Genomic DNA, 55,829 nt, shown 5'->3' with positions numbered 1-55,829 from the left:
GTTGTCCACCAGTTTGAACACCAGCTTGGCGTCGAGGATGAACAGCGCGGTGCCACGCAGCGGCTTGATCTTGACCAGGTTGAGGCTGGTCGGCACGTACAGCGAGTGCACGTATTCGCCGAACTTCATCACCTGCACGCCACCGACCGCCACGTCCGCCGAACGGCGCAGCATGTTGAACATGCTGATGCGCGTGTAGCGGGCGAAACGCTCGTTGATCATTTCCAGGGTCGGCATGCGTCCGCGGACGATGCGATCCTGGCTGGTCAGGTCGTAGCTTTTGACGCTGCCGGGTTCGGCAACGGTATCGGTCTGTACCAGACCGTCGTCCACGCCATGCAACAGCGCGTCGATCTCATCCTGGGACAGGAGGTCCTGCACGGCCATGTCGTGTACCTACTGCAATACGAAATTAGTGAAGAGCAACTGTTCGACAACCACTTTGCCGAGTTCTTTCTGCGCCACTTCCTGAACGCTGGCCGTGGCTTTCTGGCGCAGCATTTCCTGACCGACAGGCGAGGCGAGCGTGGCGAAATCCTGTCCGGAGAACAGCATCACCAGGTTATTGCGGATCACCGGCATGTGGACCTTGAGCGCTTCCAGGTCGGCTTGATTGCGCCCGAGCATGGTGATGCTCACCTGCATGTAGCGCTGACGGCCGTTCTGGTTGTAGTTGGCGACGAACGCCGGCGCCATCGACTCGAAAATCGCCGGCTGCTTGCCTGTCGGGGCGACTTCAGCCGCTTCGACAGGCTTGCTCTGAGCGCTGTGCATGAAGAACCAGGTCGCTCCCACGGACAAACCGATCGCCAGCAGCAGTGCCACTACGATCAGGATAATCAGCTTGAGTTTGCCTTTGGTTGCGGGGTCTTTTACTGCTGCGTCGCTCTTCGCCATGCCAATAATCCGTCACTATTCGGGGTTTCACAGTCGCACGGATAGGGAAGAGCAAGTGTTATGCCAGAACGATCGGGAGAGAGAGGGTGGACAGTCGCCTTTTTGAAGAGCGCCGCCAAACAAAATGTGGAAGCGGGCTTGCTCGCGAATGCGTTGTGACAGTCGACATCAATATCGAATGTTAAACCGCATCCGCGAGCAAGCCCGCTCCCACAGGGGTTTTGCGTTTGATCAGGCGTAATAATCGACCGCGCTTGTGCCGATCACGCTGGTCACTGGCGCGGCGACTTCGGCAATGGCCGGGGTGAGTTCGTCATCCATTGAGTCAAGGCGACCACCATTGGCGCTGGCTCGACCGGATTGGCTCTGTTGCGCCTGCTGCTCCTGCCCCTGCTGCGAACCCCGGGACTGGTCGGACACATTGACGTCCACCTGCCCCATGCCCTGCTGGGCGAACATGTCACGCAGGCGATGCATTTGCCCGTCCAGCGCTTCGCGAACGCCAGGATGCGCGCTCATGAAAGTCACTTGGGTCTGCTGGTCCGGGACCATGTTCACCCGAATGTCCAGGCGACCCAGTTCCGCTGGCTGCAATTGAATGTCCGCCGCCTTGAGATTGGCGCTGGACAGGTACATGACGCGATTCACCACCTCTTCGGTCCAGCCGCTCTGGTGCATGGCGATCGGCTGATTCACCGGCACGGCGTTGGCGGTCTTCGGCGTGGCCGCCTGGGTCAGCGCCGCCAGACGATTGGCGAAGTCATCGACTCGGGTATCGCTGCTGGCAGACTTCAGGTCCTTCAGACCGTCGTCGATCAGGCCGCTGAAAGCCTTGTCGCCGCCCTGGCTGGTGCTGTCCTTGCTGGCCTGGGCATCGAGCATGCTGGCCATGCCGGCGGCAAAGTTCTGCGCCGCGGTCTGCTCGCCATCGGCTTGCGCCTGGGCTGGCGTCGCCGCCGACTTGGGTTGTGCCTGACTGGACGCCGACACATGACCGCTCTGCTCCATGGCCATACGGACAGCGGGCAATGCGTCGAGGGGATCGGCTTCGGGGTCGAAATCGGTGTCAGTCTCGGCAACGGCCTGCGCGGGAGCTGCCGGGACAGCCGCCGCTTGAATCGGCGCCGGTTGCGGATCGACCACCGGCGGCGTTGCCGGAACGGGCGTCGTGACAGTGGGCTGAGCTGCCTGCAACAGGGCCGGATCTACAGCCGGGTCTACCGGTGCAGCATCGGCAACCGGTGCCTGGGCAGCATTCGCCGCATCATCGTCGGTTTTGTCATCAGCTTGCGCCGGCTTGTCGGCGGGCAAGGTTTTGCCGCTATCGGCAACCACCGGTTCGTCGGCGGCAGGCTTGTCGTCGACGACATCCTTCTTGCCGGCGTTGTCGGCGACCTTGTCGCGGGCCGGTTTGACCGGGTTATCCGCCGCTGGAGCTGGCTTGTTTTGCGCCTGTTTGGCGTAGACCTGAGCGAAGCTTGCAGCCTTGTCCCCGGGCTCGGCGGCCTGCGCCACGGAATTGGCGTTGGTGGCCTGAGCCTTGGCCTGCGCGGCGGCCTGAAGAAGCATATTGGGGGTAACGGGCATTAAACGGTCTCCGCTGCACTGGGATCGTAGGTACAGTTGGGAGATTAGACTGCAAGGGTCGCGCCAGTTTTGCCTTGATCGGGATCAATACGGCCGAACGGTCGCGATGGCAGAGTGCGAACGCTGTCGCTCCTCTTCATAGAGAGGCCGGATAAACGCGAATTCGCGGGAGATTTCCGCGATCAGCGATTCAACGCCGGACAGATTGCGCTCTTTTGCCCTGTGCTCCAGGTCATGGCACAGCTCGGCCAGGCGAATAGCGCCCATGTTGCTGCTGCTGCCCTTGAAGCTATGGGCCGTTTCCAGCAATTGCGTGGCGTCGACAGCCACGGCCAATTGCCGCAACCGCTGTTCGGAGTCGGTGAGGAAGGTGTCGATCAATGTCGAGAACTCATCCTCCATGACGTCCCGCAACGCGCTCAGCACGTCCGGGTCAAGATGTGTATCAGCCACTTGCTCACTCCTTGATCAAGAATGCGCGGAATTATGCCAGACCCTCCCAGAAAAACTCCACGCGGGCACTTCGACCATCGTCGGACCAACCGGCGTTACGCCCCAACTGACGGATCAGACTGACGCCGCGTCCCGACAAACGGACAGGATCGACCGGTCGCTGCATCACACGTTCGACATCAAAACCCTTGCCGCTATCCTCGACGCGTATCACCAGACAGCCACCCTCGCCCTGTGGCGAGACCTGCAGATGCACCCGCACGTAGCCATCCTGCAACGCTTCCAGGCGGGCATTGCGCTCCTGATAATAACGGGCGAAACCGGCGACATCGCGCTTGAGGCTCGAATCGAGCCCCAGCACGCCATGCTCCAGGGCATTGGAATACAACTCGGCCAGAACACTGTAGAGCGCCCCGCTCTGCGCCCGCAGGCCATGCACTTCAAGCAGCAGTTGCAGCAGATACGGCAGCGGATTGAAGCGCTTGAGCGTGGCGGCGCGGAATTCGAAACTCACCGACCAGTCCAGCGGGCAGGACTGGCCGCTGTCGGAATAGATCGGCGCCGGCGGGCTGAGCAGGGTCGGGTCCAGCAGGCTGATCTCGACCATGCTGACGTCGTCCCGGGCTTCGCCGCGAAAATCCCGCAGCGCCCGTTCGATGTCCTCGAACAACGCATCAGGTTCCCGATTGGCGGCAAACACCTGCTGCAAGCGCTCAACGCCAAACAGCTGATCGTTGACGTCGCAGGTGTCGATCACCCCGTCGGACAACAGGAACACCCGATCACCGAGGGCCATTGGAAACACTTCGGTGCGGTCATCGAAGGTCTGCGGGCTCAGCACACCCAGCGGCAGATGCCGGGCCTTCAGCGGCTTGCGTTCTCCGGTGCCCATGCTGTGCAGGTAACCATCGGGCATGCCGCCGTTCCAGACCTCCACCGACTGACGCTGAAAACTCAGACACAGCAGCGTTGCGCAACAGAACATGTCCACCGGCAGGATGCGCTTGAGCTTGGCGTTCATCTCGCGCAGGGTTTCCGCCAGGCCGTAGCCCTTGGCGGTCATGCCGTAGAACACCTCTGCCAGCGGCATCGCGCCGACCGCCGCCGGCAAGCCGTGGCCGGTGAAATCGCCGAGCAGCACATGCATGTCGCCGGCGGGCGTGAACGCGGCCAGCAGCAAATCGCCGTTGAACAGCGCGTAGGGCGATTGCAGGTAGCGGATGTTGGGGGCGTTCAGGCAGCCGGAGTGAGCGACTTTGTCGAACACCGCCTTGGCCACCCGCTGCTCGTTGAGCAGATACTCGTGATGCCGGGCGATCTGGTCGCGCTGCTCCAGCACGGTGGCCTGCAGTCGTCGCAGGCGGTCCATCGCCTTGATCTTGGCGGCGAGGATCACCTGGTTATAGGGTTTCGCCAGAAAATCGTCGCCGCCGACCTCCAGACAGCGAGCCAGAGCTTCGCTTTCCGACAACGAGGTCAGGAAGATGATCGGCACCAGGGTTTCCCCGGCCAGCTCCTTGATCTGCCGCGCCGCTTCGAAGCCGTCCATTACCGGCATCATCGCGTCCATCAGCACCAGTTGCGGACGCTGCTGGCGAAAGGCTTCGACCGCTTCGGCACCGTTGCCCGCCGTCAGCACCTGGTGGCCCTGGCGACGGACGATACTCGACAGCAGCATGCGATCGGCCGCGCTGTCCTCGGCGATCAGGATCGTCAGCGACTCGAGTACAGCCTGCACGGCGCTCAACTGATGTCGAACAGCTTGTCGAAGTTGGAGATCGCGAGAATTTTTCGCACGTCGGAGCTGCTGTTGACGACGCGAATATCCGAATCGTCGCCGCCGGCGTGATCACGCAACAGCAGCAACATGCCCAGTGCGGAGCTGTCCAGGTAGGTGGCTTCCTTCAGGTCGATCACGACGGCGCCGAGATCCTTGTCCTCGTAGGATTCGCGAAATTCCTGATGTTTGGCGAAATCGAATCGCCCCTTGACCGAGATCGTCAGTTTTTGACCATCGGGGGAAACTTCGGTAATGACTGACATTTCATGGCTTCCTTGTCATTGGTGAACCTTCTTGTACAAGGTGTAGCATTTGGTAAAGGTTGGGGCAAGGCTGCGATCTTTTCGAATCAACCATCAAAACTGCTCGTGACGCGGCAACCGCTGGGACAACTCATCGAGCAGCTTCTGCTCGCGCTTGTCCTCGATCGCCCGCGCCTCGTCCATGTAACGTTGAACCAGTTTGCGCAAACCCTCGACCCGGGCGAAGGCCTGTTGCCAAGTATCGCGCGCCTTGTTCAGGTTGTTCTGGTGCCAGGCGAGGCTCTGGCGCTGCTGATCGATAGCGGTGCCGAGTTGCGCCAGAAAGCCCTGGTAACCCAGCAGCCACTGGCCCGACACGCCGCTGCTGCCGCGCACGATCCACTGTTCCTGATAATCGAGACGAAAGGCTTCGAGGTCCGCCAGCTTGCTCTCGGCCAGCCGCACCTGCCCCTGGAAATGCCCCAGTCGCTGGACCGCGGTTTTCTCGGCCTTCTCGGCCATTTCCACCACGGGGGCCAGGCGCCCTGCGCGACTCTGGGCCATGACCGGTTAGCCGCCCGCCGCAGGCGCGAAGATCGAGGCGAGATAGGCTTCGCTTTCGCCCAGGCTGATGCTGTCGTTGAGACCCTGGCGCAGGTATTTGACCAGCTGCGGCTGAAGGGAAATCGCCAGGTCGGTCTCGCGATCGCCGCCGGCCACGTAGGCACCGACGCTGATCAGATCGCGGCTCTGTTGATAGCGCGACCACAGCTGTTTGAAGTACTGCGCTCGCGTCATGTGTTCCGGCGATACCACCGCCGGCATGACCCGGCTGATGGACGCCTCGATATCGATGGCCGGGTAATGCCCTTCCTCGGCCAGGCGCCGGGACAGCACGATATGCCCGTCGAGCACGCCCCGCGCGGAGTCGGCAATCGGGTCCTGCTGGTCGTCGCCTTCGGACAGAACGGTATAGAACGCGGTGATCGAACCGCCGCCCTTCTCGGCGTTACCCGCCCGCTCCACCAGCTTCGGCAGCTTGGCGAACACCGAAGGCGGATAGCCCTTGGTCGCCGGCGGCTCGCCGATGGCCAGGGCGATTTCCCGCTGGGCCTGGGCGAAACGGGTCAGGGAATCCATCAGCAGCAGGACGTTCTTGCCCTTGTCGCGGAAATATTCGGCGATGCGGGTGCAATACATGGCCGCGCGCAGACGCATCAGTGGCGCATCGTCCGCCGGTGACGCCACGACGACGGAGCGCTTGAGCCCTTCTTCACCGAGGATGTGCTCGATGAACTCTTTAACCTCACGACCCCGCTCACCGATCAGCCCGACGACAATGATGTCGGCCTCGGTGAAGCGGGTCATCATGCCCAGCAAGACGGATTTACCCACGCCGGTACCGGCGAACAAGCCGAGCCGCTGACCGCGACCGACCGTCAACATGCCGTTGATGGAGCGGATGCCCACATCCAGCGGCTCGCTGATCGGCTCACGCTTGAGCGGGTTGATGGTCGGGCCGTCCATCGGCACCCAGTCTTCGGCCTTCATGCCGCCCTTGCCGTCCAGCGCGCGACCGGCGCCATCGAGCACGCGTCCGAGCATGCTCATGCCCATCGGCAGGCGCCCGCTTTCCATCAGCGGCACCACGCGGGCCCCAGGGGCGATGCCGGCGACGCTGCCCACTGGCATCAGAAAGACTTTACTGCCGGAGAAGCCCATGACTTCGGCTTCGACCTGCACCGGGTGATAGCTGTCGTCGTTGATCACCATGCAGCGACTGCCCATGGCAGCGCGCAGGCCTTCGGCTTCGAGGGTCAGGCCGACCATGCGCAACAGGCGGCCTTCGAGGATCGGCGCGCCTTCCAGTTGCGTGGCCTCGGCATAGCTGCCCAGGCGCTTGGCGAAACTGGTGCGTTCAAGGCGCATCGGGAATGTCCGCAGCCGCAGGCTGGCTGTCGATCGGCAGGTCCAGGGTCACGTCGGCCGCAGCCGGATGCAGGGCTTGTTCGTGGAGCTGATCGAACAATTTGTCCATCACCCGCGCTACACGGGTCTCGACGGTGGCATCGATACGGCTGTGCTCGGTCTCGACCCGGCAGCCGCCGGGCAGCAGCGACTCGTCCTCGACGATGCGCCAGGTTTCTTCATGGCGCTCGCGCAGGGCTTTGACCTGGGCGAAATCCTGGGGATTGATGTACAGGCGCACGTTGTTCACGCCCAGCGGCAGCAGCTTGAGGGCTTCGCGCATGACGTGTTCGATCTGGGTCGAATCGATGGCCAGTTCGCGCTGGATCACCTGGCGGGTGATGTGCTGAACCAGGTCGACCAGGGATTTTTCGATCAGGGTGTCCTGTTCGGCGATGGGCTCGAACAGGTGCGTCATCAGTTGCTCCAGCCCCGCGAGTTTGGGTGCCAGCGCAGCTTCCGCTTCCTGGCGAACCTTGAGCGAGGTGCTGTGGAAACCTTCACGCTCGCCGACCGCGAAGCCTTCGTTGTAGGCCTCCTGACGAATGCTTTCAAGTTCCTCGAGGGTCAGTGGCTGAACTTCTTCCAGCGGCACTTCCTCGATTTCCGGCGGCTCCGGTTCGGGCTCGGGTTCCGGCTCAGGTTCCGGCGCAGGCGGATCGAAGCTGGGCAGCGCCCAGGTATCGAACCCACTGACTTCCCCGGCCCGGATCAGGTCAGTGGGTAAATCGTCATGCTTGGCCATGGTGTTAGATCATTTCCTCGCCGCCTTTGCCGCCGAGCACGATTTCTCCGGCTTCGGCCATACGACGGGCGATGGTGAGGATTTCCTTCTGCGCGGTTTCCACGTCGCTGACGCGAACCGGGCCCTTGGCTTCCAGGTCGTCGCGCAGCAGTTCGGCCGCACGCTTGGACATGTTCTTGAAGATCTTCTCCTTGACGTTTTCGTCCGAACCCTTGAGGGCCAGCACCAGCACGTCGGAGGACACTTCGCGAAGCAGCGCCTGGATACCGCGGTCGTCGACATCGGCCAGGTTGTTGAACACGAACATGAGGTCTTCGATCTGACCGGACAGGTCTTCGTCGACTTCGCGGATCGAGTCCATGAGCTGGCCTTCGATGGAGCTGTCGAGGAAGTTCATGATGTCCGCCGCGCGCTTGATACCGCCCAGGGTGGTGCGCGAGGCATTGGAGTTGCCGGAGAACTGCTTCTCGAGAATCTGGTTGAGTTCCTTCAGGGCCGCCGGCTGCACGGTGTTCAGCGAGGAAACCCGCAGGATGATGTCCAGACGCACCTTGTGGTCGAAGTTGCCCAGCACTTCACCGGCCTGATCCGGATCGAGGTACGCCACCACGATCGCCTGGATCTGCGGGTGCTCGTAACGGATCACGTCGGCGACGGCGCGCGGCTCCATCCACTTCAGGCTGTCCAGGCCGCTGGTGTTGCCGCCCAGCAGGATGCGATCGATCAGGCCGTTGGCCTTGTCCTCACCCAGGGCCTGGGTGAGCATCTTGCGCACGTAGTCGTCGGAACCGACGCCCAGGCTGGTCTGGTCGCCGACGATGTCGACGAACTCGCTCATCACCTGCTCGACCTGTTCGCGGTGCACATTACCCATCTGGGCCATGGCTACGCCCACACGCTGGACCTCTTTGGGCCCCATGTGGCGCAGCACCTGGGCGGCGTCGGTAGAACCAAGGGACAGCAGCAGAATCGCGGCTTTGTCGACCTTGGTCAGCTTGGCGGCAACGGCTCGGTTATCACTCATCTGCGTTAATCCACTCTTTCACGACCTGGGCCACACGACCCGGGTCTTCTGCTACCAGACTCTTGATTGCGTTCAGTTGGGCATCATAGCCCTCGCTCGGACTCGGCAAGAGGATGCTGGTCGGGCCACCGAGGCTGACGCGATCGTTGGCCAGTTCGCCGTCCAGACCGCCCATGCCACCCAGCTCGACGTCGCTGCCGATACCGGCCAATTCCTTGCCCTTGCCGCCACCGGTGATGTTGTTGAGCACCGGACGCAGCACACCGAACACCAGCACCAGAATGAACAGGACACCCAGCACTTGCTTGACGATGTCCCAGAACCACGGCTGGGAGTAGAACGGAATGTCGGCAATCACTTCACCGCGATCGGCGGAGAACGGCATGTTGATCACGCTGACGCTGTCGCCACGGCTGGCGTCGAAGCCCACCGCGTCCTGAACCAGACGGGTGAAGCGCGCCAATTCGTCGGCGCTCCACGGCGCACGGGTGGTTTCGCCGTTGGCCGGGTTGACCTTGACCTGATCGTCCACCACCACCGACACCGACAGGCGGCTCAGACGACCCTGCTGCTGCTTGGTGTGGCTGATGGAACGGTCGAGTTCGAAGTTCTTGGTCGATTGTTGACGCTTGTCCGCAGGATAAGGCGCCAGCATCGGCTGGCCGGTGGCCGGGTCCATGATCTGCTGACCGTTGGCATCGACCAGTGGCTGACCTGGCTGCACCATGCCCGCTGGCGCAGCAGCGCCGCCGGTGGTTTGCGGTGCGGAAGCGGCCGACGGCGGCTGGTTGCTCAGGGCACCCGGTACACCTTGCGGGCCATTGCTGGCGGTACGTTGTTCGTTGACCGACTGCTCGGAGCGCAGTGCCGGCTGATCCGGGTTGAACTGCTCGGAGGTCGATTCGACGGCGCTGAAATCCACATCGGCCGAGACTTCAGCCTTGTAGCGGTCGTTGCCCAGTACTGGTTCGAGGATGTTGTGCACACGCTGGGTGAGCATGCTTTCCATGCGGCGGCTGTAGTCGAATTGCTTGCCGGCCATGGTCAGTTCGGAATTTTCCGCCTGGTCGGAGAGCAGGTTGCCCTTCTGGTCGACCACGGTGATCTGCGATTTGCTCAGCTCGGGAACGCTGGTCGCCACCAGATTGATGATGGCCACGACCTGACCCGGCTCCAGCGAGCGACCCGGATACAGTTCGACCAGCACCGACGCGCTCGGCTTGCGCTCATCGCGCACGAACACCGAACTCTTCGGAATCGCCAGGTGCACACGGGCACCCTTGACGTTGTTCAGGGAGGAGATGGTGCGCGCCAGTTCACCTTCCAGGCCGCGACGATAACGGGTCGCTTCCATGAACTGACTGGTGCCCAGGCCCTGCTCCTTGTCGAGGATCTCAAAGCCCACGTTGCCGTCGCTGGGAGTGACACCAGCGGCCGCCAGTTTCAGGCGGGCACGGGACAGATCGTCGGCCTTGACCAGCAAGACACCGGAGTTGGGTTCGACGTTGTACGGAATATCGGCGGCGGCCAGGGTGTCCATGACCTGCTTGGTGTCCATGCCGGCAAGACTGCCGTACAGCGGACGGTAGTCCGGCTGCTGGGACCACAACACCACGGCAAAACCAATCGCCACGCTCGCGGCCAGGCCGACCAACAGGCCTACCTGACGCAGCATGGTCATCTCGGAAAGGTTTTCCAGGAAAGACAACCCGAACAGCGGCGGCTTGCCCTCTGTCGGCGCGGTCTTGGCCGGAACGTTATCGGCGACTGCTTCTGCCATGACTCAATCTCGTCCTTAAACCGGCATCTGCATGATGTCTTGGTAGGCCTGAACCAGCTTGTTACGCACCTGGGTCAATGCCTGGAAAGACACGCTGGCCTTCTGCGAGGAAATCATCACGTCAGTCAGATCGACGCCGCTCTTGCCGATCTCGAAAGCACTGGCCAACTGGCTCGACGCCTGCTGGGTATCGTTCACTTTATTGACGGCCTGACCGAGCATGTCGGAAAAGCTGCTGCCGGCCAGTTCAGGGACGGCGGCAGTCGATTTCGGCGCAGACATGGCATCCATTTGCATGGCGCGCATATCCAGCATCAACCGATTAAATTCAATACCTTGGCTCATGATCTACTCTCATTGACGGCCCGCAATTTTTTGACGCTCACTCGGCGGGTACCAGGGTGTTAGCAACAAGGGTGCCAGCTCAGTGGCCTCGGCGAATTATCTGTAGGAGCGAACTTGCTCGCGATGGTCGTCAACGATGACGCTGACAACCTGACGCCCCGCGGTGCCTTCGGGTTCATCGCGAGCAGGCTCGCTCCCACATTTGGATCGGGGTTTCGCGCCAGATTTCAGGTGGCGAACAGATAGGCTTCCACATCCATCCCCGCATCACGCATCTGCGCCAGCTTGTAGCGCAGGGTGCGCGGGCTGATGCCCAGGCGCTCGGCGGCTTCCTTGCGACGGCCGCGCTCGGTACGCAAGGTGTCGATGATCATCTGGAATTCCCGACGGCGCAGGTCATCGCCCAGAGCGCCGGCCGATTCGGCTTCGACCTCCACGGGGCGCAAAGATGTGGCGACTGGTGGCGAAACCGGCAACGGCGCACAGGCGATCGGGCCGGCCAGACAGAAATCCTGAGGCTGGATCAAACCGCCCTGCTGCAGGATCAACGCGCGCTGAATCGCGTTATCCAGCTCGCGCACATTGCCCGGCCACGGATAGCCGACGAGACAAGCCTGCGCCTGCGGCGACAAACGCGCGGCGGCATGCTTCATTTTATTGACGTGTTTGGCCAGCAGACGCTCGGCCAGCGGCAGGATATCGGCGGTGCGCTCGCGCAGCGGTCGCCACGCCAGCGGAAACACCGACAGGCGATAGTAAAGATCTTCGCGGAAGCGCCCCGCCGCCACTTCCGCGGCCAGGTCCCGGTTGGTGGTCGCCACCACGCGAATATCCAGAGTGATCGGTTTGCGCGCCCCTACCCGCTCGACCTCGCGCTCCTGCAGCACGCGCAGCAGCTTGGCTTGCAACCCCAGGGGCATTTCGGAGATTTCGTCGAGCAGGATGGTGCCGCCATCGGCCTGCTCGAACTTGCCGGCCTGCGCCGCGATGGCGCCGGTGAACGAGCCCTTCTCATGACCGAACAGCGTGGCTTCGAGCATGTTGTCCGGGATCGCCGCGCAGTTGATCGCAATGAACGGCTGGCTGGCACGATGGGAGTGCTGATGAATGTAGCGCGCCAGCACTTCCTTGCCGGTCCCGGACTCGCCGGAAATCAACACCGTGGAATCACTGCGAGCCACCCGTGCGGCCAGCTCCAGCAACTGTGCACTGGCAGGCTCGAAAGCCACCGGCCCTTCGCTGTCGGCGATGCCGAGGCTGCCCAGCGCATGGCGTGCGACAAGATCGAGCAAGGCCTTGGGCTCGAACGGCTTGACCAGGTAATCCGCCGCGCCCTGGCGCATCGCATCCACGGCCCGCTCCACCGCACCGTGGGCCGTCATCAGCAACACCGGCAGTTGCCGCTGGCGCGCTCGCAGCAGGCCGAGTAACTGATGACCGTCCATGCCCGGCATGTTGACGTCGCTGACCACCAGGCTGAACGCCTCGGCCTCGACCGCTGCCAGCGCTTCCTCCGCCGAACCGACCGCCTTGTAATCGTGCCCCGCAAGCAACAGCGTATCGGTCAGTGCTTCGCGTAAAGCGCGGTCATCCTCGACCAGTAAAACCTTGATGCCCATGACGTTCACTCCACTCCTTGAGCGTTACGTGATTCATCGCAAAACAGCGGCAGGATCACCTGAGCGCAAGTCCCGCGCCCCGGCCGCGAGCGCAACTGCAACGCACCCTGATGCGCACGGGCAACGGCGTGGACCACGGTCAGGCCGAGCCCGGTCCCGTTGGCCTTGGTGGTGAAAAACGGCTCGCCGAGACGCGCCAGCACAACGCTGTCGATGCCGCTGCCGCTGTCGCTGATGCACACCCGCAACTGGTTGTCGCGGGTATACAGATGCACCTTCAAGCGCACGTCACGACTGCTGGCCTGCACGGCGTTTTCGATGAGATTGAGCAAGGCCCCGACCAGGGTGTCGCGATTGCACAGCAACTCGCCGGTATGGCTGTCGCACTGCCAGCGAATGGACAGGTCCAGCACATGGGGCAGCGCTGCCGCCTGCAGCGACTGCATCAACTGTTTGGGGGTGACGCGGTCAGTCAGCGGCAACTCGCCACGGGCGAACACCAGCATGTCGCGCACCTGATGCTCCAGCTCGTGCAGGCGCTCCTTGAGGCGTCCGGCAAAACGTTGCTGGATGTCGACCGGCAGCTCCTGCTCAGTCAAATGGCTGGCGTAGAGCAAGGCCGCGGACAGCGGCGTACGAATCTGATGAGCCAGCGAGGCAACCATGCGCCCCAGGGACGACAGGCGTTCGTGGCGAGCCAACTGGTCCTGCAGGTGACGGGTTTCAGTCAGGTCGTTGAGCAATACCAGTTGCCCGGGCTCGGCATCCAGCGAGCGCGTGGCAATCGACAGACGCCGACCATCCTTGAGGGAGACTTCATGACCATCGTCGTCACGAGGCGCAAAGCAGCGGGCAATGACATGGCGCCACAACTCGCCTTCCAGCGGCAGGCCCAGCAGCTCACAGGCCGCCGGGTTGGCTTCGCGCACGATGCCTTGGGCGTCGATGACGATGACGCCACCGGGCAAGAGGTCGAGGAGGTTTTGCAGACGGTTGGCCAGGCGTTCTTTTTCCGCCAGTTCCTGCATGCGCTGGGCACTGACCACGGCCAGCTCTCCCTTGAGCTCGGTCACCCGGGCTTCGAGCATGCTGTAAGAGCTGTTCAGTTGGGTGGACATCTGGTTGAACAGGGCGAATGCCTGCTCGAGGCCAAGCCGGCTTGCCTGCTCTACGGACGACGGATGCCCCAGGGCATCCCCAAAGGCATCTGAGACAGGAGAGATCTGGGCGGCTTGCGGCATCGTACTTTCTCGCTTGGCTGACCGTCAGTGAAACGGAACGTTGCGAGAGGCATAGCAATACCCGTGCCTAAAAAAAACCGCTTATAAATGAAACACTTGAAAAACAGGCGTCAATCATCCGCCTGTTCATCACCGTCACGACGGCTCATGCCGTACTTGCGCATCTTCTCCACCAGGGTGGTGCGACGGATGCGCAGGCGTTCGGCCGCGCGCGCCACGATACCGTTGGCATCGTCCAGCGCCTGCTGGATCAGGCCCTGTTCCAGACCACCGAGGTAGTCCTTCAGGTCGAGCCCTTCCGGCGGCAACAGCGCGCTGGCGGTGTAGTCCTGGTTGTGGCCGTTGATGGCGACGCGCTCTTCGAGATCGCTGCGCAGGCTGTCGACCATCTGCTCGTCTTCGTCATCGACGTAGCGGAATTTCTTCGGCAACTCGACCACGCCGATCACCCCGTACGGATGCATGATGGCCATGCGTTCCACCAGGTTGGCCAGCTCACGGACGTTGCCCGGCCAGCCGTGACGGCACAGGGACATGATCGCCGCCGAGTTGAAGCGGATCGAACCGCGCTTCTCGTGCTCCATGCGCGAGATCAGCTCGTTCATCAGCAGCGGAATGTCCTCGACACGCTCGCGCAGCGGCGCCATCTCGATCGGGAACACGTTGAGACGGTAGTAGAGGTCTTCGCGGAAGGTGCCGATCTCGATCATGCTTTCGAGATTCTTGTGGGTCGCCGCAATGATGCGCACGTCGACGCTCTGGGTCTTGTTGCTGCCCACGCGCTCGAAGGTGCGCTCCTGCAGGACGCGCAGCAGCTTGACCTGCATCGGCAATGGCATGTCGCCGATCTCGTCGAGGAACAGCGTGCCGCCGTTGGCCAGTTCGAATCGTCCGGCACGGCTGGTGATCGCACCGGTGAAGGCGCCCTTCTCGTGGCCGAACAGTTCGCTTTCCAGCAGCTCGGCCGGGATCGCCCCGCAGTTCACCGGAACGAACGGCGCTTCGCGGCGCTTGGAGTGATAGTGCAGGTTACGCGCGACCACTTCCTTGCCAGTACCGGACTCGCCCAGGATCAACACACTGGCGTCGGTATCGGCCACCTGCTGCATCATCTGGCGCACGTGTTGAATCGCCCGGCTGGTGCCGACAAGGCTGCGGAAAAGGTTGGGTTCGCGATGGCGACCGCGCTCGCGGGCCTGGTCGTACATCTCGCGATAGACCTGGGCACGGTGCAGGGAATCGAGCAATTTGCTGTAGCTGGGCGGCATTTCCAGGGTCGAAAGCACGCGACGACGCTGGTCTTCCGGCAGGTCGATGGAAGAATTATCGCCCATCAGCAAAACAGGAAGGAACTCATCCCATGTCGAGAGTGTCTTTAACAAGCCCAACAAAGCGCCAGGAGCATTGACCGTCCCGATCAGGACACAGATCACTTCACGACTGGATGACAAAGAGCCGACAGCCTGCTGCCAATCATGGCTTCCGCAGGGCAAATTTTCTTCGCCGAGAAAATTCAAAATCACCGCCAGGTCGCGGCGGCGGACGCTATCGTCATCAATCAGCAGAATTTTGGTTTCACGCCACATGCAATAGCAACTTCCCTAGTCAACTCGATGCCCAAAATGCTGGGGCAAGCTAAACGCTTGCAGGCGAACTATGCCTGAAGACGACTGAAATCTGGAACAGCCACTAGTTAAGTCAAAAAACCGTGCACAGTCAAATTTATGGCGCACTATGTTTGGATTAACTGGCGTCAATTAACCAAACAGATGGTAAACCTTTGACGCCTTTTGTGCTTGGTTGATCTGCGACATCTCATCGACGATGGCCTGGCGCTCGCCCATGGTCGCGGTCAGCAGGTCCTTGTACACCGCCAACAGCTCCTCAAGATTGCTGCGCACCGCCTCTTCGTCGATCGGTGCTTCGCTCAGCACTTCCTCGACACACTCGCGACAGGTCGTATCCAGCTCGCCAATCGCGTCCCAGTTACGCGCCGCCAGGGCATCGATCAGGGCTTCGCGGGTTTCTTCTATGCGTCGAAGTGCGTGACTCATGACGTCATCCTCAGGCTCGAAGCCTATTGATTGGCAATGGCATCCCAGCCGCTTTTGAGGGTTTCCAGCAGGCCGGATACTTCGTCGATGATGGCCACGTCGTTGTCGCGGTTGGCTTCCATCAGACGGGTCATCATGTAGGCGTACAGGTTGTCGAGTTGTTGCAGGGATGCCGGATCGTCGGTCTTTTCCGGGTTCAAGCCATCACGCAGGCCGATGATGATGTCCACCGCCTTGCCCATCATCAACCCCTTGAGCGCGATGTCACCGCGCTCCAGAGCGCCCTTGGCCTGGGCCATGCGATCCAGCCCGCCTTCCATCAGCATCTGCACCAGGCGGTGCGGGCTGGCTTCGGAGATCTGGGCATGGGAATTGACCTTCTGGTATTGGCGAAGGGCTCTCATGGGGTTCATGTTTCTACCTCGTGACAGACAACAGCTGTAATAGGAATGCTCTGATCTTTATGTCGACGCCTCGACACAAAACTTTAACCACCGCAGGCCAGCAATGAAAAAACCCAGGTCTGTCTCGACGGACGGCCTGGGTTCTTTCATGCCTTTGCGCGGATCAATCCGACTTCGGATTGTTCAGTGCGTTGAGCGTGGTCATGATGCTGTCGCTCTGGGCTCGCAGCTTGGCGACCAGGGAGTCCATGGCGGTGTATTTGGCGGTCAGGCTTGTTTGCAGGGCGGCCATGCGGGCGTCGAGGGCATCCTGCTGTTTTTTCAGGTCGTTCAGACTGTCGCTCAGACTCGTCGAACGGGCAGCAAAAACGCCCGTGGTTTTCTGTGCAAAGGTATCAGTCGCGGACTTCATACGCGCGAGCAAGCCGTTATCGCCGGAGAAAATCCCATTGATATCGGCGGCATTGGTCAAGGCTGCGGCGTCGAACAGCTTGTCATCGACCGAAAGCAATCCGGTCTTCTGGTCGGTCTGAACGCCGAACTGGGCGAGAGATTTCAACTGACCAGTCCCTCCCATTGCGTTCAACTCCGTGCGTACCGCCGACATCAGGGAGCGCAGAGAAGCATCGCCAGTGAGCGCGCCGGACGTTACAGTGCCATCGGCGGCTGTGGTGACCTGAGTCTCCGCATTGGCAGCCTTGACCAGTGCATTGTATGTATCGACAAACCCTTTGACCGCCGACTTCAGTGTCGCACCGCTGGCAGCCACCGTAATGGTGGTTGGCGTTGCCGCACCGCCCCCGGAAGGAACCTGAGAAACGCCAGTCAGCTTGACCGTAATGCCGCTGACGGCATCGGCGATGGTATTGGTCTTGGACTCCATCGATACGCCATCAAGCGTGTATTTGGCGTTTTGAGGCGTGGCCAGGACCGAGGTACCTGTTTCCAGCCCTGAATTTCCGGATAGGGTCAAATCGGAACCTACGCCTGTGTTGCTTGAGGTCAACACCATGCGAGAGCCATTGGCATCGGTCAGAATGTTGGCACTCAAACCCTTGTTCGCGTATTGGGAGTTGATCGAGTCACGGACTTCCTGCAGCGTGGCCCCAGCCGGAATGCTCACATCGAACGTATCGGTGCCTTGCTTGATGGTCAACGTGGAAGGCGCTGAACCTGCGTTGACGACGGAGGAGGCACCACCGGCAAAAACCTTTGTCGAGATCTTCGACGCTGTTGCCATTTGAGTGACCAACAATGAAAAGCTACCGGCCGCCGCGCCATTGCCCGTCGTTACGGTTGCGACCTTTTCATCGGAGGACGAGCCACTCAGCCCACTGAAGCTCGATGCGGTCTTCATGTTGTCCAGCGCACTGCGGAAAGCATCCAGTGCCGCCTGGATTTTGCCGATAGACGACAGCGAGGTGGTCGCTTTCAGCGTCTGGTTGTTGATCTGCGTCTGCTTCGGCGCCCTTTCGGAGTCCACCAAAGACTTCACGATCGCCTGGGTATCGATGTTCGAACCGATACCGCTAACCGTTGTACCCGCCATCATCTATCTCCTTGTTCAGTGGCTGCTGCTTTCTTGACGAAACGCGCCTCGAGCGCAGTCAGCAACAAAAATCGTGCCAGCTCAGACTTTGTCGTCAAACAGCAAGCTGCTTGCGTCCGACAGGCTCTGCGCCAGTTTCAGTGCGGCTTCCGACGGAATCTGGCGGATCACGTCACCCGTTTCAGTGGCGATGACCTTGACCACGACCCGGCCGGTGGAATCATCAATGGAGAAATCCAGATTGCGTTGGGCAGCCTGGACGAATTCCTGAATATCGGTCACAGCCTTTTCCAGCTCGTCACGCTTGGGCTCGGCGCCCGATGCAGCAACAGCTTCAGTTTTGGGCTGATCTTTTTTGTCTGCAACGGTTGGCGCTGCACCTTGAGAGGCAACGGCTGGATAAGACAGGTTCAACTTGACGCTCATGTCCATGTTAAATCTCCTCATCACGAAAAAGACGAAAGGGCACGTAAACGTACCCTTGCGTCACACATCAAGCGTGGGATTAACCCAGCAGCTTCAGTACAGCGGATGGCAGCTGGTTAGCCTGGGACAGGATCGCGGTGGAAGCCTGTTGCAGGGTTTGCTGCTTGGTCAGCTGAGCAGTTTCCGATGCGAAGTCAACGTCCTGGATCACGCCACGAGCAGCAGTGGAGTTGTCCGCGATGCTGCGCAGGTTCGACACGGTGCTGTCGAAACGGTTTTGCACCGCACCGAGGTCAGCACGCTGGGAGTCGATGTTGGCGATTGCCTGGGTGATCACGTCAACAGCGTTTTGCGCGTTGGTAGCAGTGGTCACGTCAGTGTTGTTGACGGTGGTTTTAGCCGAGCTGACGGTAGTACCCGCAGCAACGAACAGACCAGTTGCACCAGCACCGCTCAGCGAGTAGCTGTTAGTGGAGTTCAGCGAAACTGCACCAGTAACCTGGATAGCGGTAGCAGCAGCCGCGATAGCACCACCGTAAGCACCGGAACCGTCTTTGGCGGCAACACTGATACCAGCGATTGCACCGGCGTCACCAGAGTTCAGAACGATGTTCTCACCGGTGTCGGATTTGATTTGCAGGTTGTTGGTGGTGGCGTTGTAGTTAACGCTGATGCCCAGTTTGGCAGCGTTGGACTTCAGTTGGTCAGCCAGGCCAGCAGTGTCGGTAACACCAACCATGTTGACTGCAGCGCCGCTGCCCACTTTGATGGAGAAGTTGGCGCTGGCAGGAGTAGCGGCCAGGATCGCAGCAGTGTTTACAGTGAACTGAGCTTCAGTGCTGGCAGTAGCCGACAGGCCACCGATAGCGCCGTTCAGTTGAGCAGCGGTCGCTTTGGCGGACTGGCCAGCAGCAACAGTAACGTTAGCGGTCTGACCACCACCGGTGATAGCCAGTGCACCGCCGGCAACGCCGGTAGCGCTTGGAGCGATGGCCACGGACTTCAGCTGCTGGGAGCCGATGTTGTTAGCCGATACGTCGCCCAGAGTCATGTTGATGGTCTGGTTGGCGTTGGCGCCTACTTGGAAAGCGGTGGTACCGAAGGAGCCGTCCAGCAGGTTACGACCACCGAAAGTAGTGGTGGTAGCAATACGGGTCAGTTCTGCAGTCAGAGCCTGGTATTCAGCGTTGTTCGACTTACGGTCGTCGGCGCTTGGCGAGCCGTTGGCGGAAGCCAGAGCCAGGGTGCGCATTTTTTGCAGGATGTTGGTGGACTCTTGCATCGCGCCTTCAGCAGTTTGCGCGATGGAGATACCGTCACCGGCGTTTTTGATAGCGGTCTGCAGGCCGTTGATCTGGCTGGTCAGACGGTTGGAGATCTGCAGGCCAGCGGCGTCGTCTTTGGCGCTGTTGATACGCAGGCCGGAGGACAGGCGCTGCATCGAAGTCTGCAGAGAACCGGAAGCTTTGTTCAGGTTGTTCTGAACGGTCAAAGAAGCAAGGTTAGTGTTAACGGTTAAAGCCATGACGAAATCCTCGTTGGATGGATACTGCGGCTTCCGGCCCTGGCAACCGCCTGGTGTGGCCTAGAGAACCTACGTAATAGTTATCGTCGTGGTACCGGTTTGCTTGAGGGCTTTTTTCGAAAATTTTAATGGCAGGGTGCCAGCCCTTTATTTTCAAGGGTTTAGAGTCATAAAGTCGGCGCCAGAAAAACGAAAAACGCCCGGGAATTTTCATTCCCGGGCGTTTTTTTTTGCCGCCGCGATCGAATCGATCAGCCGCGGTAGAGAATCGCCGAACCCCATGAGAGGCCCACGCCAAAGCCGCTGATGGCGACGCGGGTCCAGGTGGAATCAAACACATGGTTCTGCAACAGCAGCGGAATGCTCGACGACACCGTGTTACCGGTTTCGAGCATGTCCTTGACGAACTTCTCAGGCTCGCCTTCTTCGAAGCGACGGGCCACGGCATCGACAATCGCCGCACTGCCCTGGTGAATGCAGAAGGCATTGATGTCACTGGCCTGCAGATTCGACTCGTCGAGCAGCTCATGCAAATGTGCCGGGACTTTGAGCAAGGCGAAGTTGAAGACCTGGCGGCCGTTCATGAAGAACACGCCGTCGGTGACTTTCAGGTGCGGTGCGCCGGAACCGTCGGTGCCGAACTTCGATTTGCCCAGCTGCCAGACGGCGTTTTCGCCCATCCAGGTCGCCGTGGCGGCATCGCCGAACAGCATGGTGGTGTTGCGGTCTTCCGGATCGACGATCTTCGAATAAGGATCGGCGGTAATCAGCAGGCCGTTTTTCAGCCCTGCCGCTTCCATGAAGCCCTTGATTGCATACAGGCCGTAGACGTAACCGGAACAGCCCAGGGAAATATCGAAAGCAGCGACATGGGTCGACAGGCCCAGTTTGTCCTGCACGATCGCAGCAGTGTGCGGCAATCCCTCTTCGTCACCGTTCTGGGTGACGACGATCAGGCAGTCGATGGCTTCACGCTTGAGTTCAGGATTGGCGGCGAACAACGCATTGGCTGCTTCGACACACAGATCGGAGGTTTCCTGATCAGCATCCATGCGTGGCAAAAACGCGGAACCGATCTTGCCAAGGATAAAGGTCTCGTCCTTGTCGAACTTTGCACCCTGGGCATAGTTATCAATCCCGGCTGCCGGCACGTAACTCGCTATATTTTTTATGCCAATCATTTATGGCTTCCCAAATAATAAACAGCTGAACATCGCCGCTCGCTGAATCGAGGGCGTCTACAGTCGGGGCCTGGCCCCCAGAAGAGGCAACGTCGAGGCTCAAGGAACACCCTTGAACACCCCTCACACCTTCACCGCCCGCAGACAGGATACAGTGAAGATGCGCGTTTTGACTGACGGGTCACTCAGAGAGGGGTGGTTTATTTGATTTTGTGGTCCGGATCGCGCCCTGCCCCGCGCCGTTTCAGGCGAAAAAAGCGCAAAAAAAAGCCAGCCACCTTTGACAGGGGCTGGCCGCGAGCGGTCAGGACCGACTCAAAGCTTGTTGAACAGGCTCAGCTGGGAAACCTTGGCAAATGCCAGTTGTGCGGCCTGTAGCATGGTCTGTTGCAGGGTCAGGCGGGTCAGCACTTCTGCCGGATCCGTGTTCTTGATCGAATTGCCGGTCGATTCGTTGATCAGATCGGTGCTGGTGTTCTGATCCCTCTGCATGTCCATCACGTTGCCCCGGGCACCGATTGCGCCACGCGTCAGGTCAACCTGGTTCTTGGAGTTGTTCAAGTTGGCAAGGGACGAAGCGATCGTATCTTCCAGGAAACGTTGCTGGGCCGGATTGCCCTGGGTTGGCGTGTCGAGCGCCGAGCGCAGCTGGCTGATGGTGTCGAGTACGTTCTGGGTCTGGTGGGTATTGACCGCAATGTCGAACTGATCACCCGCGGCCGGCGTTGGCGGCGTACCACCCAGGGTAAAGCTGACACCCGCTGCAGTGGCCACACCGGCCGTCACGGTTCCGGTGGTGACTGGTGTACTGCTGCTGGTCAATGGGCGAGCGTAGAGTTCGAAGGTACCAGGACCGGTGAACTTCAGAACAGCCCCACCCTCCGGGAAAAAGTTCTTGTAATCGGCAGCGTTGGTCACCGTCGTCTGGCTGATGATGGCCGTCGACGTATTGCTCGGTGCACGATTCGCCACGAAGCTGTCGGGCTTGGCCGTCAACTGGAAACTGTGTCCTGCAATAACTGCATCGGAGGCGGCGGAGTCTGTAGGGTTGTCGCCAGCCTGATAAGTAATATCCAGCTTGAAAGTCACGCCACGGAAGTTGATGTCGGAGCCGCCCTTGGCATTCGGGTCAAATTTGCCACCTGCAGTTGCCTCGGCAGTGACGTCATTGCCCGCCCCATCGGTGATCAAAAACTGGGTGCTGCTGGTGAACGTCAGGGTGTAGGGCTGGCCACTGCGGAAATTCGCATCGAACGCCGGCCCCGAGTTCACCAACCCCGGGGACAGAGCCACACGCCCATCATCCACCGCCGGAGCAGTCATGGTGGTGGAACTGCGCGCCGCGTTGATCGCCTGCTGGAACACATCCCAACCGGTATCGTTCAAGCCCAGTGACATCGAGTCACCAATCTTCAGCTCCAGCTGGGTCTGGTCACCCTGATAGCTGTAGGTGCCGTCGCTGTTCTTAACAAATGGCTGGGTATTGTTGCTGGCGCCGGAGAAGATGTACTTGCCGTTGGCGTCCTTGCTGTTCATCAGGGTCAGCAATTGCTCTTCAGCCTGCTTTAGCTCCGCCGAAATGGATTTGCGGTCGTCGTCATTCAACGAACCGCCACCGGCGCGCACCGTCAGCTCACTGACTTTTTGCAGCACGTTGTTGATGCTGTCCAGCACGCCCTCTTCCTGGGCTTGAGCAGTGTTCAACGCGTTGATGTTGGTGGTGTACTGGCCCAACATTGCTTTTTGCTGCTCAAGCTGCAGCAGGCGCGCCGCGCCCACAGGATCGTCCGCCGCAGTTTCGAGCTTCACGCCGCTGCTTGCCTGCTCGGCGGTCTTCATCACGTTGTTGAGGTTGCGGGAGTAGTTGGCAGCCGAAGCGGCGTAATACTGTGCTGTAGAAATACGCATGTTCTACGGCTCCTTAAAGGGCATTGATCAAGGTGCTGAAAATTTCCTGCGCAGTCTTGATGATCTGCGAAGAGGCCGTGTAGTACTGCTGATACTTGGTCAGGTTGCCCGCTTCTTCATCGAGATCGACCCCCGACAGCGAATCCCGGGCGTCGCGCGCACCGGTCATGATGGTGTCGGTGGCCGTGGCATCCAGCTGCCCCTGGCGGGTCAGGGAGCCGACGGTCGTCACCAGACCGCCATAGGCTTCGGTGAAGCTGACGCCCGGGCTGGTGGCGGTGGCGCCGACGGTGGCCTTCGATTGCAGACCGAGCAGCGCCTGGGCGTTGCGGTTATCGGTGCTGTCGGCGGCCGTCATGTTGATGTTGAAGCTGTCGCCCGACGCCGGGCTGCCGCTGATGGTCATCCCCACACTGAACGTCTTGGCGTTGCCACCGGCATCGGTGTACGGCACGTTGATGTTCAGGTCGTTGTCCTGGCCAGGCACGATGCTGCCGGTGCCGATGCTGGTGCCCTTGGAGTCGAATACTTCGTAGGCGTTGGCGCTGGTCATCACCAGGCGAACCGGCATCGATGCCTTGACGGCGTTCTGCACTTCCAGACGCTGGGCCGGGTTGTAGATATCCAGAACAGTCTTCAGGGTCGGCTGACCGACCGCGCCGGTACCGTCGTTACCCGAAGCCTTGGTCGACGTCAGCGGCGCGGAGGTGGCCAGGGTCTTGGTGTCGGTCATGACCGTGGTCATGTCCGCGGCGGAACTGCGGGTTGGGGTGATCTTGAAGCTGTCGCCGGCAGCGACGGTGCCGGAGTTGATGCTCAGGCTGAAACCGTCGATGACCGGATCGGCGGCCGGCGGCGTGGCGAAGGCGAAGTTCCCCATGTCGGTGTTGTCCGACAGGCGACGCACGTTGTAGCCGGTGGCGGTGATGGTCACCTGATAGTCACTGGCCTGTACCTTGCTGGTGTCCTGGATGGTGACGTTCAGGTTGCCGGAAGCCGGGTTGTTGTTGCCGTTGGCGATGCTGCGCTGGCTGATGGCCGCCGCACTGTTGATGTTGTTGAACAGTGCCGCGCCGAAATTGCCGTTCTGGTCCAGCCCTTGGCCCAGCTGCTTGTTGACCTGATCGGCCACGACCATGGCGATACGCCCCAGGCCGTTGACCGCAGGCGTCAGCACTTCATTGCGATAACGCACCAGACCGCCCATTTCGCCGCCGCTCATCACATTGGTGATGTCGATCGACGAGCCATTGCGATCCATGATGATCGCGGAACGGGTCGGATCAGCCGGGTCCGGCGCCACGCGCAGTTTATTGACGGTATCGCCGACCACCAGTGGCTGGCCGCTGCCCAGATAGATATCCAGGCGACCTTCGGTTTCAGTGACCTGAGTGCCGACCAGTTCGCTGAGCTGGCGCACGGTTTCGTTGCGCTGGTCCAGCAGTTCGTTGGGCGTGCCGCCCGAGCCGCTGACTTCGGCGATTTTCTTGTTGTAGGCCGCAACGGTCGACGCCAGTTTGTTGACCTGTTCGGCCATCGAACCCAATTGATCGTTGATGTAGGTGTTCTGCTGGGTCAGCTGCTTGGAAATCGCGTTGAAGCGACTGCTCAAGCCCTGGGCATTGGTCAGCAGCGCCTGGCGCGCGGCGTTGTCGTTGGAGTTGCCGGCCAGGGTTTGCAGGGACGAGAAAAACGCCTGCAGGGATTTGGTCACACCGGTGCCGCTGTCGGACAGCAGCTTGTCGACCTGGGTGGCCTGGCCCAGATAGGCCTGGGCGTCGCTGTTGAGCGAAGTGGTGGTCTGCAACTGCGAATCGAGGTAGCTGTTGTACACCCGGCGCACGTCGGCCAGCGTGGTGCCGGTGCCGATGAACACGTTGCCGTACTGAATCGAGTTCTTGCTGTTCTGTACGGTTTGTTGGCGGGAGTACCCGACGGTATCGACGTTGGAAATGTTATTACCGGTAGTCACCAAAGAAGCGTGGCTAGCGGACAGACCCGACATTCCGATGTTGAGCAAACTCATGATTCAGACCTTATACCTTGTGTCTATATAGGCGTCGTGGAAGCGCCCGCCGCGGCGTAGTTTTGGTAACTCGTCATTTGCCTGGCTATCTGCGAAATCTTGCTCGCGTAGTTCGGGTCGGTGGCGTAACCGGCCTTTTGCAACTCGCGTACAAACTGTTCCGGGTTATCGGCAGACTTCACGACATCTTGATAGCGATTATTGGTTTGCAGCAGCGTTACAAGGTCATGGAAGCTGTCCTTGTAAGAGTCGTAGGAACGGAACTCGGCCGTCTCCTTGACCATCTGGCCATTTCTGAATTCGCTGGTGATCGCTCGCGCCGAATCACCCTGCCAGCTGTTACCGGCCTTGATGCCGAACAGGTTGTGACTGCTGCTGCCGTCCTGGGCGCGCATGACCGATTTGCCCCAGCCGGTTTCCAGCGCGGCCTGGGCCACCAGGTAACGCGGATCGACGCCAATGCGGTCGGCGGCTTCCTTGGCCATCGGCAGCATGGTATTGACGAATTCGTCGGCGGAGCTGAAGGCTTTCTTCGGCGGCGCCAGGGGAATCTGCGCGATGGCTCGCCCCTGAATCGTCAGCGGACCGTTCGCGGCGTCTTGCGCCTGGGCCAGCCAGTCGCCGTTATACAGAGGCCCGGAACCGGTGCTCGCCAGACGCTCCGGCAGTGGCGATTTGTTGAGCGCCGCAACCGTGTTATTGGCAGTGGTGGTTGCCGAAGGCACCAGACCCGCCAGCAAGCGATCGGCCAGTTTCGGCGGCAAGGCCAGCCGGCGCTGGTTGATCAGTTCCATGTCATTGCGATGCGTGCCCTCGCCGCTCGGCGCACGGACCGAACGCGAAGCCCACAACGGACGCTCGCCGTTGACCCGCGACAGCGGACCGTTGACGGCCACGGTGCCAGCGGCGACCGGGGTTTGCGCAGCAGCCTTGGCGGCTTCCTGCTTGGCTTGCGACAAGGCCGCGGCCTCGCCCGGCGCCAGCGGTTTGTTCTTCGACATCTGGCGCATCAGCACGTCCGCCAGGCCAATACCGCCGCCCTCGCGAGACATCGAAACGGCCAGTTGCTGGTCGTACATTTCCTGATATTGCTTGGCTTCAGGGGTATTGAGCGGGTTGTCCTTGCCCAGCGCTTCGGTGGCCGAGCGCATGGACTTGAGCATCTCGCCAAGGAACAGCGATTCGAACTCCTGCGCGACCTTGCGCATGTTCGCGTCGCTGTTCTTGTCGCCGACCTTGAGCTGGTTCAATCGGTTCAGGTCGGAAAACGCCCCCGAATCGCTGCTGCTGACCCGACCGCTCTTGTACATATCCATGGTGGTCGTCCTCAGATCACGATCAGGTCGGCTTGCAACGCGCCGGCCTGTTTCAGTGCTTCGAGGATCGCCATCAAGTCACCTGGCGCCGCGCCGACCTGGTTCACCGCACGCACGATTTCGTCGAGGGTGGTCCCGGGGCCGAACTTGAACATCGGTTTGGCTTCCTGCTGGGCGTTGACCCGCGAGCGCGGCACCACGGCCGTCTGCCCGTTGGACAGCGGGCCCGGCTGACTGACGATCGGGTCTTCGGTGATGGTCACGGTCAGGCTGCCGTGGGTCACGGCGGCCGGCGAAACCTTGACGTTCTGCCCGATCACGATGGTGCCGGTACGAGAGTTGATGATGACTTTCGCCACCGCCTGGCCCGGATCGATCTCGAGGTTTTCCAGCACCGACAGATAGTCGACGCGCTGGCTCGGATCCAGCGGCGCGGTAACGCGAATCGAACCGCCGTCGATGGCCTGGGCCACGCCTGGGCCGAGCATGTCGTTGATCTTGTCGACGATGCGCTTGGCCGTGGTGAAGTCGGAACGGTTGAGGTTCAGTGTCAGGCTGTTGCCCTGATTGAAGCCGCTCGGCACTGCGCGTTCCACCGATGCACCGCCAGGGATGCGACCGGCCGACGGCACGTTGACGGTGATTTTCGAACCGTCGCGACCTTCGGCATCGAAGCCGCCGACCACCAGGTTGCCCTGGGCCACGGCGTAGACGTTGCCGTCGATACCCTTGAGCGGTGTCAGCAGCAGCGTACCGCCGCGCAGGCTCTTGGAGTTACCGATGGAGGAAACGGTGATGTCGACCTGCTGCCCCGGTTTGGCGAACGCCGGCAGATCGGCACTGATCGAGACCGCCGCCACGTTTTTCAACTGCACGTTGCCCGATCCCGGCGGTACCTTGATGCCGAACTGCGAGAGCATGTTGTTGAAGGTCTGCAGGGTGAATGGCGTCTGGGTCGTCTGGTCACCGGTACCGTTAAGCCCGACCACCAGGCCGTAACCGATCAGCTGGTTGGAACGCACGCCGGAAATGCTGGCGATGTCCTTCAGGCGTTCGGCCTGGGCATTGAAAGCCGCCGACAACAGAACGGCGGCCATCATCAGACTTCTGAAATTCAACATGCTCAACTGGAAAGCCACCTAGAAAGGGAACAACGGGCTGAGGAAGAAACGGTCGAACCAGCCTGGCTGACTCGCATCGGCAAACGAACCGGTACCCGAATAAGTGATGCGCGCGTCGGCCACACGAGTCGAGGACACGGTGTTGTCGGTGGCGATGTCATCGGCACGAACCAGACCGGCAATGCGCACCAGCTCGTCACCGGTGTTGAGGGTCATCCACTTCTCGCCACGCACGGCGATGATGCCGTTGGGCAACACGTCGGCGACGGTCACGGTGATCGAGCCGGTCAGGGTGTTGCCTTGCGCAGCCTTGCTGTCACCCTTGGTCGCGCGGTCGCCTTCATAGCCAGCTTCCAGACTAAGGTCGCCACTGCCAAACGGGTTGTTGGTGTTTGGGGTAGAGCCAAACAGCGAGCTCAGGCCGATGTTGGCCTTGCTGTTCTTGCCAATCTGCGAGTTGGCGTTTTTGCTGGCCTGGGTCCTCTCGTTCAGGGTGATGGTGATGATGTCACCGACCCGGAACGCCTTGCGGTCGCTGTAGAGATTCTGTTCGAACCCGGCCTGATAGATCGAGCCGTTGTTCGCGGCAGCCGGCAGCGGTGTACGCGGCAGCACCGGGGCATAGTAAGGGTCATTGGGCTTGGGCGTCGGAGCGACGCAACCTGCAAGCGCGGTGATCCCACTCAATGCCATAACAGAGACGAAGCGTTTCATGACCCTTACCTCACGGTGTAGCAGGCGGCCGGGGGACCGCCTTGTAGACTTGATTACAGATTCTGCGTAACGAACGAGAGCATCTGGTCGGCGGTGGAGATCACCTTGGAGTTCATCTCGTAGGCGCGCTGAGTGGTGATCATGTTGACCATCTCTTCAACGGTGCTGACGTTGGAGGTTTCCAGGGTGTTCTGCAGCGTGGTACCGAAACCGGCCAGACCAGGAGTACCCACCTCCGGCGCGCCACTGGCGCCGGTTTCCAGGAACAGGTTGCCGCCCACGGCCTGAAGGCCGGCCGGGTTGATGAAGTCGGCGGTCTGCAGGTTGCCGATCACCTGGGAAGCCGGGTTGCCGGCCGTGGTGATGGACACGGTGCCGTCCTTGCCGACGGTGAAGGTCTGGGCATCGTTCGGAATGACGATGGCCGGCTGCAGGGCGAAACCGCTGGCGTTGACGATCTGGCCGTTGGAGTCCAGGTGGAAGGTACCGTCACGGGTGTAGGCCGTGGTGCCGTCCGGTTGCAGGATCTGGAAGAAACCGCGACCGTCGATGGCCATGTCCAGCGGCTGTTCGGTGGTTTGCAGGCTGCCGGCGTTGAAGTTTTTCTGGGTGCCGACGATGCGCACACCGGTACCCACTTGCAGACCCGACGGCAGTTCGCTGTCCTGGGTCGACTGGGCGCCCGGCTGACGTTTGATCTGGTAGAGCAGGTCCTGGAACTCGGCGCGATCGCGTTTGAAACCCGTGGTCGACACGTTGGCCAGGTTGTTGGAAATGGTGGTCAGGTTGGTGTCCTGGGCGGACAGACCGGTTTTGGCAACCCATAGAGCCGGAAGCATTCAATTCTCCTCGTTCGCCTGTTTTACGGCGCGACGTTCTGATAATTAGCTGATCTGCAAGACGCGAGCCATGGCCTGGTCGTCTTCTTTGGCGGTGTTCATCATCTTGACGTGCAGTTCGAACTGCTTGGACAGGGCCAGCACCGAGGTCATCTCGTCCACGGCATTGACGTTGCTCGACTCCAGGAACCCTGACACCAGTTTGACGTTGGCATCGGCTTGCGCCGGCTGGCCGTCCTTGGTGTGGATAGAACCGTCCAGACCCTTGGTCATGTTCTTGAAGTCCGGGTTGACCAGCTTGATGCGGTCGACTTCGGCCATGACCCGTGGGTCCTCGCCCATCGAGCGGATGCTGATGGTGCCGTCTTCGCCGACTTCGATCTGCTGCTGGGGCGGCACGGCGATCGGGCCGCCGTTGCCGATCACCGGCATGCCGTTGCCGGCGCGCAATACGCCCAACGCATCGACCACCAGACTGCCGGTGCGCACATAGCTTTCACCGCCGTCCGGGTTCTGCACCGCCAGCCAGCCGTTACCTTGCACGGCGACATCGAGATCACGACCGGTTTCCACCAGGGAGCCCGGAGTGAAGTCGGTGGCCGGACGCTCGGACATGGCAAACGCACGCGCCGGAAAGCTGTCGCCGAACACCGGCATCGAACGCGCCTGCTCCAGGTCTTTCTGGAAACCGTTGGTGGAGATGTTCGCCAGGTTGTTGGCATGAGCCTTTTGCGCCAGTGCATTCTGGCTGGCGCCGGTCATTGCCACATAAAGGTACTTGTCCACAATCTATCCTCTGCCTGCCGGACGTTTGCCGCCCACTGCTGTACTGATCAGCCATAAGCAATTTGCAGACCAACTTGGTTTTGGTGGCGTAAGGTGCGGTAAACAAAGGGGTTGAGGGGTGTTGCGGGGATTTTCAGGAAAGGCTGAAGTCGAAAAACCGGCGGTGTCATGCCGCTTCGCGGCAATAGATCAAAAGATCGCAGCCTGCTTTGCAGGCTGCGATCTTTTGCTTTTGGCTTCTTAGTTGCTGTCTTTACCGACGTCGTACTCACGCAACTTGTTGGCAATGGTGGTATGGGAAACCCCCAGGCGCTTGCCCAGTTGCCGGCTGCTCGGATGCTCGGAATACAGGCTTTCCAGCACCGCTTTCTCGAATCGCCCGACAATCTCGTCCAGGCTGCCCTCCAGCGAGAAATCCCCCAGGGGCTGGCGCACGCCGTAATCCGGCAAGCGAATGTGTTCGGCCTTGACGGTACCACCGTCGCACAGGGAAACCGCCTGAAACAGCACGTTTTCCAGCTGCCGGACATTGCCCGGCCAATGGTAGTGACTCAGCCGATCCATGGCCGCCGGTGCCAGTTTCGGCAGCGGGCAACCGATCTGCCGACTGGCCTGATCGAGAAAGTGCTCCACCAGCGGCGGCAAACCGTCGAGGCATTCGCGCAGTGGCGGGATGTGCAACGACAACACATTCAGGCGGTGATACAGGTCCTGGCGAAACTCGCCGCGGGCGCACAACTCGGACAGGTCGACCTGGGTCGCACAGATCACCCGCACATCGAGATAGACCTCTTCATCACTGCCGACCCGCCGAAAGCATCCGTCCTGCAGAAAGCGCAGCAGCTTCACCTGCAGGCGCGGGCTCATCTCGCCGACCCCGTCAAGAAACAGTGTCCCGCCCGCCGTCAGCTCCAGCAGCCCGAGCTTGCCCTCGGCCCGCGCCCCCTCGAAGGCTCCAGGGCCATAGCCAAAAAGCTCGGTCTCGGCCATGGACTCCGGCAGCCCGGCGCAGTTGAGCGCCATCAGCGGTGATTGACCCCGCGGACTGGCCAGATGGCAGGCCCGCGCCAGCAACTCCTTGCCGGTCCCGGTTTCGCCTTCTATTAATAGCGGCGCATCCAGTGGCGCCATGCGCCGGGCTTCGCGCACCACCGAGGCCATCACCCTGGAGCTCTGGAAGATGCTGTCGAAGCCGCGCAACTCCTGCTTGCGCACGTTGTAGATGCGCTCCCCTACCCGGTCGGCGCGGTGCAGCGTCAGCACCGCACCCGCCATGGCCTCGCTGTCGTCGTGCTCCGATTGCAGCGGTGCGATGTCGGCCAGGAACACATCACCCTTGACCTTGACCCGCATGCCGTTGATCCGCGATTTGTTGGCGCGCACCAGTTCCGGCAGGTCGAAATCTTCGGCATAGCGTGACAGGGGAATGCCCGGTACTTCATCGACCCGCACCCCGAGCAACTGCGCCGCCGCGCGGTTGGCGGCAACGATGGAGCCGCCCATGTCGATCGACAGCACCGGAAACTCGAGGGCCCCGAGCAAGGCATTGAGTTCCATGTGCCGACGCTCGCTGGGCATCAGCCCGACGCGCTTGACGCCAAATACCCCGGCAATCGCTTCGAACTTCGGACGCAGCGCCTGGAACTGGATGTTGATCAGGTTCGGACAGTGCAGGTAGATCGCATTGCCGTGCTCACCGCCCACCTCGCCGCGAGCGACGTTGATGCCGTACTCCACCAACAGGTTGAGGATGTCACGCAGGATGCCGATGCGGTTCTGGCAGTGGACTTTGATACGCATGAAAAGGCCCGGACAGTGATGAAAGAGGCCTCGAAGCGGAGTTTTTCTGCGAGGGCGCTCAGATAGTCGTCAAGATTATGTGACACCCGAAGCACTTTTCCTACACGCCAATCGCGACACCTGCACGACAAATGGCCAAACGTAACGAAAACTTTACGATTTTCCGGCGCTCATCCCGCCAACGAACCTGCCTGACCGCTGCAAAGCCGAACGCGTTGGAGTATTCCTAGGTCCATAGCAGTACATAACAAGAACGAATTCCCTCGCAGGAGAGCTGTATGAAGCAGACGCAATACGTGGCTCGCGAGCCCGATGCGCATGGTTTTATCGACTACACCGCTGAAGAACATGCGGTGTGGAATACGCTGATCACTCGCCAACTGAAAGTGATCGAAGGGCGTGCGTGCCAGGAATACCTGGACGGTATCGAAAAGCTCGGTCTGCCCCACGACCGCATTCCGCAACTGGGCGAGATCAACAAGGTGCTCGGTGAAACCACCGGCTGGCAAGTTGCCCGCGTTCCGGCACTGATTCCTTTCCAGACTTTTTTCGAATTGCTCGCCAGCAAGCAGTTTCCCGTGGCGACCTTCATTCGTACCCGCGAAGAACTGGACTACCTGCAAGAGCCTGACATTTTCCACGAGATCTTCGGTCACTGCCCGCTGCTGACCAACCCCTGGTTCGCCGAATTCACCCACACCTACGGCAAACTCGGCCTCAAGGCTTCCAAGGAGGAACGCGTGTACCTGGCGCGCCTGTACTGGATGACCATCGAGTTCGGTCTGCTCGATACCCCGCAAGGCCAGCGCATCTACGGTGGCGGCATCCTGTCTTCGCCGAAGGAAACCGTGTACTGCCTGTCGGACGAACCCGAGCATCAGGCGTTCGACCCACTGGAATGCATGCGCACCCCCTACCGCATCGACATCCTGCAGCCACTGTACTTTGTCCTGCCCGACCTCAAGCGCCTGTTCGACCTGGCCCACGAGGACATCATGGGCATGGTCAAGCAAGCCATGCAGCTGGGCCTGCATGCGCCGAAATTTCCGCCAAAACCCAAGGCGGCGTGAACCGCTGCTTTTTTGATCAAGTGAGCCTGTCAGGAACCCTCGCTATGCTTTAGCGTGGAGAGACAGGCACCGATTTCCATTTTTCGACTTCAGGAATCCGACATGTCCACATTGAACCAAGCCCACTGCGAAGCCTGCCGCGCCGATGCTCCACAGGTCAGCGATGAAGAGTTGCCGATCCTGATCAAGCAGATCCCGGACTGGAACATCGAAGTACGCGACGGCATCATGCAGCTGGAAAAAGTCTTCCTGTTCAAAAACTTCAAGCACGCCCTGGCGTTCACCAACGCCGTCGGCGAAATCTCCGAGGCCGAAGGCCATCACCCAGGCCTGCTGACCGAGTGGGGCAAAGTCACCGTGACCTGGTGGAGCCACTCGATCAAGGGCCTGCACCGCAACGACTTCATCATGGCCGCGCGCACCGACGACGTAGCCAAGGACGCCGAGGGCCGCAAGTAATGCATTTCGACGCCATCGGCCGAGTACCCGGCGACCCGATCCTCGGCCTGATGGAGGCCTATGCGCAGGACCCCAACCCGCGCAAGTTCGACCTCGGCGTGGGCGTCTATAAAGACGCCCAGGGCCTGACGCCGATTCCGCAATCGGTGAAACTGGCCGAAGCGCGGCTGATGGAAAGCCAGACCAGCAAGATCTACATCGGCGGTCATGGCGACCCGGCATTCGGCAAGGTCATCAACGAGCTGGTGCTGGGCGCCGACTCGCCGCTGATCCGCGACAAACGGGCCGGCGCCACCCAGTCTCCGGGCGGCACCGGCGCGCTGCGCCTGAGCGCCGACTTCATCGCCCAATGCCTGCCGGGCCGTGGCGTGTGGCTGAGCAATCCGACCTGGCCGATCCACGAAACCATTTTCGCGGCGGCCGGGGTCAAGGTCAGTCACTACCCCTACGTGGGCAGCGACAACCGCCTGGATGTCGAGGCGATGCTCGAAGTACTCGATCAGGCGCCCAAGGGCGATGTGGTCCTGCTGCACGCCTGCTGCCACAACCCGACCGGCTTCGACCTGTCCCATGACGACTGGAAACGGGTGCTGGAAGTGGTGCGCCGCCGCGAACTGTTGCCCCTGATCGACTTCGCCTATCAGGGCTTCGGAGACGGCCTGGAACAGGACGCCTGGTCGACCCGCCTGTTCGCCGCCCAGTTGCCGGAACTGCTGATCACCAGCTCCTGCTCGAAGAACTTCGGCCTGTACCGCGACCGCACCGGCGCACTGATCGTCTGCGCAAAAAACGCCGACAAACTGACGGACATCCGCAGCCAACTGGCCAACATCGCCCGCAACCTGTGGTCGACCCCACCCGATCACGGCGCCGCGGTAGTCGCGACCATCCTCGGCGACCCGGAGCTGAAAAACCTCTGGATCGACGAAGTGGAAACCATGCGCCTGCGCATCGCCCAACTGCGCAGCGGCCTGGTAGAAGCCCTGGAACCCCACGGCCTGCGCGAACGCTTCGCACACATTGGCGTACAGCGCGGAATGTTCTCCTACACCGGCCTGACGCCGGAGCAGGTCAAACAACTGCGTGAGCATCACAGTGTGTACATGGTGGGCACGGGACGGGCGAACGTGGCCGGGATCGACGCGACCCGGCTGGATCTGCTGGCCGAAGCCATCGCCACGGTCTGCCAGTAACACATCAACTGTGGGAGCGGGCTTGCTCGTTCCCACAGTAAAAAGCGACCCCTCGAATCCTGTATAGACAACCCCATCCGTCGAAACAAATGGATATAAAGTCTATTTGTCATTTCCCGTGCTGTATCCTTCCCAGGCTTTTTGAAAGCGCGGATCTACCAGATCTACCAACAGACTTAGCGAGGAGCGCAACCATGCACGAGATTCCTAATCTCCCCTTCCCAAGCCTGCACGAACCTGAGCAGACGACCACGCAACAAGCCGGTGCCCAACAGCCCGAGCCGAAAGAAGCCACTGACAGTCGCAAGGCTGACAGCGAAGACTGATACACCCGCCGTACAGACCGTGTGGAAAGCGCTAACATGCGCTTTCCACACTGCCTGAACCGGAAACCCTCCCCCATGACGAACGAATTCAGCGAAGAACAGGCCAGCGTCCTGATCGGCACCGCCGAGAAGATGATCGAGATCTGGAATCGCCTCCCTCCCGAAAAGCAGGCCGCCCTGCTCGCCCGTTTCGGCAGCCAGGAAAATGCCTTGGCCGCCCTGGTCACCACACAACTGGTCGCACCCGAAAAGCCCTGAACGAGCCGCCCGGCAAATAGTTTTACTTTTTCACAACCCACGAACGCCAGCGCCGTTATCATAAGCAGCCTATCTAATCCTGCTTTACCGTGGACCCTTCCCATGTCTGAAAACCAGCGCCCCCTGGCGGTCACGCTGCAAGTTGTCTCCATCGTCCTGTTTACCTTCATCGGCTACCTGAACATCGGCATTCCCCTGGCAGTATTGCCCGGTTACGTGCACAGCGAACTGGGCTTCGGCGCGGTGATCGCGGGGCTGGTGATCAGCGTGCAATACCTCGCCACCCTGCTCAGCCGCCCCTATGCCGGGAAGATCATCGACAACAAGGGCAGCAAACTGGCGGTGATGTATGGTTTGGCCGGTTGCGGCCTGAGCGGCGTGTTCATGCTGATTTCCGCCTGGACCCAAAGCCTGCCGATGTTGAGCCTGGCCAGCCTGTTCATCGGCCGGCTGGTGCTGGGCAGCGCGGAAAGCTTGGTGGGTTCCGGGTCGATTGGCTGGGGCATCGGCCGGGTCGGCGCGGCGAACACCGCCAAGGTCATCTCCTGGAACGGCATCGCCAGCTATGGCGCACTGGCAGTCGGTGCGCCGCTGGGCGTGTGGCTGGTGGGCAAGCTGGGCTTGTGGAGCATGGGGGTAAGCATTGTGCTGCTGGCGCTGTTCGGCCTGTTGCTGGCCTGGCCGAAAACCGCGGCACCCATCGTGGCCGGCGAACGCCTGCCGTTCATCCACGTGCTCGGACGGGTGCTGCCACACGGTTGCGGCCTGGCGTTGGGCTCCATCGGTTTCGGCACCATCGCCACCTTCATCACCCTGTATTACGCCACCCGGCAATGGGATAACGCGGTGCTGTGCCTGAGCCTGTTCGGCGCCAGCTTCATCGGTGCGCGGCTGTTGTTCGGCAATCTGATCAATCGCCTCGGCGGCTTTCGCGTGGCGATTGCCTGCCTTTCGGTGGAAACCCTCGGCTTGCTGCTGCTCTGGCTGGCCCCGGACGCGCATTGGGCGCTGGCGGGTGCAGCGCTGAGCGGCTTTGGCTTCTCGCTGGTGTTCCCGGCGCTGGGGGTCGAGGCGGTCAACCTGGTGCCGGCATCCAGTCGTGGTGCGGCGGTCGGGGCCTATTCGCTGTTCATCGATCTGTCGCTGGGGATCACCGGGCCACTGGCGGGCGCGGTGGCATCGGGCTTCGGTTTTGCGTCGATATTCCTGTTCGCCGCGCTGGCAGCCGTCAGCGGCCTGATCCTCAGCCTCTACCTGTACCGGCAGGCGCCGAAGCAGCGCGAAGCCCGGGACTCGCGCTAGTAATCCACCTTGCCCCGCCCGGCCTTGATGTTGCCGCGCTTGCTTTTGGCTTCAAGCCGGCGGGTCTTGGAGCCCAGGGTTGGCTTGGTCGGGCGGCGTTTCTTTTCGACCTTGGTGGCGCTGAGGATCAGTTCGGTCAGGCGCAGCAACGCGTCGGCGCGGTTCTGCTCCTGGGTGCGATATTGCTGGGCCTTGATGATCAACACGCCGTCGCTGGTGATGCGACTGTCGCGCAGCGCCAGCAGCCGTTCCTTGTAAAACTCGGGCAAGGATGAGGCCGGGATGTCGAAGCGCAGGTGCACGGCGCTGGAAACCTTGTTGACGTTCTGCCCGCCGGCGCCCTGGGCACGGATGGCCGTCAACTCGATCTCGTCATCCGGCAGATGCACGTTGTTGGAAATCACCAGCATGGACAGTCACTACCTCGGCGTTATGCGCCATCTAAACAAAAATGCCCGCATCTGACGATACGGGCATTTTTTCAACCAGGGCGTTTATTCCGCCGCTGGAGCTGCCGGCTTGCGGCGCTTGAGCGGGGCCATACCGTCCTTGCTGACCAGCGACGGCGCGTCGGCCTTCGGACGGTTGGTGGTCTTGCGCTTGTTCGGGGCCTTGGCGGCGACTTTTTTCTTGTCACCCTTGGCATCGGTCTTTTTCTTCTTGGTGCCGGCGGCCTTGCCCGAAGCCTTGACCTTCTTCGGTCCGGCGTAGGTGCCTTTGACTTCCTTGATGGTGCGGCGCTCGAAGCTCTGCTTGAGGTAGCGCTCGATGCTCGACATCAGGTTCCAGTCGCCATGGCAGATCAGCGAGATGGCCAGGCCATCGTTGCCGGCACGACCGGTACGACCGATGCGGTGTACGTACTCGTCGCCGCTGCGCGGCATGTCGAAGTTGATCACCAGATCCAGACCCTCGACGTCCAGGCCACGGGCAGCAACGTCGGTGGCCACCAGAATCTTCACGCCACCCTGCTTCAGGCGGTCGATCGCCAGCTTGCGATCCTTCTGGTCCTTCTCGCCGTGCAGCACGAACGCCTTGTATTCCTGCGCCACCAGGCGGCCGTAGATACGGTCGGCCATCGCACGGGTGTTGGTGAAGACGATAGCCTTCGAATAAGTCTCGTTGGCCAGCAGCCAGTTAACGATCTGTTCTTTGTGCTGGTTGTGGTCAGCGGTGATGATTTGCTGACGGGTGGTTTCGTTCAGCTGGCTGACCGCATTGAGCTGCAGGTGCTCAGGGTTTTTCAGGACTTTGGCAACCATCTCGCGCAGACCCGAACCACCGGTGGTGGCGGAGAACAGCATGGTTTGCTGGCGGTTAGGGCACTCGTCCACCAGACGCTGGACGTCGTCGGCAAAACCCATGTCGAGCATGCGGTCGGCTTCGTCGAGTACCAGCACTTCGACTTCCTTGAGATCGAGGTTGCCGGCATTCAGTTGCTCGATCATCCGGCCCGGCGTACCGATCAGGATGTCCGGCACCTTGCGCAGCATCGCCGCCTGGACCTTGAAGTCTTCGCCACCGGTGATCAGGCCGGCCTTGATGAAGGTGAACTGCGAAAAGCGCTCGACTTCTTTCAGGGTCTGCTGTGCCAGCTCGCGGGTCGGCAGCAGGATCAGCGTCTTGATGCTGACACGGATTTTCGCCGGGCCAATCAGACGATTGAGGATCGGCAGAACGAAGGCCGCGGTTTTACCGCTACCGGTTTGCGCCGTCACCCGCAGGTCACGCCCCTGAAGCGCCAGCGGAATAGCCGCTGCTTGCACAGGCGTTGGCTCGACAAAATTCAGTTCGGCCACGGCTTTGAGCAGGCGTTCGTGCAGGGCGAATTCGGAAAACACGGGTGCTACCTCGAAGAAATGCGAAAAAACAGCTGCATAGGGTAACGGTTTCGAGCGCGAAGGCCGAGTTTCTTTGTGCAATCGGCAGCAAACAGTGGCTTTTTTGTTGCCTGATTTGTCATCGAACGTAATACAAAGCGTCTTAAATGCTCTAATCGCCTGTCGCGCCTTACAGAAGAATCGTTTCTACCCATGGATATCAAACAGCTCTGGATCAACATCCAAGACCTTTGGGGCACCCTCGAACAGCACCCGCTTCTGCAAGCCAGCCTGGCCCTGGTCGTGCTTCTGATCATCGCGCTGATGCTCGGACGAGTGGCACGCTACCTGATCCTGCATGCCAGCCGCATGCTCGGCCGCCAACCCGCCCTGCACTGGATCAACGACTTTCGCCACAACAAGGTGTTTCAGCGCCTGGCACAAATGACGCCATCGCTGGTGATCCAGTTCGGCCTGCACCTGGTGCCGGAACTGAGTAAAACCGCGCTGAATTTCCTCGGCAACGTCGCGCTGGCGTTCACCATCCTGTTCCTGGTGCTGGCCATCAGCGCTCTGCTCAATGCCCTGCTGGATATCTACGCCCGCACCGAACATGCCCGAACCCGCTCGATCAAAGGCTACGTGCAACTGGCGAAAATGGTTCTGTACGTGTTTGGCGCGATCATCATTGTCGCGACGCTGATCGACCGCTCGCCTCTGCTACTGCTGTCGGGCCTGGGCGCCATGTCAGCGGTGATCCTGTTGGTCTATAAGGACACGCTGCTGTCGTTCGTCGCCAGTGTGCAGTTGACCAGTAACGACATGCTGCGGGTCGGCGACTGGATCGAGATGCCTCAAGTGGGTGCCGATGGCGATGTGGTGGACATCACGCTGCATACAGTGAAAGTGCAGAATTTTGATAAAACAATCGTTTCCATTCCGACCTGGCGCCTGATGTCCGAGTCGTTCAAGAACTGGCGCGGCATGCAGCAGTCCGGCGGCCGGCGGATCAAACGCAGTATGTTCATCGACGCCAGCGGCGTGCGCTTCATCCGCGATGACGAGGAACAGAAACTCTCTCAGGTGCACTTGCTGACTGACTACATCAGCCGTAAACAGGCCGAGCTCAAGGCCTGGAACGAAGCCCAGGGCAACGTCGCGGCCATGTCGGCCAACCGTCGACGCATGACCAATATCGGGACGTTCCGTGCCTATGCCCTGGCGTATCTGAAGAGCCACCCGCAAATCCAGACAGACATGACCTGCATGGTCCGCCAGATGCAGACGACGGCCCAGGGCATCCCGCTGGAAATCTACTGCTTCACCCGCACCACGGCATGGGCCGATTACGAGCGGATCCAGGGGGATATTTTCGATTACTTGCTGGCGGTACTACCGGAGTTTGGCTTGAGCCTGTATCAGCAGCCCAGTGGAACGGATCTACGGGCAGGGTTGTTGCCGGCGGTGTTGGGGGCGAGTCATATCCCCGAGCCTGAAAAGCACATTATGTAAACACCCAATTTCCCCTAGGAGCTGGCGCAGCCTGCGATCTTTTGATTTTCAAGATCAAAAGATCGCAGGCTGCGTCAGCTCCTACACAGGTAGCGCGTCTCGTCGGATACCCAGTCGACTGATCCACACCGCCAGCAGAATCACCGACCCGCCCAGCAGCAACCTTCCCAATTCCTCATGCTGATTCCAGATCAGCAGGTTCATCAGCAACCCCACCGGCACGTGCAGGTTGTTCATCACCGCCAGCGTCCCGCCATTGACCAGGCAGGCGCCCTTGTTCCACCAGTACAGCCCCAAAGCCGTCGAAACTAGGCCAAGGAACAGCAGCACGCCCCATTGCAACGGTGCTTCGGGCAAAAAGTTCTGTTTGCCGAACAGCAGAAACGCCGGCAGCGCCACCGCCAGCGCCCCCAGATAGAAATAGCCGAAGCGCCGGTAATGTGGCAGGTCGCTCGGGTGGCGTGCCACCAGGTGTTTGTACAGCACCTGCCCGGCGGCGTAGGTGAAGTTGGCCAGTTGCAGCAGCAAAAAGCCCATGAAGAAGTCCGGATTGATGCGGTCGTAGCGGATCACCGCCGCCCCACCGACGGCCACCAGCGCGGCGATCAGGGCCCAGGGATTGAAACGGCGGTTGAGCGCGTCTTCGATCAGGGTCACGTGCAACGGGGTGAGAATGGTGAACAGGAGCACTTCCGGGACCGTCAGCACGCGAAAGCTCAAGTACAGGCAGACGTAGGTCACGCCGAACTGCAAGGCGCCGATCAGCAGCATGCCACGCATGAAGGCCGGCCCCACCGAGCGCCAGCGCGTCAACGGAATGAACACCAGTCCGGCCAGCAGCACACGCACCAGCACCGCGAAGTAACTGTCGACATGACCGGCCAGGTACTCGCCGATCAAACTGAAGGAAAACGCCTGGATCAGCGTGACAAAAAGTAGATAGCCCATGCTCGCCTCGTTTTGAATGGCGGCGACGATAGCGGGTTTTGCCAACGATCGCTAACTGTCACACAACACAAAACCCTGTGGGAGCGGGCTTGCCCGCGATGATGGCGTGTCAGTCAACCAAGATGTTGGATGGCCCATCGCAATCGCGGGCAAGCCCGCTCCCACAGGTTGTGCATTGGCCAAAAAATCCCAGGCAAAAAAAAGCCCGATCTCGCTAAAGCGTTCAATCGGGCAAGAGCACTCAGGAGCAATAAGTGCAAAGGGAGATTCGATGCGCGTACAGGCTTGAAGGGTTGCGCCAGGTCACTAGACCATCCGGTGATTATCTGGCGATTAACGGGTCAGGCCACTTGGGAAAGTTTGGCGTTCGCCTGGTTCAGGCCCTTCTCCTGGAAGTCGCCACCCAGGTTCATGCCCTCGGCGTGGATGAACGTCACGTCGTGGATGCCGATGAAGCCCATGACCTGGCGCAGGTACGGTTCCTGATGGTCCGCGGTGCTGCCAGCGTAGATCCCGCCGCGAGCGGTCAGGACGTAGGCGCGCTTGCCGCTGAGCAGGCCCTGGGGACCGGTTTCGGTGTACTTGAAGGTCACGCCGGCACGCAGCACGTGGTCGAGCCAGGCCTTGAGAGTGCTCGGAATCGCGAAGTTGTACATGGGAGCGGCCATCACCAGCACGTCGGCAGCCAGCAGTTCATCGGTCAGGTGGTTGGAGCGTTCCAGCGAAGCCTGTTCGATGTCGTTGCGCTGATCGGCGGGTTTCATCCAGCCGCCCAGCAGGTTGATGTCCAGGTGCGGCACCGGGTTGACGGCCAGGTCACGAACGGTGATCTCGTCCTTGGGGTGCGCGGCTTTCCACTGGTTGATGAAAGTCTGGGTCAGTTGGCGGGAAACCGAGTCTTGCTGGCGGGCACTGCTTTCGATGATCAGAACGCGGGACATGGCTTGTAGGCTCCATCTGAGAATGTTGTAAGTCGATGGAGTGAAGGTTAAACAGTGCCGTATCGATGAAAAAGCGCAAATAACTGCTATAACCAATCGATAAATTCGTTTATAAGCGGAGCATGGCTGGCGAAGCCTGCTCCGCTGAAGGTCATTGCGGCTTGCAGGTCATGCTGATGTACAGCTTGATGATCTTGCGATTGAACTTGGCGGAAAGGTCCGCGCTTTTGCCGGCAGCCAGATTGACTCTGCGAGTCTTCGGCGATTCAGGACCGTTGCGAAACACCACAGCACAGTCGACAGGGACATCGCCGTAGTTGTTCACGGTGATCGAGCCCATGTCGTAATCGGTGGCGTAAGTGGTGTAGTCGACCTTCAGGCCATTGAGTTCTTTTTGTACGTCGATCGGGTAGGCGAAAGCGCTCAGCGGCAGCATCGCCAGCAATGCACAACACATTTTTTTCATGCAGCAGTCTCCAATAAGAACTGCGCAGCTTAGGACAACAGGAGCTCATCATGAAAGCGCCCCGCGTGACCCTTGATCAATGGCGAACGCTTCAGGCTGTGGTCGACCACGGTGGTTTCGCCCAGGCCGCCGAGGCACTGCACCGCTCGCAATCGTCGGTCAGCTACACCGTGGCGCGCATGCAGGATCAGCTCGGCGTGCCGCTGCTGCGCATCGACGGGCGCAAGGCAGTGCTGACCGAAGCCGGTGGCGTGCTGTTGCGCCGCTCCCGGCAACTGGTGAAACAGGCCAGCCAGCTGGAAGACCTGGCCCACCACATGGAGCAAGGCTGGGAAGCCGAGGTGCGGCTGGTGGTGGACGCCGCCTACCCCAGCGCCCGCCTCGTGCGCGCCCTGACCGCCTTCATGCCGCAGAGCCGTGGCTGCCGGGTGCGTCTGCGTGAAGAGGTGCTGTCGGGTGTGGAAGAAGTCCTGCTCGAAGGCGTGGCGGACCTTGCCATCAGCGGCTTCAGCATTCCCGGTTACCTGGGCGCGGAATTGAGCGATGTCGAATTCGTCGCGGTGGCCCATCCGGAACACGCGCTGCATCGGCTCAATCGCGAACTGAATTTCCAGGACCTCGAAAGCCAGCTGCAGGTGGTGATCCGCGACTCCGGGCGCCAGCAACCGCGGGACGTCGGCTGGCTCGGCGCCGAACAACGCTGGACCGTCGGCAGCCTGGCCACCGCCGCGACTTTCGTCGGCAGCGGCCTGGGTTTCGCCTGGCTGCCAAGGCACATGATCGAACGAGAACTCAGGGAAGGTACGCTCAAGCTGCTACCGTTGGATCAGGGCGGCAGCCGTAACCCGAGTTTTTACCTGTACTCGAACAAGGACAAACCGCTGGGGCCGGCCACGCAGATTCTCATCGAACTGCTGCGCACCTTCGACACCGCGCCGCTGGACGCACCGTTCGCAGCCCCTGAACAAGCCTGACACGGAGTGTATGCATGGCCTATTTCGAACACGAAGGTTGCAACCTGCACTATGAGGAATACGGCCACGGCACGCCGCTGCTGCTGGTCCACGGCCTGGGGTCGAGCACCCTGGACTGGGAAAAACAGATCCCCGCGCTGGCGGCGCGTTACCGGGTGATCGTTCCCGATGTGCGCGGCCACGGGCGCTCCGACAAGCCCCGCGAGCGCTACAGCATCGCCGGTTTCAGCGCCGATCTGGTGGCGCTGATCGAGCACCTGAACCTCGGACCGGTTCATTACGTGGGTTTGTCCATGGGCGGGATGATCGGTTTCCAGCTGGCGGTGGATCAGCCGCAACTGCTCAAGAGCCTGTGCATCGTCAACAGCGCGCCGGAGGTCAAGCTGCGCAGTCGCGATGATTATTGGCAGTGGTTCAAGCGCTGGAGCCTGATGCGCGTGCTCAGTCTGCGCACCATCGGCAAGGCGCTGGGTGGCAAATTGTTTCCCAAACCCGAGCAGGCCGAATTGCGACAAAAAATGGCCGAGCGCTGGGCAAAAAACGACAAACATGCTTATCTCGCCAGCTTCGATGCCATCGTTGGCTGGGGTGTTCAGGAACGACTGTCGAAGGTGTCCTGTCCAACCCTCATCGTCAGCGCCGACCGTGACTACACGCCGGTCTCGCTGAAAGAGAATTACATGAAACGGCTGCCCGATGCGCGGCTGGTGGTGATCGCCGACTCGCGTCACGCCACCCCGCTGGACCAGCCCGAACGCTTCAACCAGACACTGCTCGAGTTCCTCACCGCAGTCGATACCACTCCAATCAGGATCCCTGACCCATGCTGAAAAAAATCGCCCTCGCCGCCGGCTCCGTACTGTTTGCTGCCAACCTGATGGCCGCGACGCCCGCCAAGGCGCCGCACGTATTGCTGGACACCACCAACGGCCAGATCGAAATCGAACTGGACCCGGTCAAGGCGCCGATCAGTACCAAGAACTTCCTCGATTACGTGGACAGCGGCTTCTACAACAACACCATTTTCCACCGTGTGATCCCGGGCTTCATGGTCCAGGGCGGCGGCTTCACCCAGACCATGCAGCAAAAAGACACCAAGGCGCCGATCAAGAACGAACACAGCAATGGCCTGGTCAACGTTCGCGGCACCCTGTCGATGGCCCGTACCTCGGTGCCGGACTCGGCCACCAGCCAGTTCTTCATCAACGTCAAGGACAACGATTTCCTCGACCAGGGCGACGGCTATGCCGTGTTCGGCAAAGTGGTCAAGGGCATGGACGTGGTCGACATCATCGTCAACTCGCCAACCACCGTGCGCAACGGCATGAAGGACGTTCCGGCTGACCCGGTGTTCATCAAGTCGGCCAAGCGCATCGACTGAGACTAAGCTGGACAAGGATGTCCGAGCGCTTGCCGGCCTGGCCGGCAACGCTCAAACCGTTAAAAGGAGTGCCCGTTCGCGGGTGGAAAACCGATGCTTTATCGCCGTTTTGAAAAGCTGATCGATATCTTTCGCGACGCCCCGAGCGCCGCGCCGCCCAACCGGGTCCTGCCCTTCTATACCTATTACCTCAAGCAGGTCTGGCCGAGTTTCGCAGCCCTGTTGGTAGTGGGCCTGATCGGCGCGCTGATCGAAGTCGCGCTGTTCAGCTACTTGAGCCGCATCATCGACCTGGCCCAGGGCACACCCAACGCGGACTTCTTCAAGGAACACGGTCTTGAACTGGCCTGGATGGTGGTGGTTGCACTGATCCTGCGGCCGGTGTTCGTCGGCCTGCATGACCTGCTGGTGCACCAGACCTTAAGCCCCAGCATGACCAGCATGATCCTCTGGCAAAACCACAGTTATGTGCTCAAGCAGAGCCTGAATTTCTTCCAGAACGATTTCGCCGGGCGGATCGCCCAACGCATCATGCAAACCGGCAATTCCCTGCGCGACTCGGCCGTTCAGGCCGTCGATGCGCTGTGGCATGTGCTGATCTACGCCATCAGTGCCCTGGTGCTGTTCGCCGAGGCCGACTGGCGTCTGATGATTCCGCTGCTGACCTGGATCGCCGGCTTCATCGGTTCGCTCTACTACTTCGTGCCACGGGTCAAGGATCGTTCGGTGAGGTCCTCCGATGCGCGCTCCAAACTCATGGGGCGGATCGTCGATGGCTACACCAACATCACCACCTTGAAGCTGTTTGCCCACACCAATTACGAACAGCAATACGCCCGCGAGGCGATCAAGGAACAAACCGAAAAAGCCCAGATGGCTGGCCGTGTCGTGACCAGCATGGACGTGGTCATCACCAGCCTGAACGGCCTGTTGATCGTCTGCACCACCGGGTTGGCCCTTTGGTTGTGGACGCAGTCGCTGATCAGCGTAGGCGCCATCGCCTTGGCCACTGGCCTGGTGATTCGCATCGTCAACATGTCCGGCTGGATCATGTGGGTGGTCACCGGCATCTTCGAAAACATCGGCATGGTGCAGGACGGTTTGCAGACCATCTCGCAACCGGTCAGCGTCACCGACCGTGATCAGGCCAAACCCTTGGCCGTGGGCCGCGGCGAAGTGCGTTTTGAGCATGTGGACTTCCACTACGGCAAGCACAGCGGGGTCATCGGCGATCTCAACCTGACCATCAGGCCCGGTGAGAAGATCGGTCTGATCGGCCCGTCCGGCGCCGGCAAATCGACCCTGGTGAACCTGTTGCTGCGGCTCTATGACGTGGAAAGCGGGCGCATCCTCATCGACGGCCAGAACATCGCCGAAGTCAGCCAGGAAAGCCTGCGCGAACGCATCGGCATGATCACCCAGGACACCTCGCTGCTGCACCGCTCGATCCGCGACAACCTGCTTTACGGCAAGCCCGACGCTACTGATGCCGAGTTGTGGGAGGCGGTTTACAAGGCGCGGGCAGACGGTTTCATTCCGACCCTGTCGGACGCCGAAGGCCGCATGGGCTTCGATGCCCATGTCGGCGAGCGCGGGGTGAAGCTCTCCGGCGGCCAGCGTCAGCGGATCGCCATCGCCCGCGTGCTGCTCAAGGACGCCCCGATCCTGATCATGGACGAGGCGACATCGGCACTGGATTCGGAAGTTGAGGCGGCGATTCAGGAAAGCCTGGAGGCGTTGATGCAGGGCAAGACCGTGATCGCCATCGCCCACCGGCTCTCGACCATTGCCCGGATGGATCGGCTGGTGGTGCTGGAGAACGGCAGGATCGCCGAAACCGGCAGCCACGCCGAACTGCTCGCGTTGGGTGGTTTGTATGCGCGGCTGTGGCAGCACCAGACCGGTGGTTTCGTCGGAATCGACTGACACCCCGATCCCCTGCAGGAGCGAGCATGCTCGCTCCTGCAGGATTTCAAGCTTGGCGATAAGGCAACGCCGCCCTCGCCTCTTGCGCATACGCCATCACCCCCACCCGCTCCTGATTCAGGAAATCCTTCACCGCCGCCTTCAATCCCGGATGGCGCAGGTAATGCCAGGAACGGGTGATCACCGGTTCAAAACCGCGAATCAATTTATGCTCGCCCTGGGCACCGGCATCGAAGCGCTGGAAGCCATTGGCGATCGCATAGTCCATGCCCTGATAGAAGCAGGTCTCGAAATGCAGGCGATCGAACTCCGCCAGGCATCCCCAGTACCGACCATAGAAACTGTCACTTCCCACCAGACTGAACGCCATCGCTACCGGCCGTGAGCCTTGTTTGGCCAGTACAATGCGGATCGACTGCGGCATGCGTTCGGCCAACAGGCTGAAAAACTCCCGCGTCAGGTATGGCCTTTGGCGACGCACCGCGTAGGTATTGGCATAGCAGGCGTAGACAAAATCCCACTGCACCTGGGTCAGTTGCCGCCCTTCCAGCCATTCGAATTCAAACCCCTGCCCCGCCACCTGCTCGCGTTCCTTGCGCATCTGCTTGCGTTTGCGCGAACTCAAGGCATCGAGGAAATCCTGGAAATCCCGGTAACCACGGTTCTGCCAGTGATACTGACAGCCGATGCGCTGCAACCAGCCCGGTTGCTCGGCCAAGGCGGCATCGGTGAAAGGGTCGGTGAAATTGATGTGGGCGCTGGAGAGTTGTTCGATCTCCAGATACCCCGGCAGGCTTTTGAGCAGTTCATAACCGTCTTCGACGCTGGCGGCCAGCAGACGCGGTCCGCTGACCGGGCTGAACGGCACGGCACTGAGGAATTTGGGGTAGTAATCGATCCCGGCGCGTTCACAGGCATCGGCCCAGGCGTGGTCGAACACGTACTCCCCGTAGGAATGCCATTTGCGGTAACCGGGCAATGCGGCGATCAGCCGATCACCTTCGACATGCAGCAAATGCTCGGCTTGCCAGCCAGAGTGAGGGCCCACGCTGCCACTGTCTTCCAGCGCACTCAGGAAGGCGTGACTCAGAAACGGCTGGTCCTCGGGCACCAGTGCATCCCAGGTTCCGGGTGCAACCTCGGACAGACTTTGCAGGCGTTGCAACGGCATCACCATCCTCACTAGTTCATGGCGTGAAAGCCTGGCGAGTATCGCCTATCGCCATGCAATCCACACCCCAAAATCGACGACAACGCTCTGGCTCAATAGTTCGAAACGACTCTTTCTCGTCATCGACATGCCATCACATTGCCACCGCTCTGTAATAAACGATCGCGATACTGGCGCCTGTTTTTAGAGCGCCGGGTTATACCCGGTCACTGTTTTCCGTCCATCAATGGTCGGTTGTGCCCTGGATGGCCCAAGCCATCCACTCTCATCTTCGGAGATTGATATGCGTCTTGCTTCCACGAAAACTGCGGCGGCCCTGTGCGGTGGCCTGCTGCTGGCCATGAGTGTTCCGGCCAGTGCCGCAGTCGACGCCAAACTGCTGGACATGCTCAAGGCTAACGGCTCGATTACCAACGCGCAGTACACCGAACTGCAAGCCGAGCTGGCCCGGGATCAGAAAGAACAGCAAATTGCCCGTCAGGCTCAGCAAGAGACCAACGAGCAAATCGCAGCAACTGCGAAGAAAACCAATGAGCTGAGCACTTTCGACCAGAAACTCGCCTGGGCTGCCAAGACCCAATTCAAGGGCGATGTGCGTTTCCGTCAGGAAAACGTCCACAACGATGGCGTTTCCAACAACAAGGACCAGGACCGTCAGCGCATTCGTGCTCGTCTGGGCGCCTACACCGAAATCAACCCGCAGGTTGATACCGGTATCCGTATCGCCACCGGCAACAACGATGACCCGCGTTCCACCAACCAGAGCCTGGACAACTACTTCGACAAGAAGCAGATCTGGCTGGACCAGGGTTACGTCGACTACCACCCTGATGCGATCAAGAACCTGCACATCGTTGGCGGCAAGATGCCTCAGCAATGGGTGAGCATGGGCGACATCATCTGGGATAGCGACATCAGCCCGGAAGGTCTGTCCGTTTCCTACAAGTACCCGTTGAGCGGCAGCACCGAGCTGTTCGGCAGCGCCGGTCACTACACCCTCAAGGACAACGTCGACGGCGACGGCGTGCAATTCAAGCACGACCTGCGTCTGTACGCCGGTCAGTTGGGTGCTCGCTTCGCCATCACCGACAACCTGAAAATGACCCTGGGCGGCAGCGTCTACGGTTACGACAACGATGACGACATCACCCCGGTCGCCGGCGTGATCCCTGGTCAACTGGCGATCAACGGCAACAGCCCGAACGAACAGTTCAAGCTGTACGAAGGCTTCGGTCAGCTCGACGTCGGCGGCCTGCCGCTGCCACTGTCGTTCTACGGTCAGTACGTGAACAACAAAGACGCCAGCAACGATCAGGACACTGCCTGGCTGTTCGGTGTGAAGACCAAGGTTTACGGCTTCGGCGTGGACTACAACTATCGTGACGTGCAGCGTAACGCGGTGGTGGGTGCCTTCACCGACTCCGACTTCGCCAACGGCTTCACCGGTTCGCGCGGCAGCAAGTTGAAAGTCAGCTACGAGCTGGACAAGAACTTCACCCTGGGTGCGACCTACTTCATGGCGGACTCCGACTACACCAACGCCACACTCAAGGACTCGAAAATCGACACCCTGCAACTGGATGCCGAAGCGAAGTTCTAATTAAGCGGCAAGAAGCAGCGGCAAGCGGCAAGCTTCAAGCTGCAAGTTGAAGAGTCACGCGCACAACTTGCAGCTTGTCGCTTGCGGCTCAGAGCTGCCTCTACCCAGCCTCGCGTTGATCTGACGGTCCCCATCATCCGTCCGGCAGATCAACGCGAGGCTGTTTTTTTCCTCCCGCGATACTTCCCCCGAATCTGCAAGGTCTCAGACCCGCGCCTGACTCTTGCTCCAGTCAGTCAACAGGCTGTACGCCACCGCCAGCAACGTCGGCCCGATGAACAGGCCGATGAAGCCGAACGCAATCAACCCGCCGAACACGCCCAGCAGCACGATCACCAGTGGCAGGTTACCGCCACGGCTGATCAGGTAAGGCTTGAGCACGTTGTCCACGCCACTGATGATGAAGGTGCCCCAGATGCCGAGGAAAATCGCCATTGCGTAATCACCTTTCCAGGCCAGCCAGGCCGTGGCCGGAATCCATACCAGCGGTGGTCCCATGGGAATCAGGCTGAGCAGGAAGGTCACGATGCCGAGCACAAGCGCTCCGGGCACGCCGGCAATCAGGAATCCGATCAACGCCAGAATCGCCTGGGCGGCGGCCGTGCCGATCACCCCGTTCACGACCCGTTGCACCGTGCCCGCCACCAGCTCGATGTAATAGCCGGCGCGATCACCGATCAGGCGCTCCAGCAGACTATGGACGAAAGCCGCCAGCCGCGGCCCGTCGCGATAGAAAAAGAACACGAAGACAATGCTCAGGGTCAGCTCGAGCACGCCGCCGCCAATCTGCGCACTGCGCGCCAGCAGCCAGTTGCCCACCTGCCCGAGGTAGGGTTTGAGCGAGACCATCATGGCCGCGCCTTGCTGGTCGATGCTGTTCCAGATCTCCATCAGACGCCCGCCCACCAGCGGAATGCCACCCAGCCAGGCAGGGGCTTGCGGCAGGCCGTCCATCTGCACATCCTTGATGAACGCCGTGGCGTCGCGCACATGATCGGCCAGGTTGAATCCCAGCCACACCAGAGGAGCGGCCACCAATACCATCCAGCCCACGGTCAACAGCGCAGCGGCCAGTGATTCGCGGCCATTGAGCCAGCGGGTCAGCAGGACCATCAGCGGCCAACTGGCAAACGCCAGCACCGCGCCCCAGAACAACGCCGACCAGAACGGCGCCATCACCCAGACGCTCGCCCCGAACAGCACCAACAGAAGAATCTGCACCAGCATTCGATCGTTATTGATCATCCATGCCCCTAAAAAGATGGCTCTAAAAAGACGGCCCTGAAAAAGGACCCGAGAAAGCGGGAGAGAATTCCGTCCGCAAAAGAATAGGCGAACGCGCGGAACGCGTTCGCCTTTTGAGCTTATCGCAGCAGCTGAAAGTGCAGGCCAGAGCCTTCGACGCTGCCGGTTTCCATCCGCGCCGCACGCACGCCCTGCCCGATCAGCGCCTGACGCCAGTCTTCGGCATTCGGTCCGGAAATACTGACCCGCAAAGTGGCATCGAGGTTCAGACCACGGGAAATCAGGCGCAACCAGTTTTCATCCGATGCGTCGGTGAGTTTGGGGAAGTCCAGTTCGCCGGTGCTCTTGAGTTCACGCAGCAACGTGGCGGAGGTGGGTCGCAGATCGCCCAAGGGGGCCGCCGCCTCGAACTGTTCGACATGCAGATAGGCTTTGCGATTGCCCCGGGTGATGCTGTAGAGCGCCACCAGGGTGTTGTCCTTCGGCGCCGCCAGCCGCAACAGCAGGTATGCCTGCTCGTTGTCGGAGCCGTAGAGCTTGGCGTTGCCGAACACCTCGTTGGCCCACAGGCTGCTTTCGCCGCAGTCGCGGGCCTGGCACCAGAACAGCAACTGGGCATCCTGCTTCTGCAAGGCTTCGCGGGCGGCGGTGAAGGCGTCGAGGGCGGAATGTTCCGGCGGCAGCTCGTAGGTCACCGACGTGGCGTTGCCCCGGGCATTGACCTGGCCGTCGAAACGCAACTGGCCGCTGATCTTGCGGATCGAACCGAGGGGATAGATTCGCTCCAGCTCCACGGCCGGGCGATAGTCGACGATCTGTGCGTCGACCATGCGCGGCACGATCGGCAGATCCTGACTGCCCGGGACATCGGCGGCAAACGACAAGGAACTGAATCCGAGCAGGGCCAGCAGACTGAGAGTTCGCATCGGCAGACTCACTGGATCAGCATGGCTTGGAGGTGCTTGACGGCGGTCGCGTCATCGAGAAAGCGCACCCGGCAGGCCAGGCACGCCATTGAGACCTTTTGGTCATTCGGGGGCGCAGCGGTGAATAGATCCATCATGGTTGTCTCCCATTTCAACCCGCCCAGCCTCGGCAGTTGCCCCGCGCAAGTCAAGGAACGGCGAAGAACCGATTGAAACAGTCTGCGACAAGATCGGCGCCGTGCTCGTCATTCAAGTGCAAATGATGGCCGCCTGGCAGCTGCTCACGGCTAAAGGGTAGACGCTCCAGCAACTCCGGATGTTTGGCGAGCATGCCGTCGGCCGCGACCACCAGTTTGGCCGGGCAGGCGATGCGCTGGACGAAGGCCATGGCCTGTTCGGTGGTCAGACGCAGCGGCGACGGCAGGGTCAGACGATTGTCGGTGCGCCAGGTATAACCGCCAGGCACCGGCATCAGCCCACGTTGCGCCAGCAGTTCGGCGGCTTCACGACTGACCGCCACCAGGCCTTTCATTCTTGCCTCGATGGCCCGATCCAAAGTGTTGTAGACCGGCTTGCGCTTGTCCCGCAAATCCAGCTGCGCCTGTAAGGCCATGCCCATGCGCTCGGCGGCATTTTCGCCTTTGTCTGTAGGAGGAATCACGCCATCGATCAACGCCAGATGGGTGACACGCTCGGGAAACGAGCCGGCGATGATCAGCGAGGCAATCGCGCCCATGGAATGCCCCAACAGCGCAAATCGCTTGAGCCCCAGCTGTTCGGCGACTTGCAGCACATCGTGAGCGTAATCCCACATGGCATAGCCGGCACCGACCGGGCGATGCCCCGAGTGACCGTGACCGGCCATGTCCAGGGCAATGATGCGCAGGCCTTTGAGCTTCGGCGCCAGCCGGGCGAAGCTGTTGGCGTTATCGAGCCAGCCGTGCAGCGCGATCACCGGCAAACCGTCTTCGGGGCCGAACAGGTGGGCCGCCAGTTCGATATGCGGCAGGCTCAGGCGGACTTCTTCGACGACATGACTCATGCGCAATCCTGTTGGCGACCGTCCCAACGACTGAACAGCTTCTTCAGCATCTCGGCCGTGTCCTGGGGACGTTCGAGGGGAAACATATGGCCGCCGGGCATGGACAGGGATTCGCCCTGTGGCAGGCGCCCCACGGAACTTGCGTGATGACGCATCACCACCCGGCTCTTGTGTCCGCGCACCACCGCCAGCGGTACTTTCAACTGTCGGGTGCGTCCTGGGCTGGTGTGGGGCACGCCACGGTAGATGCTGATTTCCGTGGCCGGATCGAAACGCAGGCGCAGCTTGTCGCCGACCTGCTGCAAACCGTGCTGCAGGTAGGCATCGAAACAGTCCGGATCGAAGCCGCGAAACAGGGTCTTGCCGGCGAAATAGCGACGGGCGCTGTCGAGATCGGCGAACTCTTCGCGCCTGCCCAGCGTACGGCCAGCCGGGGTCAATTTATCGATGAATCCGAAGCGCTTGGCCGCGCGGATAACCCATTGATCGGCGCGGGTCAGCACTGGCGAATCGAGCATGACCACCCCGCGATACAGCTCCGGGCAGCGCAACGCCGCGTGCAGGTGCAGCACGCCGCCGAAGGAATGACCGACGCCCCACACCGGCTGCGCTTGCTCGCGCAAATGGTGGATCAGCTCATCCACCAGGTTGTACCAGTTGTCGTCCGCCGGAAAACGCGGGTCATGGGCGTGTTGCTCCAGATGCGTCACCTGATACTCGGGCGCCAGCGCCGCGAACAACTTGCCATAGGTGCCCGAGGGAAAACCGTTGGCGTGGGCGAAAAATATCTGTTGCGACATAACCGGCAAATCCATAGCGAGAACAGGCGTTGATTGTCGGCAAGACCACGCCTTGCGGCAATGACCGTAACTGACAGGAATGATGACAGTCCCGCCATGGTGATATCGCTTCGCTGATCAACGCGCCGGAGGATTCTCGCCCAGCGGCACCACCGCCATGGTCAATCGCGATACGCAACTGGCCTTGCCTTCATCGCTGGTCAAACGAATGTCCCAGACGTGGGTGGTGCGGCCAATGTGAATCGGTTTGGCCACCGCCGTCACCCGCCCGCTACGCAGGCCGCGCAAATGGTTGGCGTTGATTTCCAGGCCCACGCAGTAAAACTTGCTGGCGTCGATGCACAGGTAGCTGGCCATGGAACCAACGGTCTCGGCCAGCACCACGGATGCGCCGCCATGCAGCAGTCCAAAGGGTTGGTGAGTGCGATGATCGACGACCATGCTCGCGGTCAGGGACTCTTCATCGATGGCTTCGAAGCGAATGTCCAGCACTTCGCCGATGGTGTTTTTCTGGAAAGCGTTCAACTGCTCGAGGTTGGGAGTGGTGCGCCACAGACTCATCGCTGATTTCCTTGTTGGTTTTATGGGTGGCTCAATCCTGCCACAGCACCGCTTCGCTGCGCTCGCTCCATTCTTCGAAGCGCGCTCCGTAAGTGGCCTCGATCACGTTGCGCTTGATCTTCAGTGTGGGTGTAAGAAAGCCGTTTTCCACGGCCCAACTGTCCTTGACCACCACCAACTGGCGCAGGCGCTCATGTTTGTCGAGGGCGGTGTTGACCTCTTCCAAAAGCTTTTCCAGGCTTGAATGCAAACCGGCTCGCGCCTCCTGCTGCCCCACCGCCGACAGCACACACAAGCCCAACGGCGCGCTCAAGCCATCCCCCACCACGCAGACCTGTTCGATGCGCGAATGCACCGCCAGGCGATTTTCGATGGGCGCCGGGGCCACGTACTTGCCTTTGCTGGTCTTGAAGATTTCCTTCAGACGCCCGGTCAAACGCAGATTGCCTTCGGCGTCTTCTTCGCCCTTGTCGCCGGTGCGCAGGAAGCCGTCCGGGGTGATGGTCTCAGCGGTTTTCTGCGGTTCCTTGAAATAGCCGAGCATGGTCGCACCGCTGCGCACCAGGACTTCGCCCGACTCGTCGATCCGCACCTCCACTTCCGGGCAGGGCTTGCCGATCCAGCCGGATTTGTACTGGCCCGCCAGGCAGATGTGCGAATAGCCGCAGCTTTCAGTCATGCCATAGACCTCCAGCACGTCCAGCCCGAGCTTTCGATACCACATCAGCAAACTCAGCGGCACCGGCGCGGCGCCGGACAAGGCCACGCGCAAGGCATCCAGCCCCAGCCCGGCCAACACTTTGTGGCCGACACGTTTGCCGATGATCGGCAGGCTCAGGAGGAAATCCAGACGTTTTTCCGGAATCTTGCTGTACACGCCCATCTGGAACTTGGTCCAGATCCGCGGCACGCCGAACAACGCCGTCGGCCGCGCACGGCGCAGGTCGGTGAGGAAGGTATCGAGGCTTTCGGCAAAGAATACGGTCTGTCCGGTATAGATCGCCGCCAGTTCGACGAACATGCGTTCGGCGACGTGGCACAGCGGCAGATACGAGAGCAGCCGGTCGGACTCGTTCAGCCCGAACAATTGCGTGCCGCGGGAGGTGGCGAATCCCAGGTTGCCGAAGCTGTGCATCACGCCCTTGGGCATGCCGGTGGTGCCGGAGGTGTAGATGATGGTCGCCAGCTGATCGGCGTGAGGCCTGGGGTCGTCCTGGATGGGCGTACTGCATTGCAGGTCGTCCCAGCTGAAATCGAATTCGCCGGCTGGATGCAGGGGAAGGCTGATGGTCAGCAGATCCGGGCTGACGCCGCGAGACATGCCGGGCCAGTCGTCGAGCTTGCCGATGAACGCCAGCGCCGCTTCCGAATGATCCAGCACCTGGGCCACGGACTCGGCCGTGAGGTTCGGGTACAGCGGCACCGAGACGTGCCCCGCCATCCAGATCGCCAGGTCGGCGATGATCCAGTGCGCGCAGTTTTTTGAAATCAGGGCGATATGGCTGCCTTGGGGCAATTCGCGGGACCGCAACCAGTGCGCCGCGCAGCGGGCCTGATGACCGACGTCGGCCCAGGTCAGGGTCTCGACCTGGCCACCACCGATGGGCTGGACCATGAAGCGTTGACGGGGGTGTCGGGCTTCACGCTCGTAGAACACGTCCAGCGGCAAACGAAAAGCAGCAGACATGCGACTCGCTCCTTTGTTTTTGTTGTGGAGCAAGCGTAGTCAACCAAGCAAGTGCTTGGTTGATTTTTTTTAGTAAAAGCAAGATCAAAAGATCGCAGCCTTCGGCAGCTCCTACATGACACCTGTAGGAGCTGCCGAAGGCTGCGATCTTTTGCTTTTATGGGTGTTTGATGCTGTTGAGCTTCATCGAGCCAATCAGCAACTCTTCGCCCTTCAGTTCGGCAAGGCCGGCGGTGCTGACTTTTTCCGGCGGATGCCCGGCGCCATGCTGCAGGTAGCTCAGCAGGTTCCCCACCAGCGGGTTGTGGCTGACCAGCAGGACATTGCTCACCGCCACCAGTTGTTCGGCCACCCTGTCCGGGTCGCTTTCCGGGGTCAGCCAGTCGACGGTACGGATCTCCGGTTCGAAGCCCAGGGCCTCACGCACCAGTTGCGCGGTCTGCTGCGCTCGCAAATAAGGACTGGAATAGATCGCGGTGACGGGCTGCCCCATCAACCGGGCAGCGCTGCGCAGCACTTCTTCACGACCGTGTTCGGTCAATGCCCGCTGCGAATCGTGGGGCTGGGAACCGTGTGGTTCGGCTTCACCATGACGCAATACCCAGAGTTTCATAGCTTGGGTTCCTCATCTCGGGCCGGGTGCGGGGCTGGCGCCACAGTGTGCGGCGCTTCACCTTCCGGCGTACGCGGCGCTGGCCAATCGGCGAACGGCCAGGGCTTCTGGTCGCTGTGAAAACTGCCGAACCGACCGATCTGGGCCAGAAACTGGCTCAGACTGTCGCCGAAGTTCATCAGGCTGGCGCTCGGGGCGCCATAGATCAAACGATAGATCAACTGCACCAGCACAACGGCGCCAAGGATGAACTGCGCTACCTGCCAGACCAGCACAAA

General features: G+C 60.8%; 57 protein-coding genes (2 of these 57 running past the window's edge). 13 read left to right on the top strand and 44 right to left on the bottom strand.

The genetic code is table 11. The annotated features are described in order from the left end of the window. From fliM to HNO86_RS10000, 15 genes are all read right to left on the bottom strand, one after another. Window positions 1–387, bottom strand: partial view of a flagellar motor switch protein FliM gene (fliM, locus tag HNO86_RS10070; protein ID WP_110964387.1) — the start only. 582 nt of this gene lie to the left of the window's left edge; only the first 387 of its 969 coding nucleotides appear in the window; it begins with the start codon at window positions 385–387; the stop codon falls past the left edge of the window. 9 nt (window positions 388–396) lie between these two features. Continuing rightward, a complete protein-coding gene (fliL, locus tag HNO86_RS10065) occupies window positions 397–897 on the bottom strand; it encodes a flagellar basal body-associated protein FliL (protein ID WP_175376851.1) in 501 nt (166 codons plus the stop codon). A 231-nt stretch (window positions 898–1,128) separates the two neighbouring features. Further along, the gene (locus HNO86_RS10060) at window positions 1,129–2,484 is read right to left on the bottom strand and encodes a flagellar hook-length control protein FliK (protein ID WP_175376850.1); all 1,356 of its coding nucleotides are present in this window, start codon (window positions 2,482–2,484) and stop codon (window positions 1,129–1,131) included. Between the two features lie 84 nt (window positions 2,485–2,568). Then, complete coding sequence (locus HNO86_RS10055) at window positions 2,569–2,937, bottom strand: Hpt domain-containing protein (RefSeq protein ID WP_175376849.1); 369 nt, start codon at window positions 2,935–2,937, stop codon at window positions 2,569–2,571. 31 nt (window positions 2,938–2,968) lie between these two features. Next, complete coding sequence (locus tag HNO86_RS10050; protein ID WP_175376848.1) at window positions 2,969–4,675, bottom strand: SpoIIE family protein phosphatase; 1,707 nt, start codon at window positions 4,673–4,675, stop codon at window positions 2,969–2,971. A 5-nt stretch (window positions 4,676–4,680) separates the two neighbouring features. After that, complete coding sequence (locus HNO86_RS10045; RefSeq protein WP_175376847.1) at window positions 4,681–4,980, bottom strand: STAS domain-containing protein; 300 nt, start codon at window positions 4,978–4,980, stop codon at window positions 4,681–4,683. Window positions 4,981–5,073: 93 nt separating this feature from the next. Beyond that, complete coding sequence (gene fliJ, locus HNO86_RS10040; RefSeq protein WP_175376846.1) at window positions 5,074–5,523, bottom strand: flagellar export protein FliJ; 450 nt, start codon at window positions 5,521–5,523, stop codon at window positions 5,074–5,076. A 6-nt stretch (window positions 5,524–5,529) separates the two neighbouring features. Then, window positions 5,530–6,888 (bottom strand): flagellar protein export ATPase FliI, encoded by a 1,359-nt coding sequence (fliI, locus tag HNO86_RS10035; protein WP_175376845.1) that lies wholly within the window; start codon window positions 6,886–6,888, stop codon window positions 5,530–5,532. Further along, a complete protein-coding gene (fliH, locus tag HNO86_RS10030; RefSeq protein WP_175376844.1) occupies window positions 6,878–7,672 on the bottom strand; it encodes a flagellar assembly protein FliH in 795 nt (264 codons plus the stop codon). The genes fliI and fliH overlap by 11 nt, the downstream gene beginning before the upstream one ends. 4 nt (window positions 7,673–7,676) lie before the next feature. Then, window positions 7,677–8,696 carry a flagellar motor switch protein FliG gene (gene fliG / locus HNO86_RS10025; RefSeq protein WP_095195723.1) on the bottom strand — a complete coding sequence of 340 codons (1,020 nt, stop codon included), beginning with the start codon at window positions 8,694–8,696 and terminating at the stop codon, window positions 7,677–7,679. Next, a complete protein-coding gene (gene fliF / locus HNO86_RS10020; protein ID WP_175376843.1) occupies window positions 8,689–10,476 on the bottom strand; it encodes a flagellar basal-body MS-ring/collar protein FliF in 1,788 nt (595 codons plus the stop codon). The genes fliG and fliF overlap by 8 nt, the downstream gene beginning before the upstream one ends. A 15-nt stretch (window positions 10,477–10,491) precedes the next feature. Then, the gene (gene fliE, locus HNO86_RS10015) at window positions 10,492–10,821 is read right to left on the bottom strand and encodes a flagellar hook-basal body complex protein FliE (protein WP_175376842.1); all 330 of its coding nucleotides are present in this window, start codon (window positions 10,819–10,821) and stop codon (window positions 10,492–10,494) included. Window positions 10,822–11,048: 227 nt separating this feature from the next. Next, the gene (gene fleR, locus HNO86_RS10010; protein ID WP_175376841.1) at window positions 11,049–12,440 is read right to left on the bottom strand and encodes a sigma-54-dependent response regulator transcription factor FleR; all 1,392 of its coding nucleotides are present in this window, start codon (window positions 12,438–12,440) and stop codon (window positions 11,049–11,051) included. 5 nt (window positions 12,441–12,445) lie between these two features. Continuing rightward, entirely contained in the window at window positions 12,446–13,681 is a 1,236-nt protein-coding gene (locus HNO86_RS10005; RefSeq protein ID WP_256672592.1) for a PAS domain-containing sensor histidine kinase, read from the bottom strand. A 110-nt stretch (window positions 13,682–13,791) separates the two neighbouring features. After that, window positions 13,792–15,210 carry a sigma-54 dependent transcriptional regulator gene (locus HNO86_RS10000; protein WP_256672597.1) on the bottom strand — a complete coding sequence of 473 codons (1,419 nt, stop codon included), beginning with the start codon at window positions 15,208–15,210 and terminating at the stop codon, window positions 13,792–13,794. On the opposite strand from HNO86_RS10000, the gene HNO86_RS30250 reads away from it, so the two are divergent. Beyond that, the gene (locus HNO86_RS30250; RefSeq protein WP_224533637.1) at window positions 15,157–15,345 is read left to right on the top strand and encodes a hypothetical protein; all 189 of its coding nucleotides are present in this window, start codon (window positions 15,157–15,159) and stop codon (window positions 15,343–15,345) included. The genes HNO86_RS10000 and HNO86_RS30250 overlap by 54 nt on opposite strands. Before the next feature lie 93 nt (window positions 15,346–15,438). Here HNO86_RS30250 and fliT read toward each other — a convergent pair whose 3' ends face one another. The 14 genes from fliT to HNO86_RS09930 all read right to left on the bottom strand — a co-directional run bounded on the left by fliT (window position 15,439) and on the right by HNO86_RS09930 (window position 31,330). After that, window positions 15,439–15,735, bottom strand: a complete 297-nt coding sequence (gene fliT, locus HNO86_RS09995) for a flagellar protein FliT (protein ID WP_175376840.1) — start codon at window positions 15,733–15,735, stop codon at window positions 15,439–15,441. A gap of 23 nt (window positions 15,736–15,758) precedes the next feature. Further along, a complete protein-coding gene (fliS, locus tag HNO86_RS09990; RefSeq protein ID WP_175376839.1) occupies window positions 15,759–16,148 on the bottom strand; it encodes a flagellar export chaperone FliS in 390 nt (129 codons plus the stop codon). Between the two features lie 154 nt (window positions 16,149–16,302). Then, on the bottom strand, window positions 16,303–17,688 hold the full coding sequence (gene fliD / locus HNO86_RS09985; protein ID WP_175376838.1) for a flagellar filament capping protein FliD: 1,386 nt from the start codon (window positions 17,686–17,688) through the stop codon (window positions 16,303–16,305). A gap of 81 nt (window positions 17,689–17,769) precedes the next feature. Beyond that, entirely contained in the window at window positions 17,770–18,120 is a 351-nt protein-coding gene (locus HNO86_RS09980; RefSeq protein WP_175376837.1) for a flagellar protein FlaG, read from the bottom strand. A gap of 73 nt (window positions 18,121–18,193) precedes the next feature. Then, a complete protein-coding gene (locus HNO86_RS09975; RefSeq protein ID WP_175376836.1) occupies window positions 18,194–19,639 on the bottom strand; it encodes a flagellin in 1,446 nt (481 codons plus the stop codon). Window positions 19,640–19,890: 251 nt separating this feature from the next. Next, window positions 19,891–20,820, bottom strand: coding sequence for a ketoacyl-ACP synthase III (locus HNO86_RS09970; RefSeq protein WP_175376835.1), 930 nt, complete (start codon window positions 20,818–20,820; stop codon window positions 19,891–19,893). A 315-nt stretch (window positions 20,821–21,135) separates the two neighbouring features. Next, window positions 21,136–22,728 (bottom strand): flagellar hook-associated protein 3, encoded by a 1,593-nt coding sequence (locus HNO86_RS09965; protein WP_175376834.1) that lies wholly within the window; start codon window positions 22,726–22,728, stop codon window positions 21,136–21,138. Between the two features lie 13 nt (window positions 22,729–22,741). Continuing rightward, on the bottom strand, window positions 22,742–24,754 hold the full coding sequence (flgK, locus tag HNO86_RS09960; protein ID WP_175376833.1) for a flagellar hook-associated protein FlgK: 2,013 nt from the start codon (window positions 24,752–24,754) through the stop codon (window positions 22,742–22,744). A gap of 23 nt (window positions 24,755–24,777) precedes the next feature. Further along, window positions 24,778–26,070, bottom strand: a complete 1,293-nt coding sequence (flgJ, locus tag HNO86_RS09955; RefSeq protein ID WP_175376832.1) for a flagellar assembly peptidoglycan hydrolase FlgJ — start codon at window positions 26,068–26,070, stop codon at window positions 24,778–24,780. An 11-nt stretch (window positions 26,071–26,081) separates the two neighbouring features. Next, on the bottom strand, window positions 26,082–27,191 hold the full coding sequence (locus HNO86_RS09950; protein WP_175376912.1) for a flagellar basal body P-ring protein FlgI: 1,110 nt from the start codon (window positions 27,189–27,191) through the stop codon (window positions 26,082–26,084). An 18-nt stretch (window positions 27,192–27,209) separates the two neighbouring features. Further along, window positions 27,210–27,905, bottom strand: a complete 696-nt coding sequence (flgH, locus tag HNO86_RS09945) for a flagellar basal body L-ring protein FlgH (protein WP_175376831.1) — start codon at window positions 27,903–27,905, stop codon at window positions 27,210–27,212. A 53-nt stretch (window positions 27,906–27,958) separates the two neighbouring features. Continuing rightward, the gene (gene flgG, locus HNO86_RS09940) at window positions 27,959–28,744 is read right to left on the bottom strand and encodes a flagellar basal-body rod protein FlgG (protein WP_175376830.1); all 786 of its coding nucleotides are present in this window, start codon (window positions 28,742–28,744) and stop codon (window positions 27,959–27,961) included. Between the two features lie 45 nt (window positions 28,745–28,789). Beyond that, entirely contained in the window at window positions 28,790–29,530 is a 741-nt protein-coding gene (locus HNO86_RS09935) for a flagellar basal body rod protein FlgF (protein WP_175376829.1), read from the bottom strand. 240 nt (window positions 29,531–29,770) lie between these two features. Then, complete coding sequence (locus HNO86_RS09930) at window positions 29,771–31,330, bottom strand: sigma-54-dependent transcriptional regulator (RefSeq protein ID WP_175376828.1); 1,560 nt, start codon at window positions 31,328–31,330, stop codon at window positions 29,771–29,773. Window positions 31,331–31,608: 278 nt separating this feature from the next. Here HNO86_RS09930 and phhA point away from each other — a divergent pair, with 278 nt between their 5' ends. The 6 genes from phhA (at window position 31,609) to HNO86_RS09905 (ending at window position 35,938) form a co-directional block, all read left to right on the top strand. Next, window positions 31,609–32,400, top strand: a complete 792-nt coding sequence (phhA, locus tag HNO86_RS09925) for a phenylalanine 4-monooxygenase (RefSeq protein WP_175376827.1) — start codon at window positions 31,609–31,611, stop codon at window positions 32,398–32,400. Window positions 32,401–32,502: 102 nt separating this feature from the next. Next, window positions 32,503–32,859: a 4a-hydroxytetrahydrobiopterin dehydratase gene (locus HNO86_RS09920; RefSeq protein WP_175376826.1), complete on the top strand. Its 357-nt coding sequence runs from the start codon at window positions 32,503–32,505 to the stop codon at window positions 32,857–32,859. After that, a complete protein-coding gene (locus HNO86_RS09915) occupies window positions 32,859–34,052 on the top strand; it encodes an amino acid aminotransferase (protein ID WP_175376825.1) in 1,194 nt (397 codons plus the stop codon). The genes HNO86_RS09920 and HNO86_RS09915 overlap by 1 nt, the downstream gene beginning before the upstream one ends. Window positions 34,053–34,246: 194 nt before the next feature. Next, on the top strand, window positions 34,247–34,378 hold the full coding sequence (locus HNO86_RS30245; RefSeq protein WP_256345623.1) for a hypothetical protein: 132 nt from the start codon (window positions 34,247–34,249) through the stop codon (window positions 34,376–34,378). 75 nt (window positions 34,379–34,453) lie between these two features. After that, window positions 34,454–34,636 carry a hypothetical protein gene (locus HNO86_RS09910; protein ID WP_175376824.1) on the top strand — a complete coding sequence of 61 codons (183 nt, stop codon included), beginning with the start codon at window positions 34,454–34,456 and terminating at the stop codon, window positions 34,634–34,636. A 102-nt stretch (window positions 34,637–34,738) separates the two neighbouring features. After that, window positions 34,739–35,938 carry an MFS transporter gene (locus tag HNO86_RS09905; protein ID WP_175376823.1) on the top strand — a complete coding sequence of 400 codons (1,200 nt, stop codon included), beginning with the start codon at window positions 34,739–34,741 and terminating at the stop codon, window positions 35,936–35,938. Here HNO86_RS09905 and arfB read toward each other — a convergent pair. Continuing rightward, on the bottom strand, window positions 35,935–36,348 hold the full coding sequence (arfB, locus tag HNO86_RS09900; RefSeq protein WP_175376822.1) for an alternative ribosome rescue aminoacyl-tRNA hydrolase ArfB: 414 nt from the start codon (window positions 36,346–36,348) through the stop codon (window positions 35,935–35,937). The genes HNO86_RS09905 and arfB overlap by 4 nt on opposite strands. 84 nt (window positions 36,349–36,432) lie before the next feature. Continuing rightward, window positions 36,433–37,779, bottom strand: a complete 1,347-nt coding sequence (locus HNO86_RS09895) for a DEAD/DEAH box helicase (RefSeq protein WP_175376821.1) — start codon at window positions 37,777–37,779, stop codon at window positions 36,433–36,435. A gap of 192 nt (window positions 37,780–37,971) precedes the next feature. On the opposite strand from HNO86_RS09895, the gene HNO86_RS09890 reads away from it, so the two are divergent. Beyond that, entirely contained in the window at window positions 37,972–39,270 is a 1,299-nt protein-coding gene (locus HNO86_RS09890) for a mechanosensitive ion channel family protein (protein WP_175376820.1), read from the top strand. Window positions 39,271–39,351: 81 nt separating this feature from the next. Here HNO86_RS09890 and HNO86_RS09885 read toward each other — a convergent pair whose 3' ends face one another. The 3 genes from HNO86_RS09885 to HNO86_RS09875 all read right to left on the bottom strand — a co-directional run bounded on the left by HNO86_RS09885 (window position 39,352) and on the right by HNO86_RS09875 (window position 41,625). Next, window positions 39,352–40,218 carry a carboxylate/amino acid/amine transporter gene (locus tag HNO86_RS09885; RefSeq protein WP_175376819.1) on the bottom strand — a complete coding sequence of 289 codons (867 nt, stop codon included), beginning with the start codon at window positions 40,216–40,218 and terminating at the stop codon, window positions 39,352–39,354. A gap of 341 nt (window positions 40,219–40,559) precedes the next feature. After that, window positions 40,560–41,159: an FMN-dependent NADH-azoreductase gene (locus tag HNO86_RS09880; RefSeq protein ID WP_175376818.1), complete on the bottom strand. Its 600-nt coding sequence runs from the start codon at window positions 41,157–41,159 to the stop codon at window positions 40,560–40,562. 151 nt (window positions 41,160–41,310) lie between these two features. Next, entirely contained in the window at window positions 41,311–41,625 is a 315-nt protein-coding gene (locus tag HNO86_RS09875) for a 3-phosphoglycerate kinase (protein ID WP_175376817.1), read from the bottom strand. Between the two features lie 50 nt (window positions 41,626–41,675). Between HNO86_RS09875 and HNO86_RS09870 the strand changes: the two genes are divergently transcribed. From HNO86_RS09870 to HNO86_RS09855, 4 genes are all read left to right on the top strand, one after another. Continuing rightward, window positions 41,676–42,599: a LysR family transcriptional regulator gene (locus HNO86_RS09870; protein ID WP_175376816.1), complete on the top strand. Its 924-nt coding sequence runs from the start codon at window positions 41,676–41,678 to the stop codon at window positions 42,597–42,599. A 14-nt stretch (window positions 42,600–42,613) separates the two neighbouring features. Beyond that, the gene (locus HNO86_RS09865) at window positions 42,614–43,429 is read left to right on the top strand and encodes an alpha/beta fold hydrolase (protein ID WP_175376815.1); all 816 of its coding nucleotides are present in this window, start codon (window positions 42,614–42,616) and stop codon (window positions 43,427–43,429) included. Further along, on the top strand, window positions 43,423–43,980 hold the full coding sequence (locus HNO86_RS09860) for a peptidylprolyl isomerase (protein WP_175376814.1): 558 nt from the start codon (window positions 43,423–43,425) through the stop codon (window positions 43,978–43,980). Before HNO86_RS09865 ends, HNO86_RS09860 begins: the two co-directional genes overlap by 7 nt. 93 nt (window positions 43,981–44,073) lie before the next feature. Continuing rightward, window positions 44,074–45,906, top strand: coding sequence for an ABC transporter ATP-binding protein (locus tag HNO86_RS09855; protein WP_175376813.1), 1,833 nt, complete (start codon window positions 44,074–44,076; stop codon window positions 45,904–45,906). A gap of 46 nt (window positions 45,907–45,952) precedes the next feature. Here the strand turns inward: HNO86_RS09855 and HNO86_RS09850 are convergent, their stop codons facing one another. Beyond that, entirely contained in the window at window positions 45,953–47,077 is a 1,125-nt protein-coding gene (locus tag HNO86_RS09850) for a GNAT family N-acetyltransferase (protein ID WP_175376812.1), read from the bottom strand. A gap of 283 nt (window positions 47,078–47,360) precedes the next feature. Between HNO86_RS09850 and HNO86_RS09845 the strand changes: the two genes are divergently transcribed. Then, on the top strand, window positions 47,361–48,677 hold the full coding sequence (locus HNO86_RS09845) for a putative porin (RefSeq protein WP_175376811.1): 1,317 nt from the start codon (window positions 47,361–47,363) through the stop codon (window positions 48,675–48,677). A 204-nt stretch (window positions 48,678–48,881) separates the two neighbouring features. Here the strand turns inward: HNO86_RS09845 and HNO86_RS09840 are convergent, their stop codons facing one another. The 9 genes from HNO86_RS09840 to HNO86_RS09805 form a co-directional block, all read right to left on the bottom strand. Further along, window positions 48,882–49,922 (bottom strand): AI-2E family transporter, encoded by a 1,041-nt coding sequence (locus tag HNO86_RS09840; RefSeq protein WP_175376810.1) that lies wholly within the window; start codon window positions 49,920–49,922, stop codon window positions 48,882–48,884. Between the two features lie 119 nt (window positions 49,923–50,041). Next, window positions 50,042–50,848: a DUF4892 domain-containing protein gene (locus HNO86_RS09835; RefSeq protein ID WP_175376809.1), complete on the bottom strand. Its 807-nt coding sequence runs from the start codon at window positions 50,846–50,848 to the stop codon at window positions 50,042–50,044. Window positions 50,849–50,856: 8 nt separating this feature from the next. Then, on the bottom strand, window positions 50,857–50,985 hold the full coding sequence (locus HNO86_RS30240) for a hypothetical protein (protein WP_256672591.1): 129 nt from the start codon (window positions 50,983–50,985) through the stop codon (window positions 50,857–50,859). A gap of 50 nt (window positions 50,986–51,035) precedes the next feature. After that, window positions 51,036–51,890, bottom strand: coding sequence for an alpha/beta hydrolase (locus HNO86_RS09830; protein ID WP_175376808.1), 855 nt, complete (start codon window positions 51,888–51,890; stop codon window positions 51,036–51,038). After that, complete coding sequence (locus HNO86_RS09825) at window positions 51,887–52,690, bottom strand: alpha/beta fold hydrolase (RefSeq protein ID WP_175376807.1); 804 nt, start codon at window positions 52,688–52,690, stop codon at window positions 51,887–51,889. Before HNO86_RS09825 ends, HNO86_RS09830 begins: the two co-directional genes overlap by 4 nt. A 117-nt stretch (window positions 52,691–52,807) precedes the next feature. Continuing rightward, on the bottom strand, window positions 52,808–53,251 hold the full coding sequence (locus HNO86_RS09820) for a hotdog fold thioesterase (protein WP_175376806.1): 444 nt from the start codon (window positions 53,249–53,251) through the stop codon (window positions 52,808–52,810). Window positions 53,252–53,282: 31 nt separating this feature from the next. After that, window positions 53,283–54,938 carry an AMP-binding protein gene (locus HNO86_RS09815; protein WP_175376805.1) on the bottom strand — a complete coding sequence of 552 codons (1,656 nt, stop codon included), beginning with the start codon at window positions 54,936–54,938 and terminating at the stop codon, window positions 53,283–53,285. Between the two features lie 157 nt (window positions 54,939–55,095). Continuing rightward, the gene (gene sixA / locus HNO86_RS09810) at window positions 55,096–55,551 is read right to left on the bottom strand and encodes a phosphohistidine phosphatase SixA (RefSeq protein ID WP_175376804.1); all 456 of its coding nucleotides are present in this window, start codon (window positions 55,549–55,551) and stop codon (window positions 55,096–55,098) included. Next, a protein-coding gene (locus HNO86_RS09805) for a DUF4389 domain-containing protein (protein ID WP_175376803.1) crosses the window boundary here: on the bottom strand, window positions 55,548–55,829 show its 3' portion. 66 nt of this gene lie beyond the right edge of the window; only the last 282 of its 348 coding nucleotides appear in the window; its start codon lies off the right edge, out of view; its stop codon occupies window positions 55,548–55,550. Before HNO86_RS09805 ends, sixA begins: the two co-directional genes overlap by 4 nt.

Origin of the sequence: Pseudomonas sp. C1C7, from assembly GCF_013359595.1 — a bacterium.
In the GTDB taxonomy this organism is placed as follows: Bacteria; Pseudomonadota; Gammaproteobacteria; order Pseudomonadales; family Pseudomonadaceae; genus Aquipseudomonas.
Note: the sequence above shows the minus strand (reverse complement) of the source record. Positions and strands in the feature narration are given on the sequence as shown.

What these genes read in the sequence shown, in the direction of transcription:
- HNO86_RS09815 (WP_175376805.1), bottom strand. Translation starts at nt 54,938, where the DNA reads ATGTCTGCTGCTTTTCGTTTGCCGCTGGACGTGTTCTACGAGCGTGAA.
- HNO86_RS09845 (WP_175376811.1), top strand. Translation starts at nt 47,361, where the DNA reads ATGCGTCTTGCTTCCACGAAAACTGCGGCGGCCCTGTGCGGTGGCCTG.
- HNO86_RS09840 (WP_175376810.1), bottom strand. Translation starts at nt 49,922, where the DNA reads ATGATCAATAACGATCGAATGCTGGTGCAGATTCTTCTGTTGGTGCTG.
- HNO86_RS10005 (WP_256672592.1), bottom strand. Translation starts at nt 13,681, where the DNA reads ATGCCGCAAGCCGCCCAGATCTCTCCTGTCTCAGATGCCTTTGGGGAT.
- HNO86_RS09830 (WP_175376808.1), bottom strand. Translation starts at nt 51,890, where the DNA reads ATGAGTCATGTCGTCGAAGAAGTCCGCCTGAGCCTGCCGCATATCGAA.
- HNO86_RS09850 (WP_175376812.1), bottom strand. Translation starts at nt 47,077, where the DNA reads ATGCCGTTGCAACGCCTGCAAAGTCTGTCCGAGGTTGCACCCGGAACC.
- HNO86_RS09880 (WP_175376818.1), bottom strand. Translation starts at nt 41,159, where the DNA reads ATGTCCCGCGTTCTGATCATCGAAAGCAGTGCCCGCCAGCAAGACTCG.
- fliF (WP_175376843.1), bottom strand. Translation starts at nt 10,476, where the DNA reads ATGGCAGAAGCAGTCGCCGATAACGTTCCGGCCAAGACCGCGCCGACA.
- phhA (WP_175376827.1), top strand. Translation starts at nt 31,609, where the DNA reads ATGAAGCAGACGCAATACGTGGCTCGCGAGCCCGATGCGCATGGTTTT.
- flgH (WP_175376831.1), bottom strand. Translation starts at nt 27,905, where the DNA reads ATGAAACGCTTCGTCTCTGTTATGGCATTGAGTGGGATCACCGCGCTT.
- HNO86_RS09865 (WP_175376815.1), top strand. Translation starts at nt 42,614, where the DNA reads ATGGCCTATTTCGAACACGAAGGTTGCAACCTGCACTATGAGGAATAC.
- fliH (WP_175376844.1), bottom strand. Translation starts at nt 7,672, where the DNA reads ATGGCCAAGCATGACGATTTACCCACTGACCTGATCCGGGCCGGGGAA.
- HNO86_RS09885 (WP_175376819.1), bottom strand. Translation starts at nt 40,218, where the DNA reads ATGGGCTATCTACTTTTTGTCACGCTGATCCAGGCGTTTTCCTTCAGT.
- HNO86_RS09860 (WP_175376814.1), top strand. Translation starts at nt 43,423, where the DNA reads ATGCTGAAAAAAATCGCCCTCGCCGCCGGCTCCGTACTGTTTGCTGCC.
- fliL (WP_175376851.1), bottom strand. Translation starts at nt 897, where the DNA reads ATGGCGAAGAGCGACGCAGCAGTAAAAGACCCCGCAACCAAAGGCAAA.
- fliI (WP_175376845.1), bottom strand. Translation starts at nt 6,888, where the DNA reads ATGCGCCTTGAACGCACCAGTTTCGCCAAGCGCCTGGGCAGCTATGCC.
- HNO86_RS09855 (WP_175376813.1), top strand. Translation starts at nt 44,074, where the DNA reads ATGCTTTATCGCCGTTTTGAAAAGCTGATCGATATCTTTCGCGACGCC.
- HNO86_RS09870 (WP_175376816.1), top strand. Translation starts at nt 41,676, where the DNA reads ATGAAAGCGCCCCGCGTGACCCTTGATCAATGGCGAACGCTTCAGGCT.
- flgG (WP_175376830.1), bottom strand. Translation starts at nt 28,744, where the DNA reads ATGCTTCCGGCTCTATGGGTTGCCAAAACCGGTCTGTCCGCCCAGGAC.
- arfB (WP_175376822.1), bottom strand. Translation starts at nt 36,348, where the DNA reads ATGCTGGTGATTTCCAACAACGTGCATCTGCCGGATGACGAGATCGAG.
- HNO86_RS10045 (WP_175376847.1), bottom strand. Translation starts at nt 4,980, where the DNA reads ATGTCAGTCATTACCGAAGTTTCCCCCGATGGTCAAAAACTGACGATC.
- sixA (WP_175376804.1), bottom strand. Translation starts at nt 55,551, where the DNA reads ATGAAACTCTGGGTATTGCGTCATGGTGAAGCCGAACCACACGGTTCC.
- HNO86_RS09825 (WP_175376807.1), bottom strand. Translation starts at nt 52,690, where the DNA reads ATGTCGCAACAGATATTTTTCGCCCACGCCAACGGTTTTCCCTCGGGC.
- HNO86_RS09920 (WP_175376826.1), top strand. Translation starts at nt 32,503, where the DNA reads ATGTCCACATTGAACCAAGCCCACTGCGAAGCCTGCCGCGCCGATGCT.
- HNO86_RS09820 (WP_175376806.1), bottom strand. Translation starts at nt 53,251, where the DNA reads ATGAGTCTGTGGCGCACCACTCCCAACCTCGAGCAGTTGAACGCTTTC.
- HNO86_RS09970 (WP_175376835.1), bottom strand. Translation starts at nt 20,820, where the DNA reads ATGATTGGCATAAAAAATATAGCGAGTTACGTGCCGGCAGCCGGGATT.
- flgJ (WP_175376832.1), bottom strand. Translation starts at nt 26,070, where the DNA reads ATGGATATGTACAAGAGCGGTCGGGTCAGCAGCAGCGATTCGGGGGCG.
- HNO86_RS30245 (WP_256345623.1), top strand. Translation starts at nt 34,247, where the DNA reads ATGCACGAGATTCCTAATCTCCCCTTCCCAAGCCTGCACGAACCTGAG.
- fliE (WP_175376842.1), bottom strand. Translation starts at nt 10,821, where the DNA reads ATGAGCCAAGGTATTGAATTTAATCGGTTGATGCTGGATATGCGCGCC.
- HNO86_RS09950 (WP_175376912.1), bottom strand. Translation starts at nt 27,191, where the DNA reads ATGTTGAATTTCAGAAGTCTGATGATGGCCGCCGTTCTGTTGTCGGCG.
- HNO86_RS09905 (WP_175376823.1), top strand. Translation starts at nt 34,739, where the DNA reads ATGTCTGAAAACCAGCGCCCCCTGGCGGTCACGCTGCAAGTTGTCTCC.
- flgK (WP_175376833.1), bottom strand. Translation starts at nt 24,754, where the DNA reads ATGAGTTTGCTCAACATCGGAATGTCGGGTCTGTCCGCTAGCCACGCT.
- HNO86_RS09930 (WP_175376828.1), bottom strand. Translation starts at nt 31,330, where the DNA reads ATGCGTATCAAAGTCCACTGCCAGAACCGCATCGGCATCCTGCGTGAC.
- HNO86_RS09835 (WP_175376809.1), bottom strand. Translation starts at nt 50,848, where the DNA reads ATGCGAACTCTCAGTCTGCTGGCCCTGCTCGGATTCAGTTCCTTGTCG.
- fliT (WP_175376840.1), bottom strand. Translation starts at nt 15,735, where the DNA reads ATGAGTCACGCACTTCGACGCATAGAAGAAACCCGCGAAGCCCTGATC.
- HNO86_RS30240 (WP_256672591.1), bottom strand. Translation starts at nt 50,985, where the DNA reads ATGATGGATCTATTCACCGCTGCGCCCCCGAATGACCAAAAGGTCTCA.
- fleR (WP_175376841.1), bottom strand. Translation starts at nt 12,440, where the DNA reads ATGGGCATCAAGGTTTTACTGGTCGAGGATGACCGCGCTTTACGCGAA.
- HNO86_RS09910 (WP_175376824.1), top strand. Translation starts at nt 34,454, where the DNA reads ATGACGAACGAATTCAGCGAAGAACAGGCCAGCGTCCTGATCGGCACC.
- HNO86_RS09980 (WP_175376837.1), bottom strand. Translation starts at nt 18,120, where the DNA reads ATGGACATGAGCGTCAAGTTGAACCTGTCTTATCCAGCCGTTGCCTCT.
- fliD (WP_175376838.1), bottom strand. Translation starts at nt 17,688, where the DNA reads ATGGCGGGTACAACGGTTAGCGGTATCGGTTCGAACATCGATACCCAG.
- HNO86_RS09975 (WP_175376836.1), bottom strand. Translation starts at nt 19,639, where the DNA reads ATGGCTTTAACCGTTAACACTAACCTTGCTTCTTTGACCGTTCAGAAC.
- HNO86_RS30250 (WP_224533637.1), top strand. Translation starts at nt 15,157, where the DNA reads ATGGCTTCCGCAGGGCAAATTTTCTTCGCCGAGAAAATTCAAAATCAC.
- HNO86_RS09875 (WP_175376817.1), bottom strand. Translation starts at nt 41,625, where the DNA reads ATGAAAAAAATGTGTTGTGCATTGCTGGCGATGCTGCCGCTGAGCGCT.
- fliJ (WP_175376846.1), bottom strand. Translation starts at nt 5,523, where the DNA reads ATGGCCCAGAGTCGCGCAGGGCGCCTGGCCCCCGTGGTGGAAATGGCC.
- fliS (WP_175376839.1), bottom strand. Translation starts at nt 16,148, where the DNA reads ATGAACCCCATGAGAGCCCTTCGCCAATACCAGAAGGTCAATTCCCAT.
- HNO86_RS09890 (WP_175376820.1), top strand. Translation starts at nt 37,972, where the DNA reads ATGGATATCAAACAGCTCTGGATCAACATCCAAGACCTTTGGGGCACC.
- HNO86_RS09915 (WP_175376825.1), top strand. Translation starts at nt 32,859, where the DNA reads ATGCATTTCGACGCCATCGGCCGAGTACCCGGCGACCCGATCCTCGGC.
- fliG (WP_095195723.1), bottom strand. Translation starts at nt 8,696, where the DNA reads ATGAGTGATAACCGAGCCGTTGCCGCCAAGCTGACCAAGGTCGACAAA.
- HNO86_RS09965 (WP_175376834.1), bottom strand. Translation starts at nt 22,728, where the DNA reads ATGCGTATTTCTACAGCACAGTATTACGCCGCTTCGGCTGCCAACTAC.
- HNO86_RS10060 (WP_175376850.1), bottom strand. Translation starts at nt 2,484, where the DNA reads ATGCCCGTTACCCCCAATATGCTTCTTCAGGCCGCCGCGCAGGCCAAG.